Genomic DNA, 56,086 nt, shown 5'->3' with positions numbered 1-56,086 from the left:
CAGGCTCGGGGTAGAAGATCTCCGGCTCGATCACCTTGCACAGCGCGCCCCGAAGCCCGGGGTCAGGCGCCAGGTCGACTCCCAGTTCACCGTTGGGCGGCCGTCGACAGCCGTCGACCGCCTTGCGGGCTCCCGTGATCCGTCGGGACATCACGCCACCGCCTTCCGGGCCCCGCGCGACGCGGGACGAGCGGGGAGCTGACGGACGGTGAACAGCTCCGGGGTGTGCTCCTCAATCGCACGGGCCGCGACGGCGGACACGCGGTCCACCAGCTCCGGGTCATCCGCGAGTATGTCCCGTGCGGCCGCCAGGCGGGCGGTACGGTCCTCGCTGCTTTCCCCTTCCACCCCAAGCCACAGCTCGGGCGGGGTGCCAAGGGCCAGTTCCATGAACTCTTCGATACTCGCGGCCACCTGGCCGCAGACGTACGCACGCATGGGTCTCTCCCGAAGTCGAAGGGACAGGAGCGGGGCGGCCGCGGTCTTGTGGTGAGAGGCGACCGCCCCGAAAGCGAAGCTGTTCAGACGGTGGCGATGATCAGGGCAGCAACCCCGAGCCACAGGTGGTGCCAGCTCTGGTCAAGGACGTACGCGCCGGTCCCGAGATGGGCGGCCGGGGTCCCCGTGGCCGTGGCCGGCGCGGTGGGATGCGAGGGGGTTCCCAGGCTGTAGAACTCGGCCCGGCCGCAGGCCCGGGCGAGCCAGGCGAGCGTCGTGCGACGGTCGGCCCAGTAGTGAGTCCCCGCGTCCACAGCGAGCGCCAGAGCCAGCCCGAGGACGGTCACCGGCAGGCGCAGCAGCAGGACGACAGGAACGAGGACGGCGCACTTCGTCACGGTGAGCCCGAAGATGTGGCGGGCGCACGCGAGGCGCCCGGGCCAGCCCGGTAACCCCTTTTCCGCGGCCTGGCAGGAGGACTGGACCCAGTGGTCCCCAACGGAGTGCGCTACGTACAGAGCGATGAAGGCAGCAGCGAAAACGGCGGCCATGATGGCGGTACCTCTCATGACGTGACGCTCGGATACCCCGGGGCGGCCGATCAGGACCGGTGGCCTGCCGGCCGCCCTGGGGCTGGGGGGCAGATCAGCGCTCGCGACGGGCCCGCATCACGGCGTCCAAGACGTCCAGCGGGTCGCTGTAGCGGGTGTGGGTGCTGCCGTCGGCGTACGTGATGTGCTCGTTGCCGTCCTTGTCGGTGACCGTGGTGAAGGTCTGGCCATCCTGGTACGAGACGGTGGTGGTCGTGCCGTCCTCGTGATGGGTGTGCATGTGCTGGCCACCGTGGACGGTCCCGGTGCTGATGAACACGCTGTCGAAGAACTTGCCCATGTCAGTGCCTTCCGAGATGAGGTCGTCCGGACTGTCCGGCTCCCCTCAACCCCGCCCGTACGAGACGAGCGAGGCAGGCAACCGGCCGCAGCGCTCGAAGCGCCGCGAAGAGGCTGAAGTCGTGAACGCGCGGCCTTGCATCCGCGCGGCCGTCACTTACGAGGGAGACGGCTCAGAGGCCCGCACACTGTGGAGTTGTCAAGGAACGAGTGCTTCCGACGGGCGTGGTAACCCTGGGGGCTCCCGTGCACACGGGGCCCGTCGAAGCCGAGCGAGCTACCTAGGTAACTCCTCACGACGACGAAGCTACCTAGGTTGCTTGTTGGGTGTCAACCCTTCAGGGCAAGGAAGGCAAAAGACCTAGGTCAGATAGGCTCTGCACATGGACTCGAAGCCTCAGAAGCCCCCGAGCGCCAAGGACATCGCCGCCAGATTCCGGAGCAAAATCGCCGACGGTGCGTACTCCCCCGGGAGTCGACTGCCCGGCGCCAAGAACCTTGCTCAGGAGCTTGGAGTGGCCCTCATGACGGTCCAGGGCGCATACCAGCAGCTAGCAGCCGACGGCCTGGTGGAGGGTCGGCGAGGCAGCGGAACGTACGTCGTCGACCCAAAGGAGGGTCAGCCCACCGCCCAGCAGACGGCTTCGAGCCTTCGGGACCTTCAAGAGCAACTGCACCATGTCACCTCCCGACTTGCTGATCTTGCCGATCGAGTCGCGGAGCTTGAGGCGAACCGCGACTCCGAGGCGTTGCGTGGTGACAAGTAAGCCGTAGGTTCGCGAGTTACGCAGTCGACAGGGGTTAACACCCCCACCCTGTTATCTGTTAACAGCCCGCGTCTCCAGGGGCGTTGGCGGCATGATGAGAGCGCCGCATCGCTTGACGCTGGGGGCGCGATGACGAAGAACCTGCAGGCCGCACGCAAGGCTCGAAACTGGACGCAAGCACAGTTGGCAGACCAGTTGTATGCCGCGGCAGACCGACTCGGGGTGGAACTGCCTGGCCAGTCCAGCCTCAAGGCCGAGATCTCCATGTTCGAGAACGGGCGCCGCCCGCCCGGCGAGAAGTACCAGCGGCTGTTCCGCGAGGTCTACCAGGCGACGGACGCAGAGCTGGGGTTCGTTCGAGAGAGCGCAACCGTAGCTCCGCTACCGGCTGTCACGTCGCCGATGCCTACGCCTGTGGCGCTGCCGGGGAGCGTTAGCCCACCCATGGTCAGTTACCTCCAAGCGGTGTTCACTCAACATGCGCAAGCCGAACCCCTGGTCGGTCCACGGTTTCTCGTGCCGGCGGTGGAGGCTCAGTTACCCCTGATCGAGCAGATGTGCGTTGAAGCGTCCGGATCGATTCGTGACGACGTACTGCACATGGGCTCGCGGTTCTCGGAGTTCTTGGGATGGCTCTACCAGGACCTCGGCGACTCCCGAACCGCGATGCAGTGGACCAACCTGGCCATGGACTACGCCCAAGAACTCGACGACCCCGTCGTCTCCGCCTACACGCTCCAGCGCAGGAGCAACATCGCGGCCGAGGCCGGACACGCGGGACACGGAGTGGGCCTGGCCAACGCAGCCGCCCGCCGTCTCGGCAAGCTTCCTCACCGGGTCCAGGCGGTCGTCCTGCGGGCCTCGGCCAATGCCCAGTCACTACTCGGAGAGGCCGACGAGTGCGCGCGGACACTTGACCGGGCCCGGGAGGCGGCCGAGCGGGGCGTGGGCGACGACGACCGGTTCGCCATGTACTGCACACCGTCCTACGTCGAGATGGAGGCGGCCATGTGCAGTCTCCGCCTCCAGCGGCCGCAGGAAGCGATCCCCGTATTCCTGGGAAGCCTGAAGGACTGGCCGGCGGAGCAGGAGCGAGACCGCGGACTCTGTCTGGCACGACTCGCTACGGCCTACGCCTTATCGGAGGACGTGGAGAGCGCCCACGAGACCGCGCTTCAGGCCGTCGCCGTGGCTCAGGCCACGGGTTCAGCGCGGATCAAGGAGGAGCTGTTTCGGCTTCAAACACATCTTGCGCGATGGCGGAAGCTGGTGGAGATTGCGGAGTTGAACCACACGTTGGGCACTATGAGAAGTACTTGAGCCCGCAGATCGAAGGAGCCTCGTGAACCTGCTGCCGACGGCCACCACCACCGACGTCCAGGAGCAGGACCCGCGGGTGGCCGTTCTTCCCGTTGGGTCGTTCGAGCAGCATGGCGCCTACCTGCCACTGATCACGGACACCGCCATCGCCTCGATCATCGCCCGCGAGGTGGGCGCCCGATATCCCGTACTCGTCCTCCCACCGATCACGGTGTCGTGCAGCCACGAACACGGCACCTGGCCAGGCTCGGTGAGCATCAGCGCCCGGACGCTGTACGCGGTGGTGGATGACATCCGTTCCTCACTCGAACGGTCCGGGATCCAGAAACTCGTGATTATCAACGGCCATGGCGGCAACTATGTGCTCTCCAACATCGTCCAGGAGGCGAACGTCATGGAGCCACGCATGACCCTCTTCCCGCTGAGCAGCGAGTGGCGCCGGGCACGAGAGAGCGCCGGCCTGGTGTCCGATGCGCACAGCGACATGCACGCGGGGGAGATCGAGACTTCCATCCTGCTGCACGCGGAGCCGTCCCTTGTGCGACCGGGATACGAGACTGCCGACCACGACGGCGGGGAACGCCGTTTCCTTCTGACGCTGGGCATGAAGGGATACACGGAAAGCGGAGTGATCGGCTACCCGTCCCACGCGACAGCAGACAAAGGAAAAGCTGTGCTGGCAAGCCTCATAGAGGACTTCGTCGGCCATCTGCGAATCCTCGGCGAGCTATAAATCCGCGGCTGCCAGGATGGGAGGGTGAATTCATGACCAAGATGACCAGCAGTCCAGCACGAGCACGGCATGCCGGTATGACCGCCATCTCAAAAAGTGACATCCGCTACATGAAACCAAGCCAGCGGAACAAATACCGCAGCCAAGGATTCTCATGGTCAGAAATCAAGAAGATTGACCGAGCCATCGGGCGAGGTGAACACACGATCACTCTGAAATCCTCCACACGTGAGATAACTATGACTCTTCCTCCAAGGTGGGAGAAGGAGCCAGGGAGCCCAACCGCTGAGTGAGTGCGTGAGGTCTGGCGTCCATGCCCAATCACACGGTCTGTTCGGGTAAGCCGCTGATGCGTGAGGAACGTGTGGACCAGGTAAGCCGCCGCGCGAGTGCCAGCGAGATTCCCACGCCTAGCGGGTGGGCCCTGGCAGTGAGCGCAAAGAGGGGCTTGCCGACTGGACTATTGAAGTCAAGGCGACCGCCTACCGCGTACCTCTAGGCGTCTGAGCGGCCCTTCCTGCCGCGCCTTGATAGACGAACTTCGCCCCCCACATTCACCCAATTGACGCCTACCACTCGCGGCACAAGCGGCCCATCGCTATCTTCGGAATATGAATGGTCCTAATGAGGGTGCAGCAAAAAAATCTAGCGATGCTGATGCAGAAGACAGCGGTAAGCCGAAATATTCGGCCGCTTCTACCGTAGCCCTAGTCACCCTCTTGGGCCTTCTAATGTACGGGGTGGCGCGATTTGGAAATGCGGCATTCTGCGCCCGGCTAGGCATTTCGCCAGACGAAATCGGCGTAGAGCCTCACCTCCTGCTCGGTAAGGTCGCAGGAACTTTTGTCTTGTTTGTGCTGCTTATCGGTCTTACTGCCCTCGTGATTGACTGGGTATACAGAGAGGAGGGTGGATGGTGGCGAGTTTGGCTGGTAGGAATCCCGGTGGGGGCAGCTCTAGCGTTTCTATTTCTCGCCTTCTTTGTCCCAGGCTCCAACTCTTGGATTGTTGCAATTTGCCTCACTATCATCATATGCCTAATGCAATTCGGCTCGACCTTCCTTGGCCATTTTGTAAAATCCATCGAAAAATGGTCAAGCGCGGCGAGAGGAAATGTATTTAAGGTATGCGTATCGGGGGCTACTGTCATTGTGGCGCTGTTTATTCTGGCCGGAGTGTCCGGCTACCGTGCTGCGGGGTACACGAGCAGCGGTCGCGATCTGCCACATTTCGTCAGCTTCTATTTTTGGCGCGTGGATACTAAGTGGCTTACTGGGACTCCTGGATTTCTTGGGATTCACGCAAAGCGTGCAACTATATCGTGGGTTAGTTCGACCGTGTCGGAAAGGGTAGCGCAAAGGCTTCGGCGTGGCCCGGTGTTCCACTTGGGGACCTATCAAGGCGTGCACTATCTTTACTGCAGGGGAATTGAGGGGGTGATAAGATTTCCAGCATCGCTTGTAGTAATCGAAACGTGGACTTCAACATAGGTAAGACACTAAACCCTGGTAGGGGGTGACGTCGGGCTTCGGAGCAGACCCGACAGCCGTCGTCGGAAGGTGGCACTGCTGGCCACTGGAGCCTTCGGACTGGGGTGAGCGCGAGTGCTTGAGTCGGCCCTTCGCCCCCTGCGGACCCACGTTCGCTCCCAGTGCCGCCGCTCCCCCGTGTGTGCGCCTTCCCGCCCCCTCAGGAGCAGGGGAAGAGTCGCCCTTGCGTTCCATCGTGGAGCGGTGAGGGAGACCAATCAGGAGGGGATGAGAGTGGCCAAAGTCCCGCAGCGGTGTGGCTGGCGAACCAAGGCCGGCAAGCCATGCACGCTCCGGGTTTCGCCCGGGACCTCACGCTGCTGGCGGCACCAAGGGGAGTGGACCGGGCCTGGCAAGGTCCGCCGCATCGAGGAGGAGTTGAAGAAGGCCAAGCAGGAGCTGGCCAAGTCGCGACGGAAGTGAGCCCAGGCCAGCTTCAGGGAGCCAGATAGGGAGCCACGTGCCGCGACATCGCGCAGCCGTCCGTGGACAGCCACGGACGGCTGCATCGCCTTCCACCAGGGACAACGTCTCATCGCCGCTGGCGGATTGCACGCCCCCGTTACACAGCAGGCAAAGTGAGGGGCAGGCGGCGGGGGCCGTGTTTAAGCAGGTCAGGAGGGGTGGGGCGGGCTCCGTGAGGCGTCAGCAGTGGTGCAGGACCTGTTGGAGCTTTTGCTTCTCCGCTCGGGTGACGCTCAAGTCGTAGTAGTCCTTCACGCCGATCCATGCGCGGCTGTAGAGGCACTCGTGGCCCTTGGGGAGCCACTTGTCGGGGCCCTTGTCGCCCTTCTCCCGGTTGCTCCAGGTGGAGACGGCGATGAGCTGGGGCGAGCCGCTGAGGTCGTTGGCGAAGGCGCGGCGCTTGTGTTCCGGCCAGTTCCGGGCGCCGGAGCCCCAGGCGACCTTGAGCGGGACGATGTGGTCGATGTCGACGCGCAGGGGGTTGGTGACGGTCATGCCGTCGTAGGCGCTGTCCCAGCGGCCGCCGATGACCTTGCAGGAGCCGCGGAGGGTGGCCGGGATTTCGGACAGGGCCTTGAGGGCGAGCTCACGGGTGGAGCACTTGTCGGCGCCGTGCAGGACCCAGCAGTTCTTGCCGCCGAACTGCTCGCGCTGGAAACCCGTGCTGTCGAATGTACGGACGGGCAGTTCGCGGAGCATGCGCCGGGCGTCGTCGAGGTCCGGTATGTTCTTGGGCCATTTGACGGTGGGAGCGGCGGGGAGGGCGGGCGCGAGGGCTCGCCCGTGGCGGGGTGCGCCGGAGACGGTGGGGGTGCCGCCGGCCGGGGTGTGGACGCCGCCCTGGCCCGAATCGTTCGGTGGCAGCCGGTCTTCCTCGGGGCCTTCGCAGTCGAGCTCGTCGAAGTTGTGGGGCGCCCGGTGCCGGGCGTCGGCGTGCGGCTTCGGCGGTGCGGGCGAGGCGGTCGCGGCGGCGCCCGGGAGGGCGGCGGCGAGCAGTGCGGAGGCGAGGGCCAGTATTCGGTACGGGCGTGGGCTCGGGCGCATGAGGTTCCTCCTTCGAAGGCGTGGCCGTGGGCCGGAGCGGCCTTCTTCAGGAATTGACCACCGGCGACACCCGCGAACCTCTTTTCCGACAATTCGCCCGTTCGGCGTGGCGATCGCGGCTGTCCCTACCGGGCCGCAGGCGTCGCCCCGCGGGCGGGTCCCGTGCTGGCGCGGGGCGTGAGGCGGGGGAGGGCGGCGCGCAGGTCCGTGGCGGGGGCGCCGTCCAGGAGGGCCGTCAGGTGAGTCGCCGCCTGGCGGCCGAAGGCCGCGGTGTCACGAGTGAGTGCGGTGAGCGGGGGGTGGGTGGTGCGGCAGAGGACCGAGTCGTCCCAGGCGACGATCGAAAGGTCGCCGGGGACGGACACGCCTCGCTCGGCGGCGACGGCCAGGCCCGCCACCGCCATGACGTCGTTGTCGTAGACGATCGCGGTGGGCGGACGGGCGGAGGCGAGGACGCGGCGCGTGGCCTCGGCGCCCTGGGCGTCGGAGTAGTCGGTGGGGAGGGACGTGACGTCCGTCAGGTGGCGCCGCCCGGCCTCCGTGCGCAGGGAGTCGATGCGGCGACGGGTGTGGGCGAGGCCGGGCAGGCCGGCGATGTGCACCACGCGGCGGTGGCCGAGTCCGTGCAGGTGGTCGACGACGGAAGCCATGGCGCCGGCGTCGTCGGCCCAGAGGCGGGAGACGGGGGTGCCGGCGGGGACGGGGCGTGCGCCCGGAGCGCCGATGATCACGGCGGGCAGGCCGAGTTCGGCGAGGAGCGCCGGGCGGGGGTCGTCCTCGCGCGGGTCGACCACGAGGAGGCCGTCCACCCGGTGCTCGGCCCACCAGCGGCGGTGGACCGCGCACTCGGCGTCCACGTCCTCCACGACCTGGAACAGCAGCCCCAGGCGGCGGGCGGCGAGCGCCTCCTGCACCCCGGAGACGAGTTGGAGGAAGAACGACTCGACGCCGAGCGTACGGGCGGGCCGGGCCAGGACGAGGCCGACGGTGGCCGCGCCCTCGCCGGACAGGGCGCGGGCGGCCGTGCTGGGCTGCCAGCCCAGCTGGTCGGCGACGCGACGCACCCGCGCCCGGGTGGCGGCGGAGACGCCCGGCCGGTCGTTGAGGGCGAACGACACCGCGCTCTCGGAGACGCCCGCGCGGCGTGCGATGTCCTTCATCGTCGGCCTGCGGCGCACGGCTGCCTCCCACTGAAGCGCTTGAGTGCGGTCACACTAAAGCGCATTAGTGCGCGACGGAAGTCGTGAGGGACGTATTGACGCAACTCCCTTTCCGGGTGCAGGTTTTGTGCTGCCTCCTGCCGACCCGATCGAAGGAGCTCCGCCGCCATGCCCCTGTCCCGGCCCCGCAGAGCCACCGCCACCGTGCCCCTTCTCGTCGCCGCGCTGGCGCTCACCGCCTGCGGGTCGGGCGACGCGGGAAGCGGGGACGGCGGCGGATCGAGCGCCGACGGAAAACCCGAGGGCGACATCACGTTCCAGACCTGGAATCTCCGGGCCAATTTCAAGGACTACTTCGAAGGTCTCGTCAAGGACTTCGAGAAGCAGTATCCCGGCGTCAAGGTCACCTGGCGGGACCAGCCGGCCGAGCACTACGCCGACAAGCTCAGCGCCGACGCGGCCGGCGGCACCCTCCCGGACGTCGTCAACGTCTCCCCCGACCTCTCTCATCCCCTGGCCAAGGCGGGGGTGCTGATGAACCTGGACAAGGAGAAGGCCGCCGCCCGCTTCAAGGGCGACTACACGCCGGAGGCGTGGCAGGGCAACACGTTGCCGGGGCTGGGTGGTTCGTACTCGTTCCCGTGGTACCTCAACACCGGTCCCCTCTTCTACAACAAGGCCCTCTTCCGGGAGGCGGGGCTCGATCCCGAGAAGCCCCCGAAGAGCTACGACGAGCTGTTCGCGGCCGCCGACCGGATGGCGCGGCAGTCCGGCGGCCGCACCGCCACGCTCGCCGGGACCCCCGCCATCGAGGACTTCGGCCGCTACGGCGTGCGGCTGATGAACGACGACGCCACGAAATTCACCTACAACGAGCCGAAGGGCGTCGAGCTCCTCACCAAGTACAAGGAGCTCTACGACCACGGCGGCCTCGATCCGCAGGCTCTCACCAACACCCCGGAGAAATCCGGTCAGAAGTTCCTTGAACAGAAGGTCGCCATGAACCCGGGCAGTGCCCACGACCTGGACACGTTCAAGAAGAACGCCCCCACCCTCTACCGCAACCTCGGCATCACCGAGGCGCCCAACAACACGGGCAGGCCCAACATGTACGTGATGGGCCTGGCCGTGAGCCGGCAGAGCAGGCACAAGGCAGCCGCCATCGCCTTCGCCCACTTCGTCACGGACAGGAAGAACCAGGAGACCTTCGGGCACAAGGTCGCCGTCTTCCCCAGCACCAAGGGCTCCCTGGACGACCCGTACTGGACGAAGGACGACGGCACCGACGAGGGCCGGGTCCGCGTCGCGTCCGCGAAGATGCTCAAGGGAGCGGTCAACTACACGCCCGTGGTGATGAGCGAGGAGATGAAGACCGTCCTGCGCAACGAGGTGGCCAAGGCGCTGCAGGGGAAGAAGACGCCCCGGCAGGCACTCGACGACGCGGCCGCCCAGAGCGACAAGCTCCTCAGGCAGAGCTGATTCCCTCGTGCGCCGGCCCTCCGCCTCCCGCGTCCGCACCCACCACGCCGTCAGCCCCTGGCTCTTCCTGCTGCCCGGCCTCGCCGTCGTCGCCACCTTCAGCCTCTATCCGTTCCTGACGACCGTCCACAAGGCGTTCACCGACGCCCGCACCCTCACCCCCGGCACGTGGGTGGGTACGGCGAACTTCCGCGCCATGCTCGACGACGAGCAGTTCTGGACCGCCCTGCGCAACAGCGCCCTGTACGTGGCCCTGGTGGTGCCGTTCACCGTGCTGCTGCCCCTGCTGCTCGCGCTGCTGGTCCACAAGCAGCTGCCCGGCGTCGCCTTCTTCCGCTCCGCCTTCTACACCCCGGTCGTGGCGTCCGTCGTCGTGGTCGCCCTCATCTGGGGGTGGATGCTCGACGACCGGGGCCTGGTCAACGCCCTCCTGCACACCCTCGGTGCCGGACCCGTCGGCTTCCTCGGCAACGCGTGGCTGCTGTTGCTCAGCGCCATGGCGCTGACCGTGTGGAAGGGCCTCGGCTACTACATGGTCATCTACCTCGCGGCGCTCGCGAACGTCCCCCGCGAGCTGCACGAGGCGGCCGCCGTCGACGGGGCCGGAGCCCTGCGCCGCTTCGTCAGCGTCACCGTGCCCGCGGTGCGGTCCACCATGGTGCTGGTCGGTGCGCTGTCGTCCGTCGCGGCGTTCAAGGTCTTCTCCGAGGTCTACCTGCTGGCCGGCCCCACCGGAGGACCCGCGGGCCAGGACACCACCCTGGTCATGCTCGTCCAGCGCACCGGAACCGGGCTGAACGGGCGCGTGGGCTACGCCTCGGCGCTCTCCCTGGTCATCTTCGTCATCGCCCTGCTGCTGATGCTGCTCGTCCTGCGCGCCGACCGGAAGGAGGACCTGTGATGCGCCGGACGCCGGCCTGGGAGAAGACCCTGCGCTACCTGCTGATGCTGGCCGTCCTGGCCGTCACCGTCGGCCCGTTCCTGTGGCAGCTGTCCACCTCGTTCAAAGGCACCACCGAGGACATCTACACCTCGCCGCCGCGCTTCCTGCCCGAACACCCGACCCTGCACAACTACCGCGAGGTCGCCCGTATCATCCCCGTCTGGGACTACGCCCTGAACTCCCTGAAGGTCGCCGCCGCCAGCGTGGTCACCAATCTCGTCGGCGCCTCGATGGCCGGCTATGCGCTGGCCCGGCTGCGCTTCCGCGGGCGGAAGGCGGCGGGCATCGCCTTTGTGATGGCGCTGCTGGTGCCGCTGGAGTCCATTGTGATCGCACAGTTCACGATGGTCCGCGACCTGCACCTCAACAACACCCTCGTCGCCGTCGCGCTGCCCGGCGCCGTCGGGGCCCTGAACGTCCTGCTCATGCGGAACGCCTTCGCCGCCGTGCCCCGGGAGATCGAGGAGGCGGCCGTCATCGACGGGGCCACCGCATGGCAGCGGTTCCTCCGGATCGGGCTGCCCTCCGTGCGCGGCACCCTCGCCGTCGTCGCGATCTTCGCCTTCATGGGCGCCTGGGACGACTTCCTGTGGCCGCTGATCGTCCTGTCCGACTCGGACCGCTTCACGCTCACCGTCGGGCTCGACTACCTGCACGGCACGTTCACGCAGAACCCCCGGCTGGTCGCCGCCGGAACCGTCATCGCGGTCGCGCCGCTCGTCGTGATGTTCGCCTGCCTGCAGCGGTACTTCTTCCGCGGGGCCGGCGAAGGCGCCGTCAAGGGCTGACCACACCGCTTCCGCACCCGAGGAGGACCCGCCATGGCCACCGTCCCCCGCTTCGGCGTCAACTACACCCCCACCCACGGCTGGTTCCACCACTGGCTCGACTTCGACCTCGACTCCCTCCGCGCCGATCTCGACTCCATCGCCGTCCTCGGCCTGGACCACATCCGCGTCTTCCCGCTGTGGCCCCTCTTCCAGCCCAACCGCACCCTCATCCGGCCGCGCGCCGTCGAGCAGTTGCTGCTCCTGGTCGACGCGGCGGGCGAACGCGGGCTCGACGTCGGCGTCGACGGCCTCCAGGGCCATCTGTCCAGCTTCGACTTCGTCCCCTCCTGGACCACCACCTGGCACCGGCGGAACATCTTCACCGACCCCGCCGTCGTCGACGCCCAGGCCGCGTATCTGGGCGTGCTCGCCGGTGCCCTGGCCGACCGCCCGAACTTCCTCGGCATGACCGTCGGCAACGAGGTCAACCAGTTCTCCGGCCCTCCGCACCCCGATCCCGACCGGGTCGGGCCCGATGACGCCGAACGGTGGCTGCGGTGCATGCTCGGCGCCTGCGAGAAGGACGCGCCGGGTCGCCTGCACGTGCACGCGTCGTACGACGCCGCCTGGTACGACGGCACGCACCCCTTCACCCCCGCCCACTCCGCCAGGCTCGGGGCGATGACCGCCGTGCACTCGTGGGTCTTCAACGGGACCGCACAGCGCCATGGTCACGACGGCCGCCCCACCGTCCTGCACGCGGCCTACCTCGTCGAGCTGGCCAAGGCATGGGCCGAGGACCCGGCCCGCCCCGTCTGGCTGCAGGAGGTCGGCGCCCCCGCCCCGCACGTTCCGCCGCAGCATGCCGCCGCCTTCACCGAGGCGACCGTCGCGCAGGTGCTGGACTGCCCGGACGTGTGGGGCGTCACCTGGTGGTGCTCCCACGACGTCGACCGGGCGCTCGCGGACTTCCCGGAGCTGGAGTACGGGCTCGGTCTGTTCACCAACGACCGGCGGATCAAACCTGCCGGGGAGGTGATGTCACGGCTCGTACGGGAGTGGCGGGAGGAGCGCGTGCACCGGGCGCCCGCGCCACGCCGCCTCGCGCTGGTCCTGGACGCGGGCGACCCGGACGGCGCGCCCCGGCGCGCGGTGTGCGCGCCGGGCGGAGCCTTCTTCGAGGCGTGGATGGGGGTGGCCTCCGACGGGGGGCGGCCGGCGGTGGTCCTCGCCCAGCGGGCCGGGGACGCGCGGTACCTGGCCGCGAGGGGCATCACGGAGGTGGTTCACCCCTGACGTCCCCCGGCCCTTCCTCCGGCCGCCCCTCCGGACGTCCCCCAGACGTCCCTCCGGACCTTCCACCGGCCGCCACCCTGACCCCTCGGCCGTCCCCCCTGACCTTCTCCCGGCCTTTCCCGCCGTCCCCCGGTCTTTCCCCGCCGTCCCCCGGGCCGTCCCCTTTCCGCAGCCGGAGGATGCGCAGCGCCGTCACCGAAGGAGCCACCTTGGACATCTCGCGCCGTCAGGCCCTCGCGGCAGGTGCGGCCGCCGCCGTCGCCGCCGCGCCGGCGGGCCGCGCGCACGCCGCGCCGGCCGCCGGCCTCCAGCCGTACGCCTCCTACTGGTACCCCGACAGCCTCCCCACCGGTGCGCCCGGGCCCGGAATCCGCTGGCGCAGCCTCAGCACGTGGCGGCCCGAGGACGACCCCGACCTGCCCTTCAACAGAGCCACCGTTCCGCTCGCCCCGCGCTTCACTCCCCCGCCGCCCAACGGCACCGCGCGCGCCGGGCAGGCCCGCATCTGCGCCCTCGCCGCCTTCGCGACCACGTCCGGCAATCCCTCCCAGGGCTCCCCCACCGCCGACTTCTACGCGCTCACCCACTGGGCCTACCTCGACGAGCTGGTCTTCTGGGGCGGATCCGCCGGCGAGGGCCTGATCCTCGCGCCCAACGCGCCCGTCGTGGACGCCGCGCACCGCAACGGCGTGCCGGTGCTGGGCACGGTCTTCCTGCCGCCCGTCGCCTACGGCGGACAGCTGCGCTGGACCCGGGACCTGGTGCGGCGCGACGCGCGGGGCGGATTCCCCCTGGCCGAGCAGCTGGTGCGGGTGGCCCGCGCGTACGGGTTCGACGGGTGGTTCCTCAACGCCGAGACCGGCGGTGGCGACGCCCGGCTCGGGGCGGACATGCGGGACTTCGTCGCCCATCTGCGGGAGCACGGTGCCGGGCTGCGGGTGACCTGGTACGACGCGATGGCGATCTCGGGCGACGTCGCCTGGCAGAACGAGCTGAACGACCACAACGCCCCGTTCTTCCGTGCCTCCGACGGCATGTTCCTCAACTTCAACTGGAGCGGCCCGGGCCTGGCCGCCTCCGCGGAGCGTGCGCGGGCCGCGGGGCGCAGCCCGTACGAGCTGTGGGCGGGCGTCGACGTCGAGGCGCGCGGCTGGGACACCCCCGTCGACTGGGACGCGGTCGTGGCGGCCGGCCGGCCGCACGTCGTCTCGTTCGGCTTCTACCGTCCGGAGTGGACGTGGACGAGCCTGCCCGCGGCCGAGCGCGCGCCCGCCGCCTTCCACGCGCGCGACGACCGCTTCTGGTCCGGGCCGTCCCTCGACCCCGCCCGCCCCGGCGCCGGGCCGTGGCGGGCGCCCGCCGTGTCCGTCGCGGACCGTTCGACGCTCAGCTCGCTGCCCTTCGCCACGACCTTCAACACCGGTCACGGGACGGGCTGGTACGAGCGGGGCCGGCGGGCCGGTGAGGCGGCATGGAACCACCTGGGCCTGCAGGACCGGCTGCCCGGCCGCCGCTGGGTGATCCACACCCCGGGGGCCCGGCCGGCGGTGGGCTTCGACTTCGCCGACGCCTGGCACGGGGGCAGCAGCCTGCTCGTGGAGGGCGCGCTCGGCGGGCCCACGACGGTCGAGCTGTATGCGGCACGGCTGCCGTTGTCGAAGGAGACGGTGGTGGAGCTGACGCACCGCACCGACCCCGGCTCGCCGGGCGTCCGCGTCGAGCTGGCCGTCGCCCTGGAGGAGCGCCCGTACCGCTTCGTGTACCTGCCGGCGGGAGCCTTCCGGCCGGGCGGCGGCGACTGGACCACGGTCGTGCTGCGTCCCGGCGCCCTGCTGCGGGGGCGGCGCGGGCAGGCCGTCCGCGCCCTGGGCGTCCGGCTGGGCGCGGCGGACGGGGGAACGGTCCGCTGGCGGCTGGGCCGGCTCGCGGTGCGCGACGCGGTCCCGCCCGTCCCCGGCCCGCCCGGCGCCGCGTCCGTGACCGCAGCGCGGCCGCAGGCGGACGGCTCCGCCGCGCTGCGGCTGGCGTGGGGCGCCGCGGCCGGGCCCGTACGCCATTACGAGCTGCGGCAGGCGCTGCCCGGCGGGGGATTCCGCTTTCTGGGCGGCACCTGCGGGCATGCCTACTACGTCCCGGCGCTGCGCCGTGCGGGCGGCGAGGCGGCCACCCGCATCGACGTGCGTGCCGTGGACGAGCTGTACACCGCGTCGGCGCCCGCTTCCGTCACGTTCCGCTGGTAGCCCCGCCCGGGCGAGGGGATCCCTTCGAAGGAGACGCATGCACAACGACCGCACGATCACCGAAGCCCGTCTCAGGCGGGTGCTGGACGAGCGCATCCGCCCGGCCGTGTATCCCGAGTCGGTGCCCCTGGACGTCTCCGTCTGGCACGCGCCCGGCGAGCCCGTGCCCGTCGAGGAGGGCATCGCGGCCGAGGGCGCGCCCATCGCGGTGGGCGCGCAGTGGGGGCCGGCCTGGGGCACCAGCTGGTTCACCGTGTCGGGGACGGTGCCGCGGGAGTGGGCCGGGCGCACCGTCGAGGCGCTGCTGGACCTGGGCTTCGACGAGAACATGGCGGGGTTCCAGTGCGAGGGGCTGGTCTACCGCCCGGACGGCTCACCGGTGAAGGGGCTCAACCCGCGCAACCAGTGGGTGCGCATCGGCGAGAAGGTGGCGGGCGGCGAGCGGGTGCTGCTGCACGTGGAGGCCGCCTCCAACCCCGTGATCCTCGACTACCACCCCTTCCGGCCGACCGAGCTCGGTGACCGGGAGACGGCCGACGCCACCCCGCGCTACCGGCTGGTGCGCATGGACCTGGCCGTCTTCGACCGGACGGTGTGGGAGCTGGTGCAGGACCTGGAGGTGCTGGAGCAGCTGATGACCGAGCTGTCGGTGGACTCGCCGCGCCGCTGGGAGGTCCTGCGGGCCGTCGAGCGGGCGCTGGACGCCCTCGACCTGCAGGACGTGGGCGGCACGGCGGACCGGGCGCGGGGCGAGCTGACGGGCGTGCTGTCCGCACCGGCGCACGCTTCGGCGCACCGGATCAGCGCGGTGGGGCACGCCCACATCGACTCGGCGTGGCTGTGGCCGTTGCGCGAGACGGTCCGCAAGGTGGCGCGCACGACGTCGAACATGACCGCGCTGCTGGAGGACGAACCGGAGTTCGTCTACGCGATGTCACAGGCACAGCAGTTCGCGTGGATCAAGGAGCACCGGCCGGAGGTGTACGCGCGGGTGAAGAAGGCGGTCGCCGACGGGCGTTTCGTTCCGGTGGGCGGCATGTGGGTGGAGTCGGACACGAACATGCCGGGGGCGGAGGCGCTGGCGCGGCAGTTCGTGCACGGGAAGAGGTTCTTCCTGGAGGAGTTCGGGATCGAGACGGAGGAGGTGTGGCTGCCGGATTCGTTCGGCTACTCGGCGGCGCTGCCGCAGCTGGTGAGGCTGGCGGGGGCGAAGTGGTTCCTGACGCAGAAGATCTCGTGGAGCCGGACCAACAAGTTCCCGCACCACACGTTCTGGTGGGAGGGGCTGGACGGCACCCGCGTCTTCACGCACTTCCCGCCGATCGACACCTACAACGCGCAGCTGTCGGGGCAGGAGCTGGCGCACGCGGTCCGTAACTTCCAGGAGAAGGGCGGTGCCACGCGTTCGCTCGCGCCGACGGGGTGGGGCGACGGCGGCGGGGGCACGACGCGCGAGATGCTGGCGCGGGCGAAGCGGCTGGCGGACCTGGAGGGATCGGCGAGGGTCGTCTTCGAGAAGCCGTCCGCGTTCTTCGAGAAGGCGCACGCGGAGTACGCCCATGCGCCCGTGTGGGCGGGCGAGCTGTACCTGGAGCTGCACCGGGCGACGCTGACCAGCCAGGCCCGCACCAAGCAGGGCAACCGGCGGTCGGAGCACCTGTTGCGCGAGGCGGAGCTGTGGGCGGCGACGGCGGCGGTACGGGCCGGTGCCCCGTACCCGTACGAGCGGCTGGACCGGCTGTGGAAGACGGTGTTGCTGCACCAGTTCCACGACATCCTGCCGGGCACGTCGATCGCGTGGGTGCACCGGGAGGCGGCGCAGACGTACGCGGAGGTGGCCGCCGAGCTGGAGTCGGTCATCGGCGAGGCGCTGGCGGCGCTCACCGGGGCGGGCCCGGGCGGGAACGGACCGGACGGGGGCACGGTCGTCTTCAACGCGGCGCCGCACGGGCGCGGTGGCGTACCGGCGCTCGGCGCGGTGCCGGACGGGACACCGGCGGGGGCGGCCCCGCGGACGGCGGAGCGCGAGGGCGGCGGGTACGTCCTCGACAACGGACTGCTGCGGGTCGGGATCGACGGGCGCGGGCTCGTCGTGTCGGTGTACGACCACGTGAGCGGACGGGAGGCCGTCGCGCCGGGCGGTGCGGCCAACCTGCTGCAGCTCCACCAGGACTTCCCCACCATGTGGGACGCGTGGGACGTGGACCACTTCTACCGCAACACCGTCACCGACCTGACGGACGTGGAGCGGCTGGAGGCCGTGGACGGCGGGGTGGCGGTGCGGGTGGTGCGCCGCTTCGGGGCGTCGCGGGTCGAGCAGCGGATCGCGCTGCCGGCGGGCGAGCGGCGGCTGGACGTCGCGACGGAGGTGGACTGGCGCGAGACGGAGAAGTTCCTCAAGGCCGCGTTCGCGCTCGACGTGCACACCGACCGGGTGGCGGCGGAGACCCAGTTCGGTCATCTGTACCGTCCCGCCCACACCAACACCGGCTGGGACGCCGCGAAGTTCGAGGCGTGCGCGCACCGTTTCGTGCACCTGGAGGAGCCGGGGTGGGGCGTGGCGCTGGTCAACGACTCGACGTACGGCTACGACGTGACGCGGGCGGTGCGGGCGGAGGGCGGCGGGACGACCACCACCGTGCGGCTGTCCTTGCTGCGGGCCCCGCGCTTCCCCGACCCGCGCACGGACCAGGGGGTGCACCGCTTCCGGTACGCGCTGGTGCCGGGGGCATCGGTGGGGGACGCGGTGCGCGAGGGGTACCGGATCAATCTGCCGGAGCGGCGGGTGTCCGGCTCGGTTGGGGTGGAGCCGCTGGTGTCCGTCGACGACGACGCGGTCGTGGTCTCGGCGGTGAAGCTGGCGGACGACGGCAGCGGTGACGTCGTCGTCCGTCTGTACGAGTCGCGCGGTGGGCGGGCCCGTGCCCGGCTGGCCGCGGGCTTCGCCGTGGGGGCGGTGTCCGTGTGCGATCTGCTGGAGCGACCCACCGGGTCCCTGACGGCCGAGGACGGGAGCGTGGCCCTCGCCCTGCGGCCGTTCGAGATCGTCACCCTCCGGCTGACGCGCGCCTGAGGCCGGGCCCGTCCGTCACGCCACGCCCAGCGCCCCCATCAGCATCGGGAACGAGGCCACCAGCTCCCGCTCCCAGTACGGCCAGGTGTGCGTGCCTTCGTGGGCGCACACCGTGGCCGGGATGCGCAGCTCCGCGAGCCGCGCGCGCAGCTGTTCGTTCATGCCGTAGACGGTGCGCTCGACCGCTTCCGGGCCGTGCGCGGGAGGGTTGACGCAGCGGGCGGCGGAGGGCGGCGGGTCGCCCCACTTCCAGCCCGTGCCGCTCGCACTGCCGTTGCCGTAGGAGACGTAGAGAGGGGTACGGGCGAGCCTTGCGGCCTGGTGGAGGGGGCTGTTGCGCTTCCAGATGTGCTGTTGGCGCAGGTCGGTCGGGTCGGTGGTGTCGAAGGGGTAGCCGGGCTCGCCCCAGAGCCGCTTCCAGTCCGTCAGGCAGGACAGGCCCCCGGCCTTGACCGCGTCGGGACCGCTGAAGCCGCCGTCGGGGGAGGCGTAGAGCGGGTTGACGGCACCGCTGTAGGAGGCGGCGGCCCGGAACGTGCCCGGGTGGGCGGCGGTGAGCTTCAGGGCTCCCAGGCCGCCCATGGACAGCCCGGCGACCGCCCGGCTCGTGCCGGCCCGGTAGCCCTTCTCCAGCAGGGGCCCGACCTCGTCGAGCAGGTAGGTCTCCCAGGCCGGTGCGCCGCCCTTGCCGTAGTTCCACCAGTCGCTGTAGCCGCTGCAGTTGCTGGTCTCCGGCATGACGACCATGACGTCGCGGCCGGCGGTGAGCTCCTCGACGTGGGTGTTGCCGGTCCAGTCCTTGTGGTTGCCGTTGCCGCCGTGCAGCAGCCACAGCACCGGCCAGGTGCGGGGGGTGTCCTTGGACCAGTGCCTCGGCAGCAGGAGGCGCACCCATGTGACGGGGGCGCCCGTGGAGGGCGAGGAGACGGCGAGGTCGAGCATGCGCTCGCCGGCCTTGACCTCCCGTGCCACGTGGGCGGACCCGCGCGGCGGACCGGCGGTCCCCCGGGCCGCGGCCGCGCCCGCTGGCTGCACCGCGGGCAGCGACAGCAGGAGAGCGAGCACGGCCGGCAGGGCCCGTCCCGCCCTCACCGGCCCGGTCGGCGCCCGGCCCGCGCGGCGTGCCCGTCGGCAGGTCATGTGCACCATGCGACTCCCCCTCAAGGCAGTGATGCACGTCATATTAGGGTGACGGTGTGACAACGTACGTGGCACTCCTGCGCGGCATCAACGTGGGCGGCAAGAAGCGCGTCCCCATGCAGGCTCTCCGCGGCATGCTGACGGACATGGGGGGCGAAGCCGTCCGGACCCACCTCAACAGCGGCAATGCGGTGTTCACCCACCCGGAGGCGGACGAGGCGACGCTGGCCGCCACGTTGGAAGGGGCCATCGAGCGGGAGCTGGGTTTCTCCGTGACCTGCCTCGTGCGCGAAGCGGGTGAGATGCGCCGTGTCGTTGACGCCAATCCGTTCGCCGGACGGGCGGTCGATCCCTCGCGGTTCCTGGTGATCTTCCTCGCCGGTCCGGCCGACCCGGCCACCGTCGCGGACCTCGCCCCCGCGGCCTACGCGCCCGAGGAGTTCGCGCTGGGCGAGCGCGAGGTGTACCTGCACTGCGCGGAGGGCATCCGGGACTCCAAGCTGGCGAAGGTGCTGACCGAACGGCGTCTGGGCACGGCGGCCACCGCGCGCAACTGGAACACCGTCACCAAGCTGGCGGACATGGCGCACGTCTAGCCTCCGCGCCCAGCCGGACACCGGCTCCGCTTAGCATTCGAACATGAAGCTGCGTTTCCCCCGGCCGCGCGGGCGGCGGCTGCTCGCCGCCTCGGCCGCCGTCGCCGTGCTCGCCGGTGCCGGTACCTGGACCGTGGCCTCGGCCACCGGCGGCGACCCTCCCGTGCACCGCGAGGACCGCACGATGCGCATGCCCGCGGCGCCGGGCGACGCGGACACCGTCCGCATCGACACCTCGTTCTTCACCTCCGGCCGGGCGCAGGAGCGCCGGCCGGCCGTGCTGCTCGCACACGGCTTCGGGGGCAGCAAGGACGACCTGCGCGAGCAGGCCGAGGAACTCGCCCGGTCCGGCTACGCGGTGCTGACCTGGTCGGCGCGCGGCTTTGGGCGGTCCACCGGCCGCATCGGGCTCAACGACCCCGACCGCGAGGTCGCCGACGTGTCCCGGCTGATCGACTGGCTCGCCGGGCGCCCCGAGGTGCGCCTGGACGCGGCCGGGGATCCCCGGGTGGGCGTCGCGGGCGGCTCCTACGGCGGTGCGGTCGCGCTGCTGGCCGCCGGGCACGACAAGCGGGTCGACGCCATCGCCCCGCAGATCACCTACTGGAACCTCGCCGACTCGCTCTTCCCCGGCGACGTCTTCAAGAAGCTGTGGGCCGGCATCTTCTTCACCACCGGCTCCACCGCGACGGGCACCGACGGCAAGCCGGCCGCCCGCCCCGCAGCGCCCGGCCGCGACCCCGGCTCCGGCTGCGGCCGGTTCGAGCAGAGCCTGTGCGAGATGTACGAGCGCGTGGCCGTCGCCGGGAAGCCCGACCCCGGCGCGCGGGAGCTGCTGGAGCGCCGCAGCCCCTCCGCCGTCGCGGACCGCATCAAGGTCCCCACGCTCCTCGTCCAGGGGCAGAACGACTCCCTCTTCCCGCTCGACCAGTCCGACGCGGCGGCCGACGCCATCCGGCGCAACGGCGCTCCCACCGCCGTCGACTGGATCGCCGGAGGCCACGACAGCGGCACCGCGAGCGAAGAGGACCGCATCGAGCGACGCACGCGCGCGTGGTTCGACCGTTACCTCAAGGGCGACGAGCAGGCCGGCACCGGTCCCGCGTTCCGCGTCAGCCGCACCGGGGGCATCGACACCACCGACGGCCGGGCGCGGCTGCGCACCGCGACCGGCGCCCGCTACCCCGGCCTGCGCAACGAGACCCGCACCGTCGAGCTCGGCCGCGGTGCACAGTCGTTCGCCAACCCGGCCGGCGCCGCACCACCGGCGCTGTCCGCCGTGCCCGGCGTCGGCGCCGTCTCCCAGCTGTCGGGCCTCGGCCTCGGGGTGTCCCTGGACTTCCCCGGCCAGTACGCGAGCTTCGAGTCCGCCGCGCTCGCCGAGGGCGTGCACGTCACCGGCTCGCCGACCGCCCGGGTGAAGGTCGCCTCGGACTCGGGCGAGGCCGTCCTCTTCGCCAAGGTCTACGACGTGGGCCCGGGCGGGCAACAACTGCTGCCGGGGCAGCTCGTGGCCCCGGTGCGCGTCACCGACGCGAAGGCCGGCCGGACCGTCGAGGTGCGGCTGCCCGCCATCGACCACACCTTCGAGCCCGGACACCGCATGCGGCTGGTGCTCGCCGCCACCGACCTCGGCTACGCCTCCCCGGCGCAGCCCGCCACGTACACCGTGTCGCTGGCGGACAGCGGGCTGAGCGTGCCCACCGCCCCCGACGTGCGGACCGGTTCGGCCGGAATGCCGTGGTGGACGTGGGCGTTGCCGGCCGGTGCCGTGATCGTGGCGGCCGTGGTGCTGCTGACGGGGCGGCGGCGCACCGCCGTGCCCGCGCCGGACCCGGCCCTGGCCGACGTGCCGCTGCAGATCACCGGCCTGAGCAAGCGGTACGCCAAGTCCGCCGACGCCTACGCCGTGCAGGACCTGTCGTTCCGGGTCGAGCGGGGGCAGGTGCTGGGGCTGCTCGGGCCCAACGGCGCCGGCAAGACCACGACGCTGCGGATGCTCATGGGCCTCATCCGGCCGGACGCGGGCGGGATCCGCGTGTTCGGGCACGCGATCCGACCGGGCGCTCCCGTGCTGTCGCGGGTCGGGGCGTTCGTGGAGGGCGCGGGCTTCCTGCCGCACCTGTCCGGGCGGGCCAACCTGGACCTGTACTGGCGGGCCACGGGCCGCCCGGCCGCAGACGCGCACCTCGACGAGGCCCTGGAGATCGCCGGGCTGGGCTCGGCACTGGACCGGGCCGTGCGCACGTACTCCCAGGGCATGCGGCAGCGGCTGGCGATCGCGCAGGCCATGCTGGGGCTTCCGGACCTGCTGATCCTGGACGAGCCGGCCAACGGCCTCGACCCGCCGCAGATCCGGGAGATGCGCGAGGTGATGATCCGCTACGCGGCGGCGGGCCGGACCGTCATCGTCTCCAGCCACCTCCTCGCCGAGGTCGAGCAGTCCTGCACGCACCTGGTGGTGATGGACCGCGGACGGCTGGTCAGCGCCGGGCCGGTGGCGGAGATCGTGGGCTCCGGCGACGCGCTGCTGGTGGGCGTCGCCGGCGGGGTGTCGGAGGTGATGGCCGACAAGGTCGCCGCGCTGCCCGGGGTGGCCTCGGCCGTGCGCACCGACGAGGGGCTGCTGGTGCGGCTGGACGGCGCGAGCGCGCCGGAACTGCTGGTGGAACTGGTCCGGCTGGAGGTGCCGGTGGCGAGCGTGGGCCCGCACCGGCGGCTGGAGGACGCGTTCCTGACCCTGATCGGAGGCTCGGCATGAGTGCCGCCCTGGAGTCCGCACCCGGCTACCGCGCACGGCACACCCTGCCGCTCCGGGTGGAGGCGGCGCGGCAGTTGCGGCGGCGTCGCACGCTGGTGATGGGGGCGGTGCTGGCGGTGCTGCCGTTCGTGCTGATCGCGGCCTTCGCGATCGGCGGCGACCCCGAGGGACGCGACGCGCGGGTGACCCTGATGGACACCGCGACCGCCTCGGGGGTCAACTTCGCGGCCACCACGCTGTTCGTCTCGGCGGGCTTCCTGCTGGTGGTGCCGGTGGCGCTGTTCTGCGGCGACGCGGTGGCGTCGGAGGCGAGCTGGTCGTCGCTGCGCTATCTGCTGGCGGCGCCGGTGCCGCGGGCCCGGCTGCTGCTGAGCAAGCTGGTGGTGGCGCTGGGGTTCAGTGCCGCGGCCATGGTGCTGCTGCCGCTGGTGGCGCTGGTCGCGGGGACGGCGGCGTACGGGTGGGGGCCGCTGCGGATCCCCACCGGTGGGTCGCTGGACGCGGGGACGGCCGTGGGGCGGCTCGCGATCGTCGTCGCCTTCGTGTTCGTCGGCCAGCTCGTCACGGCCGCGCTGGCGTTCTGGCTGTCCACAGTGACGGACGCGCCGCTGGGCGCGGTGGGGGGCGCCATGGGGCTCACCATCGTCGGCAACGTGCTCGACGCGGTGACCGCGCTGGGCGGGTGGCGGCAGCTGCTGCCGGCGCACTGGCAGTACGCGTGGGCCGATGCGCTGCAGCCGCACCTGGAGTGGGGCGGAATGGTGAAGGGGACGGTGGTGTCGGTGTCCTACGCGGTGGTGCTGTTCGCGTGCGCGTTCCGGCACTTCCGGCGCAAGGACATCGTGTCCTGAAGCCGGCTCAGCCGGCGCCGTACACCGGTCGCGGTGCCCGGGCTCCCCGCAGCAGGCCGCGCACCGCCTCCCCCGCTTCCGCCGGGGACCAGCGGTCGGCCTTGTCGGCCGTGGGGCCCGGGTGCCAGCCCTCCATCACCGTGATGCGGCCGGCCTCCGCCGCGAAGACCTGGCCGGTGACGCCCTCGGAGGCCGCCGACGCCAGCCACACCACCAGCGGGGAGACGTTGGCCGGGGCCATGGCGTCGAAGCCGCCGTCGGCCGGCGCGGCCATGGCCTCGGCGAAGGGACCCTCGGTCATGCGGGTGCGGGCGGCGGGGGCGATGGCGTTGACCTGGACGCCGTAGCGGCCGAGTTCGGCGGCGGCCACGAGGGTGAGGGCCGCGACGCCCGCCTTGGCGGCGGCGTAGTTCGCCTGGCCGACGCTGCCCAGCAGGCCGGCGCCCGAGGTGGTGTTGACGACGCGGGCGACGGGCCTGCGGCCCGCCTTGGCCTCCGCGCGCCAGTGGGCACTGGCGTGGCGCAGCGGCAGGAAGTGACCGGCGAGGTGGACGCGGACGACCGCGTCCCAGTCGTCCGCGTCCATGGTGACGAGCATGCGGTCGCGCAGGAACCCGGCGTTGTTGACCAGGACGTCCAGGCGCCCGAAGGTGCGCAGGGCGGTGCTGACGAGGGAGGCCGCGCCGTCGGCGGTGGCGACGTCCGCGCCGTGCGCCACGGCCTCGCCGCCCCGGGCGCGGATCTCCTCGGCGACCTGCCGGGCCGGGTCCGCGCAGGCCCCTCCCCCGTCGGGCCCCACGCCCAGGTCGTTGACGACGACACGGGCTCCCTCGGCGGCCAGCGCCAGGGCGTGGGCCCGGCCCAGGCCGCGGCCGGCGCCGGTGACGACGGCCACCCGGCCGTCACAGATCGCGGTCATGTCAGCTCCTCACTGGGGCGGTGGCCGGCGTCGGCGGCGGCCAGGAAGGCAGGACGCTCACCGCCGCCATGGACGAGCAGGGCGGCGCCGGTGATGTAGGCGGCCCGGTCGGAGGCGAGGAACACGGCGGCCTCGCCGACCTCGTCGGGCTCGGCGAGCCGGCCCGCCGGCACGGTCCGGGCGACGGCCGCGACCCCGTGCTCGTCGCCGTAGTGCAGGGCGGCCGACTCGGTGCGCACCATGCCCACGACGAGGGTGTTGACGCGGACGGCCGGGGCCCATTCCACGGCCATGGTGCGGGCGAGGTGCTCCAGTCCGGCCTTGGCCGCGCCGTAGGCGGCGGTACCGGGTGAGGGGCGGGTCCCGCTGACGCTGCCGATCATCACCATGGAACCGCCGTCCGGCTGCTCGCGCATGATGCGGTGGGCGGCGAGGGAGACGGTGAGCGGCACGAGCAGGTTGAGTTCGAGTACGCGCGCGTGGCGGCTCGCCGGTGCCTCGTCCAGCGGCCGGAACGGGGTGCCGCCGGCGTTGTTGACGAGGGTGTCGATGCGCCCGTGGCATTCCACGACGCGGGCGAGGACGGCTTCGGCGGCGTGCGGGTCGCGCAGGTCGGCGGGGAGGTAGCGGGCGGACCGGCCTCCCGCAGCGACCGGCTCGCCGGGCGGCCGGCGGGCGCATACGGCCACCTCGGCCCCCGCGCGCAGGAAGGCCCGCGCGATGCCCGCCCCGACCCCGCGCGTGCCGCCGGTGACGACGACAACGCGGCCCTTTGCGCCAGGAGTTCCGCTCATGGTGTGCCTCCCGCAGCGGGCACTCCGCTGCTACCTTCGGCAGTACCTAACAAACGTTTGGTGGAAAGGTAGCCGATGGGCGTCTCCACCGCACACCCCGAACCGGGCGTCGCCGTCGTCACGGTGGACTATCCGCCCGTCAACGCGCTGCCCGTGCACGGCTGGTACGCCCTCGCGGAGGCCGTACGCGCCGTGGGCGCCGACCCCGCCGTCCGCTGCGCCGTACTCGCCGCCGCCGGGCGGGGCTTCAACGCCGGCGTCGACATCAAGGAGCTGCAGCGCACCCCCGGTCACCACGCCCTGATCGGGGCCAACCGGGGCTGCGCCGAGGCGTTCGCCGCCGTGTACGAGTGCGCGGTACCCGTCGTCGCGGCCGTGCAGGGCTTCTGCCTGGGCGGCGGCATCGGCCTCGTGGGCAACGCCGACGCCGTCGTCGCCTCCGAGGACGCCACGTTCGGCCTGCCGGAGCTGGACCGCGGGGCGCTCGGCGCCGCCACCCACCTCGCCCGGCTCGTGCCCCAGCACCTGATGCGCACCCTCTACTACACCTCCCGCACGGTCACCGCGCGCGAGCTGCACCGGCACGGCTCCGTCTGGCGCGTCGTACCGCGCCCCGAGCTGCCGGACGCCGCACTGCAGTTGGCGCGCGACATCGCCGCCAAGGACGGTGCGCTGCTGCGCATGGCCAAGGCCGCGCTCAACGGCATCGACCCCGTCGACGTGCGCCGCAGCTACCGCTTCGAGCAGGGCTTCACCTTCGAGGCGAGCCTCAGTGGGATCGCCGACCGCCACCGCGACGCGTTCGTCTCCCGGAGCACGCGAAAGGAGCGGCCGTGACGGCCGACAAGACCATGACCGCCGACGAGGCCGTGGCCCGGCTGTCGAGCGGCATGACGCTGGGCATCGGGGGGTGGGGCTCGCGCCGCAAGCCGATGGCCCTCGTGCGGGCCCTGCTCCGCTCCCCCGTCACCGACCTGACCGTCGTCTCCTTCGGCGGCCCCGACGTCGGCCTGCTGGCGGCGGCAGGGCGGATCCGCAAGCTCGTCGCGGCGTTCGCCACGCTGGACTCGATCCCGCTGGAGCCGCACTTCCGGGCGGCCCGGCAGCGCGGGGAGCTGGAGCTGACGGAGCTGGACGAGGCGATGCTGATGTGGGGGCTGACGGCCGCCGCGCACCGGCTGCCGTTCCTGCCGGTCCGGGCGGGGCTGGGCTCGGACGTCATGCGGGTCAACCCCGGCCTGCGGACGGTCACCTCACCGTACGCCGACGGGGAGGAGCTGGTCGCCGTCCCCGCACTGACCCTCGACGCGGCCCTGGTCCACCTCAACCGGGCGGACCGCAGCGGCAACGCCCAGTACCTGGGCCCGGACCCGTACTTCGACGACCTGTTCTGCGAGGCCGCGCGCGAGGCGTACGTCTCCTGCGAACGGATCGTCGAAGGCGGGGAGTTCGCGGCGGCGGGCGCTCCGCAGACGCTGCTGGTGCAGCGCCACTGCGTCGCCGGTGTCGTCGAGGCGCCGGGCGGCGCGCACTTCACCTCCTGCGTGCCGGACTACGAGCGGGACGAGGCGTTCCAGGCGGCGTACGCCAAGGCGGCCGCCGACCCGGAGGAGTGGCGCGAGTTCACCGGCCACTTCCTCTCGGGCGACGAGGCCGGCTACCGGTCGGCGGTCGCCGCGTTCGCGGAGGAGTGGGCATGAACGCCGACCGGGCCGAGATCTGCGTCGTGGCGTGCGCGGAGGCGTGGCGGGGCAGCGGGGAGGTCCTGGCGAGCCCGATGGGGGTGATCCCCACCATCGGGGCGCGGCTCGCCCGCCTCACCTTCGCGCCGGAGCTGCTGCTGACGGACGGCGAGGCGCTGCTGATGGGCGACGTCCCGGCGCTGGGGTCCGCGTCGCGCGTCACCGAGGGCTGGCTGCCCTACCGCCGGCACCTGGCCCTCGTCGCGGGCGGCAGGCGGCACGTGATGATGGGCGCGAGCCAGCTCGACCGGCACGGCAACCAGAACATCAGCTGCATCGGCGACTGGAAGCGGCCCGCACGCCAGCTGCTGGGGGTGCGCGGCGCCCCGGCGAACACCCTCAACAACCCGACCAGTTACTGGATCCCGCGCCACTCCCCCCGCGTCCTGGTCGAGCGCGTGGACATGGTCAGCGGCGTCGGCTACGACCGCGCGGCCGCGGCCGGCCCGTCGGCCACCCGCTTCCACCGCATCGTGCGCGTCGTCACCGACCTGGCCGTGCTCGACTTCGAGACCCCCGACCGCACGATGCGCGTGCGCTCCCTCCACCCCGGCGTCAGCGCCGACGAGCTGCGGGACGCCACCGGCTTCCCCCTCGACGTGCCGGACGGGGTGCCGCGCACCCGCACGCCCTCGGCCGCCGAACTGCGCCTGATCCGCGAGGTCGTCGACCCCGCGGGCCTGCGCGATCGCGAGGTGCGCAGGTGAGGACGGCGCTCACCGACCTGGTGGGGGTCCGCCACCCCGTCGTGCAGACCGGCATGGGCTGGGTCGCGGGCCCCCGTCTGGTGACCGCCACGGCTGACGCCGGGGCGCTGGGCATCCTGGGCTCGGCGACCATGACGGTGCCGCAGCTGCGCGCCGCCGTCCGGGAGGTGAAGTCCCGCACGGACCGGCCCTTCGGCGTCAACCTGCGGGCGGACGCGGGCGATGCGGCCGAGCGCGTGCGGCTGATCGCCGAGGAGGGGGTGCGGGTCGCCTCCTTCGCGCTGGCCCCCTCGCGCGACCTCGTCGCCCGGCTGAAGGACGCCGGCGTCGTCGTCATCCCGTCCGTCGGGGCCCGCCGCCACGCCGAGAAGGTCGCGGCGTGGGGCGCGGACGCGGTGCTCGTGCAGGGCGGCGAGGGCGGCGGCCACACGGGGCAGGTCGCGACGTCCGTGCTGCTGCCGCAGGTGGTCGACGCGGTGGACGTCCCGGTCGTCGCGGCGGGGGGCTTCCACGACGGCCGGGGCCTGGTGGCCGCCCTCGCCTACGGCGCGGCGGGCATCGCCATGGGCACGCGTTTCCTGCTGACGTCCGACAGCACGGTGCCGGCGGCCGTCAAGGCCGCGTACCTCGCGGCGTCCGTCCAGGACGTCACCGTCACCGACCGCGTCGACGGCCTGCCCCACCGCATGCTGCGCACGCCCTTCGTCACCGGCCTCGAACGCGCCGGGCGGGCCGGCACGTTCGTGCGGGCCCTGCGGCACGCCGCGGCGTTCCGGAAGCTGGCGGGGCTGAGCTGGTCCGGGCTGGTGCGGGACGGGCTGGCGATGCGGCGGGGACACGAGCTGGCCTGGAGCCGGCTGCTGCTGGCCGCCGGCACGCCGGTGCTGCTCCGGGCCGCCATGGTGGACGGGCGGACGGACCTGGGCGTGATGGCGGCCGGGCAGGTGGCGGGGGTCATCGAGGACCTGCCGTCGTGCGCCGAGCTGGTCGGCCGGATCATGACGGAGGCGGACCTCGTCCTGCGGCGCCTGGGCGACGACCGGGCGCCGTGAGGCGTCAGAGCCGCTCGATGATCGTGACGTTGGCCTGCCCGCCGCCTTCGCACATCACCTGCAGCCCGTAGCGGCCGCCCCTGCGCTCCAGTTCGTACAGCAGCGTGGTCATCAGCTTGGCGCCGGTGGCGCCCAGGGGGTGGCCGAGTGCGATCGCGCCGCCGTTGACGTTGACCCGCCCGGGGTCGGCCCCGGTCTCCTTCAGCCAGGCCAGGACCACCGGCGCGAACGCCTCGTTGATCTCCACCAGGTCGATGGCGTCGATCGTCAGGCCCGCGCGCCGCAGGGCGTAGGCGGTGGCGGGGATGGGCGCGGTGAGCATGAGGATGGGGTCCTCGCCGCGCACGGACAGGTGGTGGATCCGGGCGCGGGGGGCCAGGCCGTGTTCCTGCACGGCGCGTTCGCTCGCCAGGAGCAGGGCCGCCGCGCCGTCCGAGACCTGCGAGGAGAGGGCGGCCGTCAGCCGTCCGCCCGGCACGACCGCCGGGAGGGCGGCCATCCGCTCCAGGGAGGTGTCCCGGCGGGGGCCCTCGTCGGTCGTCAGGTCGCCGTAGGCGACGGTCTCGCGGGCGAAGCGGCCCTCGTCGATCGCCTGCAGCGCCCGCCGGTGCGAGCCCAGCGCGAGCTCTTCCATCCTCGCGCGCGATATCCCCCACTTCTCGGCGATCAGTTCGGCGCCGTGGAACTGGCTGACGGGCCGGTCCCCGTAGCGGGCGCGCCAGCCGCGCGAGCCGGCGAAGGGGCCCTGGGTGAGGCCCAGCGGTTCGGCGGCGCGCTGGAAGGCGTAGCCGATGGGCACCTGCGACATGCTCTGCGTGCCGCCGGCCACCACCAGGTCCTGGGTGCCGGAGAGGACGGCCTGGGCGGCGAAGTGGACGGCCTGCTGGCCGGATCCGCACTGCCGGTCGACGGTGACGCCCGGCACCTCCTCCGGCAGTCCGGCGGCCAGCCAGCTGGTGCGGGCGATGTCACCGGCCTGCGGCCCGACCGCGTCGAGGCAGCCGAGGACGACGTCGTCCACCGCGACCGGGTCGACGCCGGTCCGCCGCATCAGCTCCTTGATGACGTGCGCGCCGAGGTCGGCGGGGTGGGCGCCGGCCAGGGCGCCGCCGCGCCGGCCGACGGGGGTGCGGACCGCTTCGACGATGTATGCCTCGGCCATGGCTGCTGCTCCCCTGGGAGGTCGGTCGGGATGTCAGTCCGGCACGGCGATGCCGTCCAGGACCATGGACAGATACTGGCGGGCGATCTCCTGCGCGCCGTGCGCCCCGCCGGGCCGGTACCAGGACGCGGCGACCCACACCGTGTCGCGCAGGAAGCGGTAGGTGAGCCGGAGGTCGAGGTCGGCGCGGAAGGCACGCTCGGCGACCCCGCGCTCCAGCGTGCCCATCCACAGGGCCTCGAACTTCTCCTGGGACTCGGCGAGATAGGCGAAGCGGGGGTGGTCGGCGAGGTGCCGGGCCTCCTTCTGGTAGACGGCGACGGCGGCGCGGTGCCGGTCGATCTCCCGGAAGGACTCGCTGACGAGGGCCTCGACGGTCTCGCGCGGCCCGAGGCCGGCGGCGAGCACGGCGTCGTAGCCGGCCCACAGTTCGCCGAGGAAGGTGGAGAGGATCTCGTCCAGCATCGACTCCTTGGAGTCGAAGTGGTAGTAGAGGCTGCCGGCGAGCATGCCCGCCTCGTCGGCGATCCGGCGGACGGTGGTGGCGCTGTAGCCCTGCTCGGCGAACACCTCGGCGGCCGTCGCGAGCAGTTCGCCGCGCCGCGCGGCGGCCGGCTTCTCGGTGGTGGTCTTCTTGCTGATCGGCACGGTGTCATTCTCGTTCACGTTCGGTGCGGCTCATGGGTGCTGGCTGCTGACGGCGACGGTCTCGCCGGTCATGTACGAGGAGTAGTCGCCGGCGAGGAAGACGATGACGTTGGCGACCTCCCACGGCTCGGCGGCCCGCCCGAACGCCTCGCGGGCGGTCAGCTCGGCGAGCAGCCCGGGCGTGGTGACCCTGGCCAGGTGGGGGTGGGCGGCGAGGCTGGGCGAGACGGCGTTGACGCGGACGCCGTAGGCGGCGGCCTCCACGGCGGCGCAGCGGGTCAGGGCCATCACGCCGGCCTTGGCGGCGGCGTAGTGGGCCTGGCCGCGCTGGGCCCGCCAGCCCACGACGGAGGCGTTGTTGACGACGACTCCGCCGGTGCCGGCGGCGCGCATGCGGCGCAGGGCCGCGCGGGTGCAGCGGAAGGTGCCCGTCAGGGTGGTGTCGACGACGTCGTCCCACTGGGCGTCGGTCATGTCGGCGAGGTCGGCGGTGCCGCCGAGGCCCGCGTTGTTGACGAGGATGTCGAGCGGGCCGTGGCGGGTCTCGGCGAGGTCGAGCAGCGCGGCGACCTGCGGCTCGTCCCTGACGTCGCAGGGCGCACCGGCCACCCGCCCCTCGCCGAACTCGCGGGCCAGGGCGGCGACGGTCTCGCGGAGGCGGCGGGCGTGGGCGTCGCCGAGGACGACGCTGGCGCCTTCTTCGAGGAAGCGCCGGGCCGTTGCGCCGCCGATGCCCGTCCCGGCGGCCGCGGTGACGACGGCGCTGCGGCCGGCCAGCAGGTCGTGAGCGGGGACGTAGGGCGGGGGGCCGGGGCCCTCGACACTGCTCATGGGCCCACGCTAACCTACCAAACACTTGTTAGGGAAGGATGCCCGATGGCCCCTGACGCACCGGTCCTCTACGAGCGGCACGGCCCCCTCGCGCACGTCACCATGAACCGGCCCGAGTACCGCAACGCCCAGAATTCGGCCATGACGTACGCCCTCGACGCGGCCTTCTACCGGGCGGCGGACGACGACGGCGTCAAGGTGATCGTCCTCGCCGGGACGGGGGCGCACTTCTCCGCCGGCCACGACATCGGCACACCGCAGCGCGACGCCCATCTGCCCTTCGAGCGCCGGGCGGGCCTGTGGTGGGACCATTCGGACAAGCGGGGTGCGGAGCAGCGCTACGCACGCGAGTCGGAGGTCTACCTCGGCATGTGCCGCCGCTGGCGCGAGCTGCCCAAGCCGGTGCTGGCGAGCGTGCAGGGCGCCTGTGTGGCGGGCGGTCTGATGCTGGCCTGGGTGTGCGATCTGATCGTCGCGAGCGAGGACGCCTTCTTCGCCGACCCGGTGGTGCGGATGGGCATCCCCGGCGTCGAGTTCTTCGCCCACCCCTGGGTGATGCCGCCGCGCGTGGCCAAGGAGTTCCTCTTCACCGGCGACCGGATGAGCGCGCGGCGCGCCCATGAGGTGGGGATGGTCAGCCGGGTGGTGCCGCGCGGGGAACTGGCGGCGGCCACCCGTGAACTGGCGGAGTGCATCGCCCGCATGCCCCGCATGGGGCTCGCGCTCACCAAACGGGCCGTCAACCAGGCCGAGGACCTGCAGGGCCTGCACGCGGGGCTGGACTCGGTCTTCGGGCTGCACCACCTGGCGCACGCGCACAACGCGGAGACCACTGCCGATCCCCTCGCCGGCCTGGACGCACGAGCCATGAAGGACGCCTGATGGACCTCGATCTCACCGCCGCGGAACGGGCGTTCCGGGCGGAGGCGCGCGCCTGGCTGGCCGCGCACGTGCCGCGGGCTCCGCTCGCCTCGCTGGAGACGCGGCGGGGGTTCGCCGAGCACCGGTCCTGGGAGCGGGTCCTGTCCGAGGGCGGCTGGTCGGCCGTCTCGTGGCCGCGCCGCTTCGGGGGCCGGGACGCCTCCCTCGTGGAGTGGCTGCTCTTCGAGGAGGAGTACTACGCGGCCGGCGCCCCCGGCCGGGTCTCGCAGAACGGCATCCACCTCCTCGCCCCCACCCTCTTCGCGCACGGCACGGACGAGCAGCGCGCCCGTCTCCTGCCGCCGATGGCGAGCGGGGAGACGGTGTGGGCCCAGGCGTGGTCGGAGCCGGACTCCGGCTCCGACCTGGCCTCCCTGCGGTCCGCCGCGGTGCGCACGGAGGGCGGCTGGCTGCTCAAGGGGCACAAGACGTGGTCCTCGCGGGCCGCCTTCGCCGACCGTGCCTTCGGGCTGTTCCGCAGCCATCCGGGCGCGGACCGGCCGCACCGGGGGCTGACGTACGTCATGTTCCCGCTCGACGCGCACGGGGTGACCGTCCGGCCCATCGGCCGTCTCGACGGCAAGCCGGCGTTCGCGGAGATCTTCCTCGACGACGTGTTCGTGCCCGACGCGGACGTCATCGGCGAGCCCGGGCAGGGCTGGCGCGTGGCCATGAGCACCGCGGGCGCCGAACGGGGGCTCACCCTGCGCAGCCCCGGCCGCTTCACGGCGGCCGCCCGCCGTCTGCTGGCGCTGTGGCGCGCGGCCGGCGGCGACGACGGGGGCGGGGGCGGCGCGGGGCTCGGGGACCGGGTGGCGGATGCGGTGATCCGGGCGCGGGCCTATCAGTTGTACGGCTGCGCGCGGGCCTCGCACGACGCCGGCGGCGGGCCGCCCGGCGCCGAGGCGAGCCTGACGAAGGTCTTCTGGTCCGAGCTGGACCTCGCGTTGCACGAGACGGCGCTGGACCTGCTGGGCCCCTCCGGCGAGCCGGCGGACGGCGACTGGGCGCAGGGCTGGACGTTCGCCCTCGCCGGGCCGCTGTACGCCGGGACGAACGAGATCCAGCGCGACGTCATCGCCGAGCGGCTGCTGGGCCTGCCGAAGGGGCGCCGCGGATGAGGTTCGCACTGGACGCCGAGCAGCGGGCCTTCGCCGCCACGCTGGACCGGATGTTCTCCGCGGCCGGCACGCCGTCGGCGGTACGGGCGTGGGCCCGCGGCGAGCACGGCCCGGGGCTCGCGCTGTGGGAACGGGCCGCGCAGGCGGGCGTCTTCGCGCTGGCGGCGCCGGAGGCGTACGGCGGGCTGGGGCCGCTGCCCGTGGACGTGGCCGTCGCCTGCACCGAGTCGGGGCGTCACTGCGTGCCGGGGCCACTGGTGGAGACGGTGGCGGTGACGGCCCTGCTGGTGCGGCTCGCGGAAGCGGGTGTGGCGGCGCCCGCGCGGGAGTGGGTGCCACGGCTGTGCGCGGGCCGGGCCCGGGCGACACTGGCGGCACCGGCCGGGGGCCCGTACGCACTGGACGCCGACGTGGCGGACGCGGTCTTCGTGGTGACCGGCACCGGGGACGGGCCCGGAGCAGGAGCGGTCGCTCCGGCTGCACCCACCGCGCAGGCGAACGCACCGGCCGCACCCCGTGCAGGAGCGGTCACTCCGGCCGCACCCACCGCGGAGGCGAACGTACTGGCCGCGCCCCGTGCAGGAGCGGTCACTCCGGCCGCACCCACCGCAGGGGCGGACACCCCGGCCGCACCCTCCGCAACGGCCGGCGCCCCGGTCGTCGAGCTCCGGCTCGCTCCCGGCCACGGTCCGGTGCTTGCCTCGCTCGACCCGGCGCGGCGGCTCGCCCGGGTGCGCCCGGGCGGGGTGCTGCTCGCCGCCGGACCGGCGGTGCAGGACGCCGCGGCGTACGCCGCCGCCTGGGCGGCCTGTGCGACCGCCGCCCAGGCGCTCGGGGTGGGCGAGGCCCTCCTCGGCCGCACCATCGAGTACGCCGGGCGGCGCGAGCAGTTCGGGCGGGCGATCGGCTCGTTCCAGGCGGTCAAGCACCGGCTGGCGGACACGCTCGTCGCCCTGGAGTTCGCCCGGCCCCTGGTGCACGGCGCCGCCGTGGCGCTGGCCACGGGCGCGGGGACGGCGTCGGCCGAGGTGGCGGCGGCGAAGGTCGCCGCGTGCGAGGCCGCGGACGCGGCGGCCCGTACCGCCCTGCAGGTGCACGGGGCGATCGGCTACACCGCCGAGTACGACCTGTCGCTGTGGATCGGCAAGGCACGGGCACTGCGGTCCGCGTGGGGCAGCCCCCAGGAGTGCCGGAGGAAGGTCCTGCGCCAGGGAGAGCACATCTTTCACATATAAAACACCTGCTAATCTCCATGGATGGCGAAACCCTCCCGTCCCCTCCCCCGGCCGCTTCCCCTGCCGCTGCGCGGCCTGCTGCGCCTGGGGCCGGCCGCGCCCCACTGGCCGCGGCCCGCCTTCAGCGCGGCCGTCGCCATGGCGACGGCGGACTTCACGCTGCTCGCGCTGGGCCGCCTCGACCTGGCCCTCTACACCGCCGCCGGGGCGCTGTGCGCGCTGTACGGCCACGACCGGCCGTACGCCGTGCGCGCGCGGACCGTCGCCGCGGTGGTCCTGGGCACGGTCGCCGGGGTCGGCGTGGCGCTGGTCAGCGCCTCGCTCACGGGCTGCGCGCCGCTGCTGATCCTGCTGGCCTCGCTGGTGGCGGCGGTGCAGCGGATGTTCTGCGACGCGAGCAGGATCGGGCCGCCGGGCAACGTCGTGCTCACCTTCGTCACCTCGACGGCGTTCTTCGTGCCGCAGCGGCCGGCGGACGTTCCCGGGCATCTGGCCCTGGTCCTCGCCGCGGGGGCCCTGGCCTGGCTGGTCTGCATGGCGCCCGCACTCGTCCGCCCGCACGGACCCGCCGGCCCCCGCCGGCCCGGGCCCGGTGTCATGGCGCGGCTGCGCCCGGGCTCGCCGCTCCTGCCCGTCGGCGCCCGTGTGGCGGCCGGCGCCACGCTGGCGGGCTGGGCCGCGCTCGCGCTGGGCAGCGCCCACCCGTACTGGGCGGTCGTCACCGCCGCGGCGGTCTTCCAGGCCAACACGACGCTCTCCTGGCACCGCGCGGTCCAGCGCGTGGTCGGCAACCTCCTGGGCCTGCTGCTCTTCACCGCGCTGCTGCCTCTCACCCGGCTGGGCGCGGTGGCGCTGGTGCTCGTCGCCCTCGCGCTGCAGATCGGGGCGGAGGCGGTCATGGCGCGGAACTACTGGCTGGGGAGCGTGTGCGTGACCCCGATGGCACTGGTACTGGGCGAGTTCGGCGGGGCGCATCCGGCGGCCGGGCTCGTCGCGGACCGGTGGACCGGCACCCTCGTCGGCGTGACGGCCGGCCTGTTCGTCTGCGCACTGGTCACCAACCGGCGGGCGACGGACCGGGTGGAGGGCGCCCTCCGCCACGCCGCCGCCGCGCGCGCCGCGGCCGCGGAGCTGCTGGACGCCGCCGCGCCGGCCGGCCCCGCGGCCGGCCCGGCCCGGGACCGGCTCGCCCGTGCGCTGCTGGAGCTGCGCGAGGCCACCGACGTCGCGGCGGGCGAGTGGTGGCAGCGCCCCCTGCCCGGCGAACGGGTGGCCGCCGAGGAGCGTGCGGGGCAGCGGGTCCTGGCCGCGCTCGACGAGCGGACGGCCACGGCCCCCGCGGCGGCGGGGTGACGGAGGGGTACTCCAGTGCGCCCCGGCGCAAGCGGTCACGGCAGAATCTACGGAGAGCCCCCACCGGAGAGGACCAGAACGTGGCCGAGGACGCCGAGGACATCGTCGCGCGCGTGCTGCGCCAATGGCAGCAGGTCCACCCCGGGCTGGACACCGCGCCGATGGCCGTGATCGGCAGGCTCAACCGCTGCGCCGCCCTGCTGCAGCAGGCATCGGACGCCCCGCTGGTGCGGGAGGGGCTGTCGCGGGCGGAGTTCGACATCCTGGGCACGCTGCGGCGTACGGGCCGGGAGCTGACGCCGGGGCAGATCGCGCGCGAGACCTTCGCCTCCGGGGCGGCCGTCACCAAGCGGCTGCGGGTGCTGGAGGGGCGCGAGCTGGTGGCGCGCCGGGCCGACGACCGCGACCGGCGGGTGGCCCACCTCTCCCTCACCCCGGCCGGCGAGGAGCTCATCGACCGGCTGATCCCCCTGCAGCTCGGCTACGAGCAGGCCCTGCTGGCCGGCCTCGGCGACGACCGCCAGGCGGAGCTCGCGGACATCCTGGCCGGGCTGCTCGTCCTCCTGGAGGGACGGCTCGGCGGCCTCCAGCCCTGACCCGCGCCCCCGTCGTACGCCTGCCGGGGGCCGGGGTCAGGGGGCGGGGCTCGCCGCGGGCGGTACGACGACGGGCGCGATGTACTTGTTGTCGCAGACCTGGTCGGACAGCTTCTTGCCGCCGCCGGCGAGGGTCACCTTGACCTCCTCGGCCGGCAGGTCGCCCGGCACCCCGTTGTGCGCGGCGGTGCACACGAGCTGGCTGCGGGCGGTGGCCGTCAGACGGGTGACGTCCAGCGGCAGCTGGACGGTCACCGTGCCCTGGCCGCTGACGACCTCCACGCGCCCGCCGGACTTGGGCAGCTCGGAGTACAGGCCGCGGAACCGCTCGGCCTCGTTGGGCCCCGCCAGCAGCAGCGGGACCGCCTCCTCGGCGCTCACCTCGCCCTGGGCGGGGCGGGAGACCGGCTGCAGTCCGCCGGGGTAACCGAAGTAGAGCCGGGCCTCCTTGACCGGGGCGCCCGGCCGTTTGGCCCCCTGGGCGGGCCGGCCCACCTCGATGACCTCGGTCGGTTCGATGCCGCAGCCGGCCAGCAGGCCGGCGAGCGCCCCGGCCAGGGCCACCGCGGCCACCGTGCGTCGGGTCCTCATGCTTCGTCGCCTCCCCGGCGCAGCGGAAGGTCGACGGTGAACACCGCGCCCCCCTCGGGCCCGTTGGCGGCCCGGACGGTGCCGTCGTGCAGACGGACGTTCTCCAGCGTGATGGCGAGGCCGAGGCCGCTGCCCTCGGAGCGGACGCGGGCGACGTCGGCCTTGAAGAAGCGCTCGAAGACGTGCGGCAGCACCTCGGGGTCGATGCCCTCGCCGCGGTCGGCGATCTCGATCAGCAGGTGCTCCTCGTCCCCCGGCTGGGCGGGCGGCTCCACGCGGACGGCGACGCTCACCGGCTCGCCGCCGTGCCGCAGGGCGTTGCCGACGAGGTTGGCGACCACGACGTCGATGCGGCGCGGATCCAGCCGGGCCCGTACGTCCTCGGGCAGGTCGGCCGTCACCTTCTCCTGCCAGCCGCGCGCCTGGAGGGTCTTGCGCACGGTCTCGGCGACGTCGACCTCGTCCAGGTGCAGGGCGGCGGCGCCGGCGTCGAAGCGGGAGATCTCCATCAGGTCCTCGACCATGCGCGCCAGCTTCCCGGTCTCCTCGCTGATGAGGCGGACCGCGTAGGCGGTGTCGGGGTCGAGGGTGGCCGCGTCCTCGTCGAGGACGTCGACGACCGCGGTCATCGCGGCCAGCGGGGTGCGCAGCTCGTGCGAGACGTCGGCGGCGAAGCGCCGGGAGTTCGCCTCCATGCGGCGCAGCTCGGCGACGTTCTCCTCCAGGGCCGCCGCCATGTCGTTGAACGTGCGGGAGAGGTCGGCCAGTTCGTCGCGCCCGGTCACCTTCAGGCGGGTGTCCAGCTCGCCCTCGGTGATCTGCTGGGTGGCGCGGCGCAGCTCCCGTACGGGCCGCAGCACGCCGCGGGCGGCGATCAGGGCGGGCACCACGGCCAGCGCGATGGCCGGCAGGGCGCCGCTCTGCGCCGCCTCGACCAGGGCCTTGACGTTGGCCGCGTCCTGGCGCAGCGGCACCTGTGCGTACACCTCCAGGCCGGACATCTCCCCGCCGCCGTCCCGGTAGGCCACGGGCAGGCCGATCACGAGCCAGGGGTCGCCGTCGATGCTGACGCGCTGGAAGGCGGCGATGCCGTCCCGGACCTTCTCGCGCACGCCGGCCGGCAGGCGGGTGTCCAGGGTGCCCTTGAGGTTGTTCGGCACCATCGGCCCGTCCTTGTAGCGGGCGTGCACGGTCCAGCGCTGGGCCTGCCCGGCCCGGCCGAGGTCCTGGGTGAACTTCATCAGGTCGCTGCTGCGCGGCGGGAAGCGCAGGTCGGGGACCTGCGAGTCGACCTGCGAGCGCAGCGCGTTCACGGCCGTGTCCTGGGTGCGCTTGAGGATCGCGGTGCGCGCCTCGCGGAAGGTGAGCGCGGCCGTGGTGAGCGCGCTGAGCGCGGAGACCAGCAGGAACGCCACGACGAGCCGGGCGCGCAGGCCGCGGGCGAGGGTGCGCAGGGCCGGGCGTCGGACGGTGGGGCGGCGCAGCGCCGGTCGTTTCACGGGGGTGCCGCTCGCTCTAGAGGGGACCGAAGCGGTAGCCGAAGCCGCGCACGGTCTGGATGTACTTCGGGGAGCGGGTGGACTCCTCGACCTTGGTGCGCAGCCGCATCACGCAGGCGTCCACGAGCCGGGCGTCGCCGTGGTAGCTGTGCTCCCAGACGTGTTCGAGGAGCTGCTGCCGGCTGAAGACGCGGCCCGGGGTGGCCGACAGGTACAGCAGCAGCTTCATCTCGGAGGGGGCGAGCGCCAGGTCCTGGCCGTTCTTGGTGACGAGCAGGCCGGCGCGGTCGATGGCCAGGTCGCCGTGGACCTCGGCGGCGGCCTGCGGGAGGGCGGGGTCCGGGCCGCCGCCGTCGACGGGCGCGGCCCGGCGCAGGACGGCGCGGATGCGGGCCTCCAGGACCTCACCGCGGGCGGGCTTGACGATGTAGTCGTCGGCGCCGGCCTCCAGGCCGAGGACGACGTCGATGTCGTCGCCGCGGGCGGTGAGCATGATGATCGGGATCTGCTGGGTGGCCCGGATGCGGCGGCAGACCTCGAAGCCGCTCTTGTCGGGCAGCATCAGGTCGAGCAGGACGAGGTCGGGCCGGAAGGCTTCCAGCGCGGTCAGTCCCGCCTCACCGGTGGGGGCGGCCTCGACCTCGTGGCCGCGGCGGCGCAGGGTGAGGGTGACCCCTTCCCTGACGGCCCGGTCGTCCTCGATCAGAAGCACGCGTGACATGGGCACCAGTATCGGTCGTTCATATGCGCGAACGCGCATCGGGGCGGCCGGTGGGTGGAACTGTCACGGAGTGCTCATATTCCCCGGTCGCCGAAGGGGCCGGCCGTCTCGCCGATGTGCTGCAGCAGCAGGGCGCGGACGTCGCGGTCGAACGCCTCGTACCGGGCGCGCAGCCGCTCGCCGGGCCAGTCGGGCGGCAGCAGGGCCTCCGGCAGGACCGGGTCGGCCAGGAGGTGGCGCAGGACGGCGGCGGAGACGGTGAAGCGGTCGGCGAGGGGGCCGGGGCGGTCGGCGAGCGCCGCCTCCAGTGCGCGGGCCCGCCGGGCCCAGGCGGCCAGGTCCCACAGGCCGGCCGCGAGCACCGCCGGGTCCCCCTCCGGCGCGCCGGTGAGCAGGGTGCACTGTTCGGCCACGACCGCCGGCCGCTCCCGGCGGACGAGGTTGGCCGGGCGCAGCCAGCAGCCTTCCCGCAGCTCGGCCATCCGCAGTCCGGCCATCGCCTGGCGCAGGGCGGCCCGCTCCGGCGCGGCCCGCCGTTCGCCGGTGACGACGGCGATCTCCCAGTCCCCGTCCCACGGGCGGGTGCGCGGGGCCCGGCTGTCGTCCTGCCGGGCCTGCCGGGCCAGCAGCCGTTCGGTGAGCCGGTACGCGCCGTCGCACTGTTCCACGTCCCCGGCGGCGGCCATGCGGGTCAGCGCGGTGCGGATCGTCCCCTCGGCGGTGCCGAAGAGCTGGCCCACGCGGACGAGGGCGCGGGCGGGCAGGGCGGGCGGGTGGTGGCCGAGCAGGGTCGACAGCACGATCGAGCGCGCGGTCAGCGGCCGCAGTGAAAGCGATTCCTCCATGACCGGTCACACCCTATCCATTACAGTCCCGCATCACGCATCATAAAAGTGTAATGCCGCTGCCCCAGGAGGTCGCCGTGAGCGCCACGCACGAAGTGTTCAACCAGGCCCCGCCCCTGACCGGCTTCTCCACCGCCGACGACCCCGCCCTGCTGGAGGCCCTGCACCGCGAGGGCGGCGCCTGGGGCGAGGCGGAGGTCCGCGCGCTGGGCGCCCGGGCCGGGTCGCAGGAGGTGCAGGACTGGGCCCGGATGGCCGAGGCGGTCCCGCCCGTGCTGCGCACCCACGACCGCTACGGCCACCGCGTGGACGAGGTCGAGTTCCACCCCGCCTGGCACCGGCTCATGGCCGCCGCCGTGGAGAGCGGCCAGCACGCCGCCCCCTGGGCCGAGGCCCGCCCCGGCGCGCACCTGGTGCGGGCGGCGAAGTTCTACGTGTGGGCCCAGGCCGAGCCGGGCCACGGCTGCCCCGTCTCCATGACGTACGCGGCCGTGCCCGCGCTGCGCGCCCAGCCCGATCTCGCCGCCGTCTACGAGCCGTTGCTCGCCTCGCGGACGTACGACTACGGGCTGCGCCCGCCGCTCGGCAAGCGGGGCCTGATCGCCGGCATGTCGATGACGGAGAAGCAGGGCGGCTCGGACGTGCGGGCCAACACCACGACCGCCGTGCCGGCCGGCGACGGCTCGTACGTCATCACCGGGCACAAGTGGTTCACGTCGGCGCCGATGAGCGACGTCTTCCTCGTCCTGGCGCAGACCCGCGAGGGCCTCACGTGCTTCCTGATGCCGCGGGTGCTGCCCGACGGCACGCGCAACGCGATGCGGCTGCAGCGGCTGAAGGACAAGCTCGGCAACCGCTCCAACGCCTCGGCGGAGATCGAGTACGAGCAGGCCGTGGCCTGGCCCGTGGGCGAACCGGGGCGCGGCGTGCGCACCATCGTCGAGATGGTCAACATGACCCGGCTGGACTGCGTCGTCGGCTCCGCCGCCGGCATGCGGGCCGGGCTGCGGCAGGCCCTCCACCACGCGGCCCACCGGCGGGCGTTCGGCGCCGAGCTCGTCGACCAGCCGCTGATGCGCAACGTCCTGGCCGACCTCGCCGTCGAGTCGGAGGCCGCCACCGTCCTCGCGATGCGGCTCGCGGCGGCCCTCGACCGCTCCGAGGCCGGGGACGCCGGTGAGGCGGCGCTGCGCCGCCTGGCCCTGGCGGCCGGCAAGTACTGGGTCTGCAAGCGCGGCAGCGCCCACGCCGCCGAGGCCCTCGAATGCCTGGGCGGCAACGGCTACGTCGAGGAGTCGGGCATGCCCCGGCTCTACCGGGAGGCGCCGCTGCTGTCCATCTGGGAGGGCTCCGGCAACGTGGCCGCGCTCGACGTGCTGCGGGCCCTGGAACGCGAACCGGCCGCCCTCGACGCCTACTTCACCGAGGTCGGCCTGGCGGCCGGGGCCGACCGGCGGCTCGACGCCGCGACCGGCCGCCTGCGCGAGCTGCTGGGCACGCTCCGCGACCCCGCCCGCGCACAGCTCACCGCCCGCCGGGTCGCCGAGCAGCTCACGCTCGTCCTCCAGGGCAGCCTGCTGGTGCGGCACAGCACCCCGGCCGTCGCCGACGCGTTCTGCGCCTCCCGGCTCGGCGGGGACTGGGGCAACGCCTTCGGCACCCTGCCGCCGGGAACGGACCTCGGGCCGGTCCTCGACCGCGCGCTGCTCAAGGACGCGCGATGACGGCCGGCGGCCACGCGGCGGCCGTCCGCACCGAACGCAGCGGCCACGTCACCACGGTGATCCTCTCCCGGCCCGACGTGCGCAACGCCGTGGACGGGCCGACGGCCGCCGCCCTAGCCGACGCCTTCCGGGCGTTCGAGGCCGACAAGAGCGCGCGGGTCGCGGTGCTGTGGGGCGAGGGCGGTACGTTCTGCGCCGGCTTCGACCTCAAGGCGTTCGCCGGCGAGCACGCCAACCAGCTCGCCGACGACGGCGACGGACCCATGGGCCCCACCCGGATGCGCCTGTCCAAGCCGGTCGTCGCGGCGGTGAGCGGCTACGCGGTCGCGGGCGGCCTGGAGCTGGCGCTCTGGTGCGACCTGCGGGTGGCGGAGGAGGACGCGGTGTTCGGCGTCTTCTGCCGCCGCTGGGGGGTGCCCCTCGTCGACGGGGGAACCGTCCGGCTGCCCCGGCTGATCGGGACGAGCCGCGCCCTGGACCTGATCCTCACCGGCCGGCCGGTGCCGGCGCCGGAGGCGCACGCCATGGGGCTGGCCAACCGCCTGGTGCCGCCCGGCCGTTCGCGCGCGGCGGCCGAGGAGCTGGCGGCGGAGATCGCCCGCTTCCCGCAGTCCTGTCTGCGCGGCGACCGCGCCTCGGTGCTGGAGCAGGAGGGCCTCTCCGAGGAACGGGCGATGGCCGTCGAACTCGGCCACGGCCGGGGCTCCTTGACCGAGGCCCGCGAGGGTGCGGCCCGCTTCGCCGCGGGCGCGGGACGGCACGGGGACTTCACCCAGCTGTGAACGGCCGGCGATCCGCCCAACCCGTCCGTGGCCTCTTTTCACCCCATCGGAGGAATTAGGCCGAAGCAGGGCGCGTGGCGGGGCCCGCGCACAGCAAGATCACGGTTGTGAGTGGATGGCGCCGGGCAGGACGGGCAGGATGCGTGGCCTTCGTGGCCGTACTGGCGACGGCGGGCGCCGGGCCGGCCCCCGGTGACGAGCCCCTGGGCGGGCCGCCCGCCGCCACGCCCCGGCACACGGGGCCGCGCACCGCCCCGCCCGTCGGCCGGCCCTCGTCCGCGGCCCGGCAGAACGAGCGGGCGGCCGACCGGCCTGCGCAGGCCGGACAGCCCGCGCGTGCCCGGCAGCCCGCCGCCCGGCCGCGGTGTGCAGACGCACCCGCCGGCCGGCCCCCGCGCACGGCCTCGCAGGCCGGGCAGTCCGTTGCCCGGCCCCCGCGCACGGCCCCGCTCGCAGAGCCGGCGGCCGCGCCGCCCGTCATGTCCGCGCGGACGCACGCCGTGACCACCGACGGACCGGCCGGGGTCTTCGTGCGGACCGGGCCCGACGGCTGTCTGGTGGCCGTCGCGCACAACGGCGACGGCCTCGCCGAGGCCACCCTGTGCCCGCCTCCCCCGCCGCCGGCCCCCGCGCCACCACCGCCGGCCCCCGCGCCGCGGCAGCCGCCGCGCCCGCAGCCGGAGCCCGTGCCCGTGGCCCCCGCCCCGTCGCGCCCCGCGCCGCCCGTCCCGGTGGCCGCACTGCGGCGCGCACCCCAGCCGCCTCCCGCGCCCCTGCCGTCCCCGCCGCCGTCGCCCGCCCCGGCAGCACGGCACTCCCCCGCGTCGCACATCGCGCCCCGCGCGTACCACCAGAGCGTCGCCAGGCCGGCCCAGGCCGGTTCCTCGCTGGTCATGCTCACCCTGGTGCTCACCGCCCCGGCCGTGCTGGCCGCCGCCATGCTGCGCCCGCGCTCAGGCGGCGGGCGCAGCCGCTGACCCCGCTTCCGTCGCCCCTGGAGGTACCCCTTGTCCGAGTGGCTGGTGCTGGCCCTCGCCATGCTCGCCGCCTGCGCGGTCGTCCTGTCCATCACGGTGCTGAGGCAGCGCAGGATCAGCGATGACGACGACCCGTCCGAGACGCCCGACGTCATCGAGTACATGACGATGATGGTCGGCGTGGTGTACGCGATCGTCCTGGGCCTGGCCATCGCCGGCGTCTGGGAGGCGCGCAACGCGGCACAGGACACCGTCCGGGCGGAGGCGCAGGCCCTGCACGAGGTCACCGAGCGCGTCCAGGCGTACGCGCCGGCCGCCCGCGACCGCACCCGCGAGGACGTGAACGCCTACGTCACCCACGTGGTCAAGAAGGAATGGCCCGTCATGCTCGACCGGGGCGAGCTCACCGACAAGGGCACCCAGCTGCTGGCCAAGGTGCGCGCGGACCTCACGTCGTACGAGCCGCGCAACGACCACGAGGGCCAGTCGTACCAGCCGCTGCTGGACCAGGTCGGGGCGGCGGACGCGGCGCGCAACGCACGGGCGCAGGCCGCCGAGCCGACGATGCCGGGCGTGGTGTGGTTCGGCCTGATCGCAGGGGCGCTGGTGGCGGTCGGGCTGATCTTCACACTGCAGATCAGGCGCTCACCGCGCGAACTGATGCTGGCCGGGCTCTACAGCGCACTGATCGCCTTCCTCCTCTTCCTGATCTGGGACTTCAATTCGCCGTTCGGTCATGACGTGGCCGACGCGACGGGCATCTTCAGCGACCTGTTCGCCGTCTGAGACCCCCGGGCCGGACGGACCGCGTCCGCCGGGCCGGACGGGGCCGGCACGGCCTCCTCGCCTGGCGGGCCCGCCGTGGTCCCGCGACAATGAAGCCTCCCCCGGCGGGCCGCAGAATGACCGGTTCACGGCTCGTCCCCCCGCACGTCCGACTGCCATCCCCGTTTTGGGGGTACGGACCAACGGACGGGAGGTAGCAAGCGTGACCGACTGCTTTGCTGACAGGGAAGGCCTCACCAGGCCGGTCCGTGAATCGGAAGCCGACGCGTTCGTGCGCGGCATCTGTTTCAAGACCGGCCCGCCCCGCCTTCTCGGTGTGGAACTCGAATGGCTCGTCCATGATCTGCACGACCGGACCCGCCCCGTCGCCCCGCACCGGCTCACCGCCGCCGCGGACCGCGTGGGGGCGCTGCCGCTGCGGTCGTTGTTCACCGTGGAGCCCGGCGGCCAGCTGGAATTCAGCTCGCAGCCGGCGGAGTCGCTGACCGCCTGCGTGGAGGAGCTCACCGCCGACCTGGCCCTCGCCCGCGGAGCCCTCCGCGAGCTGGGCCTCACCCTGGCGGGCTACGGCAAGGAGCCGTGGTACGAGCCCCCTCGGGTGTGCAACAACGCCCGGTACAACGCGATGGAGGTCTACTACGACCGGATCAACGGCGCCGGGCGCAACGTCATGTGCCGCACGGCGTCCGTGCAGGTCTGCGTGGACGCGGGCTACGAGGAGCCCGGCCCGCTGGGGTACGTCCAGCGGTGGCGGCTCGCCCATCTGCTGGGGGCGGTGCTCTCGGCCTCGTTCGCCAATTCCCCCCTGCACCTGGGCGTCCCCAGCGGCTGGCGCTCCAGCCGGCAAGCCTGCTACGCGCGGATGGACCCGGGCCGCACCCTGGCCCCGGTGGGCGGGCGCGACCTGCGGGCGGCGTGGGCGGCGTACGCGCTGAACGCGAACGTGATGTTCGTCCGGTCCGACGAGGAGCCCTGGGCGGTGCAGCAGGGACTGGCCCTGCGCCAGTGGACCCGCACGGGCCTGCCCCGGCGGCCCACCGTCGACGACGTCGCCTACCACCTCACCACGTTGTTCCCGCCCATAAGGCCGCGCGGCCACCTGGAGCTGCGCATGATCGACGCGCAGTCCGGGGAGGACGGCTGGATCGTCCCGCTCGCGGTGACCGCCGCGCTGTTCGACGACCCGGCGGCGGCCGAGACCGCCTTCCGCGCGGTGAAGGCGCTGGCGGACTCGCCGAGCCGGCAGCCCCCGCCGCGCAACGCCCTGTGGCGCAGGGCGGCCCGGCACGGCCTGGCCGACCCGGAGCTGCACGCCGCCGCCGCGGCCTGCTTCGCCGCCGCCCGCGAAGCACTGCCCCGGCTCGGTGCGCAGACGAAGGTCCTCGACGCGGTGGACGAGTTCACCGCCCGCTACGTCGAGCGCGGCCGGTGCCCCGCCGACGACCTGCTCGACGAGGTGACCGGCAAGGGGGTCCGGGCATGACGGCCCCCGGGCAGGACCCCGCCGTCCTGCGCGCACGCGCCGCGAGCGCCCTGCTGGGCGCTCGCGAGCGCACGCGGCTGCTCACCGGCTGCGTGGACGAGCACGAGCTGACCGCCCAGCACTCCCCACTGATGTCGCCCCTGGTCTGGGACCTGGCGCACATCGGCAACCAGGAGGAGCTGTGGCTGCTGCGGGCGGTGGCCGGGCACACGGCGCTGCGCCCGGAGGTCGACTCCGTGTACGACGCCTTCGAGCACCCCCGTGCCGAGCGGCCCTCGCTGCCCCTGCTGGCGCCGAAGGAGGCGCACGGTTACGTCGACGAGGTGCGCGGCCGGGTGCTGGACGTGCTGGAGAGCACGCCGGTGGCGGGCGGCGGGCCCCTGGTGGAGGACAGCTTCGCCTTCGGCATGATCGCCCAGCACGAGCAGCAGCACGACGAGACCATGCTGATCACCCACCAGCTGCGCGGCGGTCCGGCGGCGCTCACCGCCCCCGAGCCGCCGCCCGCGCCGCCGGGGACGGCCCTGCTGCCGCAGGAGGTGCTGGTCGAGGGCGGCCCGTTCACCATGGGCACGTCCGCCGAGCCCTGGGCGCTGGACAACGAGCGGCCCGCCCACCCCCGCTTCGTGCCCTCGTACTTCCTCGACACGCTGCCGGTGAGCAACGGCGCGTACCTGCGGTTCATCGAGGACGGCGGTTACGCGGACCCGCGCTGGTGGCACCCGGCCGGCTGGGAGCAGGTGCGCCGCCACGGCCTGGCGGCCCCGTTGTTCTGGCGGCGCGAGGGCAGCGTCTGGGTGCGGCGCCGGTTCGGGGTCGTGGAGCCCGTGCCGGCGGACGAGCCGGTGCTGCACGTGAGCTGGTACGAGGCCGCTGCCTACGCGGCGTGGGCGGGGCGGCGCCTGCCCACCGAGGCGGAGTGGGAGAAGGCCGCCCGCCACGATCCGGTGTCCGGCCGTTCGACGCGCTACCCGTGGGGCGACGAGGACCCCACCCCCGCCCACGCCAACCTCGGCCAGCGGTACCTGCGCCCGGCGGCCGTCGGCGCCTACCCACGGGGGGCGTCGCCCCTGGGCGTGCGGCAGCTGATCGGGGACGTGTGGGAGTGGACGGCCAGCGACTTCCTGCCGTATCCGGGCTTCCGGGCCTTTCCCTACCGGGAGTATTCGGAGGTGTTCTTCGGCGACCGGTACAAGGTGCTGCGCGGCGGCTGTTTCGCCGTGGCCCCGGTGGCCTGCCGGGGGACGTTCCGCAACTGGGATCTGCCGGTCCGCCGGCAGATCTTCTCCGGTTTCCGTACGGCACGTGACGCGGAACCGGCCTGATGTGCCGCCACATCGCGGTGCTGGGGCCCGACGCCCCCCTGGGTGAGAGCCTCAGCGAGCCGCCGTACTCGCTGGTGCGCCAGTCCTGGGCCCCACGCCGCATGCGCAACGGCACGGTCAACGCGGACGGCTTCGGCGTCGGCTGGTACGCCCCCGGCGACCCGCTGCCCGCGCGCTACCGGCGGGCCGGGCCGATCTGGGGCGACGAGTCGTTCGCCGACATCGCCCGGGTCGTACGGGCCCCGGCGCTGCTGGCCGCGGTGCGGGACGCGACCTTCGCGGGCGCGGACGCCGAGGCGGCCGCCGCCCCCTTCGCCGGCGGCCCCTGGCTGTTCAGCCACAACGGGGCGCTGACCGGCTGGCCCGACTCGGCGGAGCCGCTGGTCGCGCTGCTGCCGCCGGGCGCGCTGCTGCGGCTGGCGGCGCGGTGCGACGCGGCGTTCGTCTGGGCGCTGGTCGAGCACCGTCTGCTGGGCGGCGACTCGCTGGGACGGGCGCTGGCCGACGTGGTGACGACGGTGGACCGGGCCGCGCCGGGTTCCCGGCTCAACCTGCTCCTCACCGACGGGGCGGCCGTCGCCGCGACCGCCTGGGGGGACTCGCTGTGGTACCTCACCGGCCCCGTCCCGGGCCGGACGGTGGTGGCGTCGGAGCCGTACGACGACGACCCGGGCTGGACGGAAGTCCCCGACCGCACCCTGCTCACCGCCGACCGCACCGGCGTCACCCTCTCCTCCTTGCTCCCCCACACCCCGCCCGCCTCGCATTCCCCGAGCCCTCCGCTCAAGGAGCCCGTTCTGTGAGCCCGTTCGTCCTCACCCGCACCCTCCCCCTCGATGCGACGGCCGCCGCCCTGCGGGCGGACGTGGCCGAAGGTCTGACCCGTTCCCCCAAGGAACTCCCCCCGAAGTGGTTCTACGACGCCCGCGGCAGTGAGCTGTTCGACGAGATCACGCTGCTGCCCGAGTACTACCCGACGCGCGCCGAGCGCGAGATCCTCATCGCCCGCGCCGACGACATCGCGGCGGCCACGCACGCCCGCACGCTGGTCGAGCTCGGCTCGGGCTCCTCGGACAAGACCCGCCACCTGCTCCGGGCCCTGCGGGAGCTGGAGTCCTACGTTCCGGTCGATGTGAGCGAGAGCGCGCTCTCCGGTGCCGCCGCCACGCTGCTGGCGGAGCATCCGGCGCTGACCGTGCACGCCCTCGTCGCCGACTTCCAGTACGGGCTGGCGCTGCCCGACGTCCCCGGCCCGCGCATCGTCGCCTTCCTCGGCGGCACGATCGGCAACCTGCTGCCGCCCGAACGGGCCACGTTCCTCGCCGGCCTGCGCTCCGGGCTCGCCCCGGGCGACGCGCTGCTGCTGGGCACCGACCTGGTCAAGGACGAGCACGTGCTCGTCCCGGCCTACGACGACGCGCAAGGGGTCACGGCCGCCTTCAACAAGAACGTCCTGACCGTCATCAACCGCGAGCTGGGCGGCGACTTCGACCCCGGGGACTTCGACCACGTCGCCCTCTGGGACGCCCGGCGGGAATGGATCGAGATGCGGCTGCGCGCCCGCGTCCCGGTGGTGGCGAAGATCCAGGCGCTGGACCTGGCCGTGCACTTCGAGCGGGGCGAGGACCTGCGGACCGAGGTCTCCGCGAAGTTCCGCCGGGAGGGCGTCCGCCGCGAGCTCGCGGCGGCCGGGCTGGACCTCACCCACTGGTGGACCGACACCGGGGGCCGCTTCGCCCTGTCCCTGTCGGTGCCGGCCCCGAAGGCCCCGTAGCGGACGGACGCGCCTCCACCCGATGGCCCACCCGCTTCGCGCGTTCGCGGCGGCTGGGGCACGGTGGGGCCATGGCCAACCACACGTACCGGGTGACCGAGATCGTCGGCTCCTCGCAGGACAGCGTGGACGCGGCGATCCGCAACGGGATCAGCCGCGCCGCGCAGACCCTCCGGGAGCTGGACTGGTTCGAGGTGACCCAGATCCGCGGGCACCTCGAAGACGGTGCGATCGCCCATTACCAGGTCGGGCTCAAGGTGGGCTTCCGGCTGGAGGACACCTGAGGGCGTCGCCCGCCCGGGGCGTCAGCCGCGCGGGGCGACCGCCGACAGCACCTGCGGCAGCGGGTACCAGTCGGCCGTGACGAAGCTCGCGTGGGCCCGGGCCAGGAGCGAGAGGCGTTCGCGGGCCTGGGTCTCCGTGGGGCGGGTGATGTCGATGGCCGGCGGCACCTTGTGGGCGTCCGTCATCACGAGCAGGTAGTGGCGGCTGTCGTACCAGGCGGTGTCGATGCCGCCCCGGGTGTACGCGGTGGCGTCGCCGTCGAAGACGACGAACCACGGGCGGATCGTGGTGTCGGCGTAGCGGGTGCGCGGGTCGCCCGCCGTCGCGCCGTGGACGGCGGGGAAGGCGCCGGCCCGGGCCAGGCGGCCGGAGGCGGCAAGGTCGCGCAGGTGGGTGGCGTACTCCCGGTCGGTCCAGAGCCTGTCGGCGGGGTTGCCCTCCTCGACCGTGCCGGGGATGAGCTCGACGATGAACTTGCCCGCCAGCGCCGAGCGGCCGGGCCAGCCGTCCGCCCGTACGGCCTCGTCCAGGGTGGCGTGCGAGCCCATCAGGTCGGCGGGGCGGTAGAGGGCGTCGCCGAGGGTGGCGGTGAGCAGGTCGTCGAGCGCGGCGGGGCCGCGGCCGCTGTTGGCGTTGAAGCCGTCCTTCATCTCGACCTTGAGCAGGACCGGGCGGTGGCCGGGGTGGGCGTCGTGCCAGGCGCGGATGTCGGCGAGGCAGCCGGAGAGCGGCTGGTTGCGGGACTTGGTGCGCAGCTCGGCCGGTGACGCAGCGCCCTCGCAGTTGTTGTCGTTGCGCACCGGGTTGGCGTGGGAGACGCGGAAGGCCCGGCCGCCGAAGCCGTTGGACCACACGTCGAGTTCCAGCAGGCCGGCGCCGGAGTCCAGGGCGTCGGCGAAGTAGGGGTACTTGGCCTGTTCGTAGGCGTTGTGCACCCCTACCGCCGTCGTCGTGCCGTACGAGGCGGCGCCGGGCGCCGCCGCTCCGGCCGGCGCCGCCGGTACGGCCAGTGCGGCCGCCGCTGCGGCCGCGGTCACTGCGGTACGTATGGCCGTGCGCATGGCCCCCACCACTCTCATTCCGTGCGCCGTCGTCACCGTCCTGGTCAGGGACGGGCGATATGAACGAGGAGCAGGGTACGTGAGTTGACACAGTGGCAGGGAGCCAGGGGGTCAGCCGGCCGCGTAGACGTCCTCGACGTAGCGGCCCGCGTCGGTCAGTCCGCGCAGCCAGGCGTCGGCGGCCCGGGCGTCGGCGCCCGTCCGGCGGGCGTACAGGTCGCGCAGGGCGGCCCGTACGCCCGGGGCCATGCGAGCGCCGTCGCCGCAGACGTACACCCGGGCCCCGGACTCCAGCAGGGACCAGATCTCGTCGCCCTCGGCGGCCAGCCGGTGCTGGACGAACGGGCCGCCGCCGGCCTCGGGGCGGGCGCTGAAGGCGGGGCGCAGGCTGACGGCGCCCGCGTCCTGGGCGGCCCGCAGTTCGCCGGCGTGCAGGAAGTCGGCGTCGGGGTCGTCGCAGCCGAAGTAGAGCAGGGCGGGGGCCACCGGGGTGCCGGCGGCGGCGAGGGCGACGCGGTCGGCGACGGCGCCCCGGAAGGGGGCGAGCCCGGTGCCGGCGGCGATCATCACGACAGGGGTGCGGTCGTGGCCGGTGATGCGGAACGCCTCGCGGCACGGCTGGACGCGGGCCAGGACGGTGTCGCCGGGGCGGAGTCCGGCGAGGTGTCCGGAGCCGGTGCCCCGGAAGTCGCCCCGGCCGGAGCGTGCGGGCGCCTCCAGCAGGGAGACCATCAGGTCGGCGTGCCGGGGATCGCGGGCCGGGGAGGAGGAGATGGAGTAGTGCCGCGGCCGCATCGGGGGCAGCAGCTCCGGCAGGGCGGCCGCGCCGAGGGCGCCGCGCAGCGCCGGGTGGTCCTCGATCAGGTCCAGGAGGGTGCGCGGGTCGTCGGGGCGTACGGCCCGCAGGGCGACCTGCTCGGGCGGGCAGGGGTTGCGGTCGGCGAGGGCGGCCAGCTGCCGCGGGGTGGGGCGCTGCTGCAGTTCCAGGTGGTGGGAGAGGAGTTCACCGGCGGTCAGGGGCCGGTCGACGGGGAGGCTGTCGCGGCCGGGGCGGCGCGGGTGGACGGCCAGGACCGTGGCGGGGTCGACGCCGAAGAGGTCGGCGGCCCGGGCGACGAGGCGGGGGTCGTTGGCGGGCAGGACGGTGAGGTGGTCGGCGGTGCGGTAGGTGACGCCGTCGGGGAGGGCCAGGCGCAGGAACTGCTTGGTGCGCGGGTGGCCGGGCGCGGTGAGTGCGCGGGAGTCGGTGACGGTCATCGGCTGCATGGCGTGGCGGGCGGCCAGCGCCGCGAGGGGGCCGCCGGTCACTTCGGTGACGGTGTACGCGGGGCCCTCGTCCGGCGCTGCGGGGGCGCCGGCGCTCGCCGGGTCGCCGTAGCGCTCCAGCAGCGTCCGCATGAGGGCGCGGGTGAACTCCTCCACGGTGCCGTTCAGGTCGCCGGACGCGTCGGCCGCGGCGCGGGGCAGCAGGCGGCTGCCGCCGAGGGCTGCGAGGCGTTCGTCGAGGAGGGTGGGGACGCGCTGGTAGGTGGCGGCCCAGTTGCGGTCGCCGACGCCGAGGACGGCGTAGGGCACCGCGTCGGCCGCTCCCGGCGCGGCCTCGTGTTCGGCCCACTGCGTGAAGCGGGCGGCGTCGTCGGTGGGGCGGCCGTTGTAGGAGGCGGCGACGATCACCACGGGCGTCTCGCGCGGCAGGGCGCCGGTGTGGTCGTCCAGCGCGGCGACGGCGGTGTCGAAGCCGAGCCGGGCGGCGTCGTCGGCGAGGGTGCGGGCCAGCTCGCGGCAGGTGCCGTAGGCCGAGCCGTGGAGGACCAGCAGTCCGGTGCCCTGCCGGGCGCGCGTGGGCCGGGCGGGGTCGTCGCCGGCCGCCGGCCGTACGGGCGCGGCCGCGCCGCCGGGCAGGGCACCGCGCCGTGCGGTGCGGTCGGCGGAGGTGCGGCGCGCGAGGGTGAGCGTGAAGCCGTCGGGCTTGAGGGTGAGGGTCTCCTTGATGCGCAGCCGGTAGTCGGCGTGGTCGATGAGCCGGTAGCGGTGGACCAGCAGGCCCAGCAGCATGGTGGCCTCGTGCAGGGCGAACTGCCGGCCGATGCAGGCGCGTTCTCCGGTGCCGAACGGCTTGTAGGCGTGCGGCGAGCGTGCCGCCTCGGCCTCGGGCGCGAAGCGCGTGGGGTCGAAGAGTTCGGGGTTGTCGCCCCAGGCCGGGTCGCGGTGCAGCATCGGGGTGAGGATGGTGACGCCCTCGCCGGCCCGCAGCCGGTAGCGGCCGCCGAGGAGGGTGTCCTCGCGGGGCTCGCGGGTGAAGGCCGCCGCCGTGGGCCACAGCCGCAGCGCCTCGTTGAGCACCTGGCGGATCCAGCGCAGCCGGCCGATGTCCTCGAAGGTGGGCTCGGGGTCGGGGTCGTCGCCCCACAGCTCGTCGGTCTCGCGCTGGGCCAGGCGCAGCGCGACGGGGTCCTTGAGCAGGTGGTGGAGGGCGAAGGACAGGGCGCCGGAGGTGGTCTCGTGGCCGGCGATGAGGAAGGTGATGACCTGGTTGCGGATGTTGGCCGGGTCGAGGGTGGTGCCGTCGGCGGGGTGGGGGGCGCCGAGCATGAGGCCGAGGAGGTCGTCGGTGCGGGTGTCGCCGGAGGCGGTGCGGGCGCTGATGACGTCGTCGACGACGGTGGCGAGGAAGGCGGCGTCGGCGCGGAACGCCTCGTCCTCGGCGGTGTGGTCGCCGTCGGGGTCCCGGCCGAGCTTGTTCATGCTCCAGTCCAGGCAGCGCACCATGGCGCCGACGAAGGGGTGCGGTTCGTCGCCGCGCGCGAAGGAACCGAAGTCGTAGCCGAAGCCGGCGAGTCCGATGGTGTCCAGGGTCATGCGCGTCATGTCCTCGGGGACGTCGACGGGTGTGCCGGAGGCGAGGCGGGCGTCCCAGGCGTCGGTGAGGCGGCGGGCGACGGTGAGCATGGCGGGGTGGTAGGCGCGCATCGAGCCGAGGGCGAAGGCGGGCATCAGGACGTCGTGCGCCTTGGCCCAGTTGGGCTCGTGGTTGTAGGCGGTGAAGAGGCCGTCGGCGGTGAACTCGCGGACGTTCTCCAGGGCCGGGCCGACGTGCTTGGTGAAGCGTTCCTCGTCGGCGAGCTCGGTGACCAGGTCCAGGGAGGTGACGAAGAGCCGGTCGGTGCCGTGCAGACGGCGCCGGAAGACGGGTCCGTGCCGGCGGGCCAGGCGCATGGCCTGCTGGAGGGGGGTGCTGGTCGCCCCGACGGCGGAGATGTCGACGAGCGGGACGGCGGTGGTGGGGGCCTCGGTGGCGTGGGTCATGTCTTCAGCGTGGCCGCCCCGGTCCGGGCCGCCGGGCGCGGCAACTGCATGATTGTGCAGTGGTCCGCGGCGCGTCGCTCTTGCGCGCGGGCGCGGACGGGTCCGAACGGGGGGTGCACGGCGGTGGGCAGCGAGGAGTACGTCGCGTGGCGCAATCACTTCATCGCCCTGCTGGACCGGCTGCCGATACCGATCGCCATCTGCCAGGCGAACGGCGAGGTGGCCGTGGTCAATCCGGCGATGGCCGCCGAGTGGGGCCTGGCCCCGGGGCAGGTGCGCGGCCGCAATCTGCTGGACCTGTTCCGGCCGCTGGCCGCCGCGCAGATCGAGCGGCTGACCGAGGCGCTGCGGCTGGGGCACCGTTCGCGCTACACGATCGACGTCCGCTGGGCGGCGGGCGAGGCGTCCGGCCGCGAGGGCGAGCTGCTGGTGGACACGGTCGGTGAACCGACGCGGACGTATCCGATGCTGCTGGCGGTGCTGCGGGTGCGCGAGCGGGCCGAGGAGACGCCTGCGGTCGAGGTCGGCGAGGTGGAGGGGCGGATCCTCGCGCTGGCGGCGTCCGGGGCCACGACGACGGCCATCGGCAAGGCGGTCGGGCTGACGGTGGACGGCGTCAACTACCACCTGAGCCGGCTGTCCCGGCGGTGGCGGGTGTCGAACCGTACGGCGCTGGTGGCGAAGGCGTACGTGCTCGGGGTGCTGGAGCCGGGGCGGTGGCCGCCCGTGCCGGCCGGTCAGCGGGCGCGGGGCGGGTGACGCAGCACGCAGTCGCCGCAGGTGCCGCCGCCGGGCACGCGGTAGTACAGGCAGCAGGTGCGGCGCGCGAAGGACGGGCCGCCGGGCGTGCGGTGCAGCGTGCCGGTGCCGCGCAGCAGCGGCTCCTCGAACAGGGCGCGGACGAGGGCCAGGGCGCGGCCGGCGTCCTGCGGCCGCTGCTGGTGCCGGCACCAGGTGTGCAGGACGCGCAGGGAGCCGGCGAGGGCCGAGCCGGCGTTGCCCCACAGCAGTTGCCCGGAGACCGGGGTCAGGGTGCGGGTGGCGTGGTGCAGGGGGACGAGCAGGCCGTGCAGGACGCCGGCGGCGAGCTGCGCCGCCTGCGCCGCCGGGTCCGTGGCCGGCGGCAGCGCGGTGGGGGCGGTCAGCAGGAGGTCGTCGGGGGCGGTGCGGTCCGGGTGCCAGCGCAGGTTCCCGGCGGCGAGGTCGGGGACCTGCCCGTTCAGCACGGCCGAACCGAGCGCGACGGACCACAGCCGCCCGGCGATGCCCTGGAAGGCGATGGACGCGGCCACCCGCCGGTCCGTCGTCCCCAGCCGGCCGGTGACGGTCTCCACGCGCAGCCGCAGGGCCTCGTCGCCGAGCGGCAGGTAGCCGCCGCCTTCGCCCTCGGGGGCGTCGCCGGTGCGCAGGGCGAAGAAGGGCCCCACGTCGGCGAGTTCGGTGAGGCGCATGGGACGGCCCGTTCCTCCGGTCGTGCGGTTGTCGTAGGCGCTGCGGTCCGTCGGCCGGACGCTCCAGTATGCCTGGTCGTCGCCGGTGAACCCGGCTGTGCGGGGGACGGGGAAGGCGCCGAAGGGAGGAATGCCGAGGCGTCTCAGCAGAATTCGGCGAGCAGGACGTTGCCCGCCGCCGCGGTGTCGGCGAGCCAGTCGCCGTTGAAGTGGACGACCAGCCGGTGCCGGCCGTCGCGGGTCGCGTAGGCGATGCTCTGCGTGCCGTAGAAGAGGCCGTCGTGGCCCCACACCTCGGCCCCGCACGGGAGCCGGTAGCGGAACAGGCCGAGTCCGGCAGCGCTGTCGGGGTCGTCGCCCTGGGGGACGGTGGTCGTCATCTCCCTCATCTGGGCCGGCGGGAGCAGCCCACCGCCGAGCAGCACGGCGAGGAAGCGGTCGAGGTCGGCGGTGGTGGAGATCATGTCGCCGACGGCCCAGAGCAGGGAGGGGTTGAACTCGGTGACGTCGTGCGTCGTTCCGGGGTCGTCGTGGAAGCGGGTGTACTCCCGCCCGCTGGGCCGGGGGATCCTCCGGTCGGTGCCGGGCAGGGTGGTGGAGTGCAGGCCGAGGGGCTCGGTGATCCGGCGCCTGAGCTCGGTGCCGTAGGGGCGGCCGGTCGTCCGCTCGACGATCAGGGCGGCGAGGGTGTACTCGGTGTTGGAGTAGTCATAGCCGGTGCCCGGCGGGAAGTTGGGCGCGTGGGTCATGGCGAGCGCCACGAGCTCGGCGGGGGTCCACGTGTCGTCGCGGTGGGCGAGGAACGCCTTGCCGTACACCTTCGCGCGGAGGGTGGGGTCGTCGAGGTAGTTGAAGATGCCGCTCGTGTGGTCCAGGAGCTGGCGGATGGTGATCTTCCGG

The 56,086-nt window shown here is 73.5% G+C and carries 52 protein-coding genes (2 of these 52 running past the window's edge); 32 read left to right on the top strand and 20 right to left on the bottom strand.

The window, feature by feature from the left end:
- The 4 genes from IE182_RS00895 to IE182_RS00880 all read right to left on the bottom strand — a co-directional run.
- Positions 1 to 151 carry the 5' end (the start) of a WhiB family transcriptional regulator gene (locus IE182_RS00895; RefSeq protein ID WP_190107631.1) on the bottom strand. 329 nt of this gene lie to the left of the window's left edge, so the window shows 151 of its 480 coding nt (coding positions 1-151); its start codon is at positions 149 to 151; its stop codon lies off the left edge, out of view.
- The gene (locus IE182_RS00890) at positions 151 to 438 is read right to left on the bottom strand and encodes a hypothetical protein (RefSeq protein ID WP_190107630.1); all 288 of its coding nucleotides are present in this window, start codon (positions 436 to 438) and stop codon (positions 151 to 153) included. The genes IE182_RS00895 and IE182_RS00890 overlap by 1 nt, the downstream gene beginning before the upstream one ends.
- Positions 439 to 521: 83 nt before the next feature.
- The gene (locus IE182_RS00885; protein WP_229844488.1) at positions 522 to 1,007 is read right to left on the bottom strand and encodes a transcriptional regulator; all 486 of its coding nucleotides are present in this window, start codon (positions 1,005 to 1,007) and stop codon (positions 522 to 524) included.
- Between the two features lie 76 nt (positions 1,008 to 1,083).
- Entirely contained in the window at positions 1,084 to 1,329 is a 246-nt protein-coding gene (locus tag IE182_RS00880) for a hypothetical protein (RefSeq protein ID WP_190107629.1), read from the bottom strand.
- 382 nt (positions 1,330 to 1,711) lie between these two features.
- Between IE182_RS00880 and IE182_RS00875 the strand changes: the two genes are divergently transcribed.
- The 4 genes from IE182_RS00875 to IE182_RS00860 all read left to right on the top strand — a co-directional run bounded on the left by IE182_RS00875 (position 1,712) and on the right by IE182_RS00860 (position 5,638).
- Positions 1,712 to 2,095, top strand: a complete 384-nt coding sequence (locus IE182_RS00875; RefSeq protein ID WP_190107628.1) for a GntR family transcriptional regulator — start codon at positions 1,712 to 1,714, stop codon at positions 2,093 to 2,095.
- Between the two features lie 129 nt (positions 2,096 to 2,224).
- Entirely contained in the window at positions 2,225 to 3,415 is a 1,191-nt protein-coding gene (locus IE182_RS00870; RefSeq protein WP_190107627.1) for a helix-turn-helix domain-containing protein, read from the top strand.
- Positions 3,416 to 3,437: 22 nt separating this feature from the next.
- Entirely contained in the window at positions 3,438 to 4,148 is a 711-nt protein-coding gene (locus tag IE182_RS00865; RefSeq protein WP_190107626.1) for a creatininase family protein, read from the top strand.
- Positions 4,149 to 4,759: 611 nt separating this feature from the next.
- The gene (locus tag IE182_RS00860) at positions 4,760 to 5,638 is read left to right on the top strand and encodes a hypothetical protein (protein ID WP_190107625.1); all 879 of its coding nucleotides are present in this window, start codon (positions 4,760 to 4,762) and stop codon (positions 5,636 to 5,638) included.
- A 684-nt stretch (positions 5,639 to 6,322) separates the two neighbouring features.
- Here the strand turns inward: IE182_RS00860 and IE182_RS31715 are convergent.
- Together IE182_RS31715 and IE182_RS00850 are read right to left on the bottom strand one after the other, a co-directional pair.
- Entirely contained in the window at positions 6,323 to 7,186 is an 864-nt protein-coding gene (locus IE182_RS31715) for an HNH endonuclease family protein (protein WP_229844487.1), read from the bottom strand.
- A gap of 125 nt (positions 7,187 to 7,311) precedes the next feature.
- The gene (locus IE182_RS00850) at positions 7,312 to 8,346 is read right to left on the bottom strand and encodes a LacI family DNA-binding transcriptional regulator (RefSeq protein WP_190107931.1); all 1,035 of its coding nucleotides are present in this window, start codon (positions 8,344 to 8,346) and stop codon (positions 7,312 to 7,314) included.
- Positions 8,347 to 8,514: 168 nt separating this feature from the next.
- Here IE182_RS00850 and IE182_RS00845 point away from each other — a divergent pair, with 168 nt between their 5' ends.
- The 6 genes from IE182_RS00845 to IE182_RS00820 all read left to right on the top strand — a co-directional run bounded on the left by IE182_RS00845 (position 8,515) and on the right by IE182_RS00820 (position 18,147).
- Positions 8,515 to 9,825, top strand: a complete 1,311-nt coding sequence (locus tag IE182_RS00845) for an ABC transporter substrate-binding protein (RefSeq protein ID WP_190107624.1) — start codon at positions 8,515 to 8,517, stop codon at positions 9,823 to 9,825.
- Between the two features lie 7 nt (positions 9,826 to 9,832).
- Entirely contained in the window at positions 9,833 to 10,726 is an 894-nt protein-coding gene (locus tag IE182_RS00840) for a carbohydrate ABC transporter permease (RefSeq protein ID WP_190107623.1), read from the top strand.
- Complete coding sequence (locus tag IE182_RS00835) at positions 10,726 to 11,556, top strand: carbohydrate ABC transporter permease (RefSeq protein WP_190107622.1); 831 nt, start codon at positions 10,726 to 10,728, stop codon at positions 11,554 to 11,556. Before IE182_RS00840 ends, IE182_RS00835 begins: the two co-directional genes overlap by 1 nt.
- A 33-nt stretch (positions 11,557 to 11,589) precedes the next feature.
- A complete protein-coding gene (locus IE182_RS00830; RefSeq protein WP_190107621.1) occupies positions 11,590 to 12,834 on the top strand; it encodes a glycoside hydrolase 5 family protein in 1,245 nt (414 codons plus the stop codon).
- 179 nt (positions 12,835 to 13,013) lie between these two features.
- A complete protein-coding gene (locus tag IE182_RS00825) occupies positions 13,014 to 15,074 on the top strand; it encodes an endo-beta-N-acetylglucosaminidase (RefSeq protein WP_190107620.1) in 2,061 nt (686 codons plus the stop codon).
- Positions 15,075 to 15,111: 37 nt separating this feature from the next.
- Positions 15,112 to 18,147 carry an alpha-mannosidase gene (locus tag IE182_RS00820; protein WP_190107619.1) on the top strand — a complete coding sequence of 1,012 codons (3,036 nt, stop codon included), beginning with the start codon at positions 15,112 to 15,114 and terminating at the stop codon, positions 18,145 to 18,147.
- Between the two features lie 15 nt (positions 18,148 to 18,162).
- Here the strand turns inward: IE182_RS00820 and IE182_RS00815 are convergent, their stop codons facing one another.
- Positions 18,163 to 19,296, bottom strand: a complete 1,134-nt coding sequence (locus IE182_RS00815; RefSeq protein WP_190107618.1) for an alpha/beta hydrolase — start codon at positions 19,294 to 19,296, stop codon at positions 18,163 to 18,165.
- A gap of 47 nt (positions 19,297 to 19,343) precedes the next feature.
- On the opposite strand from IE182_RS00815, the gene IE182_RS00810 reads away from it, so the two are divergent.
- The 3 genes from IE182_RS00810 to IE182_RS00800 are packed head-to-tail and all read left to right on the top strand — an operon-like array spanning position 19,344 to position 23,495.
- Positions 19,344 to 19,883 carry a DUF1697 domain-containing protein gene (locus IE182_RS00810; RefSeq protein WP_190107617.1) on the top strand — a complete coding sequence of 180 codons (540 nt, stop codon included), beginning with the start codon at positions 19,344 to 19,346 and terminating at the stop codon, positions 19,881 to 19,883.
- A 43-nt stretch (positions 19,884 to 19,926) separates the two neighbouring features.
- Positions 19,927 to 22,644: an alpha/beta fold hydrolase gene (locus tag IE182_RS00805; RefSeq protein WP_190107616.1), complete on the top strand. Its 2,718-nt coding sequence runs from the start codon at positions 19,927 to 19,929 to the stop codon at positions 22,642 to 22,644.
- The gene (locus IE182_RS00800; protein WP_190107615.1) at positions 22,641 to 23,495 is read left to right on the top strand and encodes an ABC transporter permease; all 855 of its coding nucleotides are present in this window, start codon (positions 22,641 to 22,643) and stop codon (positions 23,493 to 23,495) included. Before IE182_RS00805 ends, IE182_RS00800 begins: the two co-directional genes overlap by 4 nt.
- A 7-nt stretch (positions 23,496 to 23,502) precedes the next feature.
- On the opposite strand, the gene IE182_RS00795 is transcribed toward IE182_RS00800, so the two are convergent.
- Entirely contained in the window at positions 23,503 to 24,414 is a 912-nt protein-coding gene (locus tag IE182_RS00795) for an SDR family oxidoreductase (protein ID WP_190107614.1), read from the bottom strand.
- Positions 24,411 to 25,208 carry an SDR family oxidoreductase gene (locus tag IE182_RS00790; protein ID WP_190107613.1) on the bottom strand — a complete coding sequence of 266 codons (798 nt, stop codon included), beginning with the start codon at positions 25,206 to 25,208 and terminating at the stop codon, positions 24,411 to 24,413. Before IE182_RS00790 ends, IE182_RS00795 begins: the two co-directional genes overlap by 4 nt.
- Before the next feature lie 75 nt (positions 25,209 to 25,283).
- Between IE182_RS00790 and IE182_RS00785 the strand changes: the two genes are divergently transcribed.
- The 4 genes from IE182_RS00785 to IE182_RS00770 are packed head-to-tail and all read left to right on the top strand — an operon-like array spanning position 25,284 to position 28,709.
- Positions 25,284 to 26,045 carry an enoyl-CoA hydratase family protein gene (locus IE182_RS00785; protein ID WP_190107612.1) on the top strand — a complete coding sequence of 254 codons (762 nt, stop codon included), beginning with the start codon at positions 25,284 to 25,286 and terminating at the stop codon, positions 26,043 to 26,045.
- A 14-nt stretch (positions 26,046 to 26,059) separates the two neighbouring features.
- Positions 26,060 to 26,908, top strand: a complete 849-nt coding sequence (locus IE182_RS00780; RefSeq protein WP_190107930.1) for a CoA transferase subunit A — start codon at positions 26,060 to 26,062, stop codon at positions 26,906 to 26,908.
- Positions 26,905 to 27,657, top strand: a complete 753-nt coding sequence (locus IE182_RS00775) for a CoA-transferase subunit beta (protein WP_190107611.1) — start codon at positions 26,905 to 26,907, stop codon at positions 27,655 to 27,657. Before IE182_RS00780 ends, IE182_RS00775 begins: the two co-directional genes overlap by 4 nt.
- On the top strand, positions 27,654 to 28,709 hold the full coding sequence (locus IE182_RS00770; protein WP_190107610.1) for an NAD(P)H-dependent flavin oxidoreductase: 1,056 nt from the start codon (positions 27,654 to 27,656) through the stop codon (positions 28,707 to 28,709). Before IE182_RS00775 ends, IE182_RS00770 begins: the two co-directional genes overlap by 4 nt.
- Before the next feature lie 4 nt (positions 28,710 to 28,713).
- Here the strand turns inward: IE182_RS00770 and IE182_RS00765 are convergent, their stop codons facing one another.
- From IE182_RS00765 to IE182_RS00755, 3 genes are read right to left on the bottom strand one after another with little or no spacing between them, the layout of a single operon-like run.
- On the bottom strand, positions 28,714 to 29,871 hold the full coding sequence (locus tag IE182_RS00765) for an acetyl-CoA C-acetyltransferase (RefSeq protein WP_190107609.1): 1,158 nt from the start codon (positions 29,869 to 29,871) through the stop codon (positions 28,714 to 28,716).
- 33 nt (positions 29,872 to 29,904) lie between these two features.
- The gene (locus IE182_RS00760) at positions 29,905 to 30,519 is read right to left on the bottom strand and encodes a TetR/AcrR family transcriptional regulator (protein ID WP_190107929.1); all 615 of its coding nucleotides are present in this window, start codon (positions 30,517 to 30,519) and stop codon (positions 29,905 to 29,907) included.
- 30 nt (positions 30,520 to 30,549) lie between these two features.
- A complete protein-coding gene (locus tag IE182_RS00755) occupies positions 30,550 to 31,350 on the bottom strand; it encodes an SDR family oxidoreductase (protein WP_190107608.1) in 801 nt (266 codons plus the stop codon).
- Between the two features lie 45 nt (positions 31,351 to 31,395).
- Here IE182_RS00755 and IE182_RS00750 point away from each other — a divergent pair, with 45 nt between their 5' ends.
- From IE182_RS00750 to IE182_RS00730, 5 genes are all read left to right on the top strand, one after another.
- Positions 31,396 to 32,232, top strand: coding sequence for an enoyl-CoA hydratase (locus tag IE182_RS00750; protein WP_190107607.1), 837 nt, complete (start codon positions 31,396 to 31,398; stop codon positions 32,230 to 32,232).
- A complete protein-coding gene (locus IE182_RS00745) occupies positions 32,232 to 33,392 on the top strand; it encodes an acyl-CoA dehydrogenase family protein (protein ID WP_190107606.1) in 1,161 nt (386 codons plus the stop codon). Before IE182_RS00750 ends, IE182_RS00745 begins: the two co-directional genes overlap by 1 nt.
- Complete coding sequence (locus IE182_RS00740; protein WP_190107605.1) at positions 33,389 to 34,627, top strand: acyl-CoA dehydrogenase family protein; 1,239 nt, start codon at positions 33,389 to 33,391, stop codon at positions 34,625 to 34,627. The genes IE182_RS00745 and IE182_RS00740 overlap by 4 nt, the downstream gene beginning before the upstream one ends.
- A 21-nt stretch (positions 34,628 to 34,648) precedes the next feature.
- Entirely contained in the window at positions 34,649 to 35,980 is a 1,332-nt protein-coding gene (locus IE182_RS00735; protein WP_190107604.1) for an FUSC family protein, read from the top strand.
- 80 nt (positions 35,981 to 36,060) lie between these two features.
- On the top strand, positions 36,061 to 36,576 hold the full coding sequence (locus IE182_RS00730; protein WP_229844485.1) for a MarR family winged helix-turn-helix transcriptional regulator: 516 nt from the start codon (positions 36,061 to 36,063) through the stop codon (positions 36,574 to 36,576).
- A 36-nt stretch (positions 36,577 to 36,612) separates the two neighbouring features.
- On the opposite strand, the gene IE182_RS00725 is transcribed toward IE182_RS00730, so the two are convergent.
- The 4 genes from IE182_RS00725 to IE182_RS00710 form a co-directional block, all read right to left on the bottom strand.
- The gene (locus IE182_RS00725) at positions 36,613 to 37,167 is read right to left on the bottom strand and encodes a hypothetical protein (RefSeq protein ID WP_190107603.1); all 555 of its coding nucleotides are present in this window, start codon (positions 37,165 to 37,167) and stop codon (positions 36,613 to 36,615) included.
- Positions 37,164 to 38,666 carry an ATP-binding protein gene (locus IE182_RS00720; RefSeq protein ID WP_190107602.1) on the bottom strand — a complete coding sequence of 501 codons (1,503 nt, stop codon included), beginning with the start codon at positions 38,664 to 38,666 and terminating at the stop codon, positions 37,164 to 37,166. Before IE182_RS00720 ends, IE182_RS00725 begins: the two co-directional genes overlap by 4 nt.
- A 16-nt stretch (positions 38,667 to 38,682) precedes the next feature.
- Entirely contained in the window at positions 38,683 to 39,387 is a 705-nt protein-coding gene (locus IE182_RS00715) for a response regulator (RefSeq protein ID WP_190107601.1), read from the bottom strand.
- A gap of 74 nt (positions 39,388 to 39,461) precedes the next feature.
- On the bottom strand, positions 39,462 to 40,232 hold the full coding sequence (locus tag IE182_RS00710; RefSeq protein WP_190107600.1) for a PaaX family transcriptional regulator C-terminal domain-containing protein: 771 nt from the start codon (positions 40,230 to 40,232) through the stop codon (positions 39,462 to 39,464).
- Positions 40,233 to 40,309: 77 nt separating this feature from the next.
- Between IE182_RS00710 and IE182_RS00705 the strand changes: the two genes are divergently transcribed.
- The 9 genes from IE182_RS00705 (at position 40,310) to IE182_RS00665 (ending at position 49,367) form a co-directional block, all read left to right on the top strand.
- Complete coding sequence (locus IE182_RS00705) at positions 40,310 to 41,956, top strand: isovaleryl-CoA dehydrogenase (protein ID WP_190107599.1); 1,647 nt, start codon at positions 40,310 to 40,312, stop codon at positions 41,954 to 41,956.
- Complete coding sequence (locus IE182_RS00700) at positions 41,953 to 42,738, top strand: crotonase/enoyl-CoA hydratase family protein (protein WP_190107598.1); 786 nt, start codon at positions 41,953 to 41,955, stop codon at positions 42,736 to 42,738. Before IE182_RS00705 ends, IE182_RS00700 begins: the two co-directional genes overlap by 4 nt.
- A 152-nt stretch (positions 42,739 to 42,890) precedes the next feature.
- The gene (locus IE182_RS00695) at positions 42,891 to 43,715 is read left to right on the top strand and encodes a hypothetical protein (protein WP_190107597.1); all 825 of its coding nucleotides are present in this window, start codon (positions 42,891 to 42,893) and stop codon (positions 43,713 to 43,715) included.
- A 30-nt stretch (positions 43,716 to 43,745) separates the two neighbouring features.
- Positions 43,746 to 44,501, top strand: a complete 756-nt coding sequence (locus IE182_RS00690) for a bestrophin-like domain (RefSeq protein WP_190107596.1) — start codon at positions 43,746 to 43,748, stop codon at positions 44,499 to 44,501.
- A gap of 202 nt (positions 44,502 to 44,703) precedes the next feature.
- Positions 44,704 to 45,984 carry an ergothioneine biosynthesis glutamate--cysteine ligase EgtA gene (gene egtA, locus IE182_RS00685; RefSeq protein WP_229844484.1) on the top strand — a complete coding sequence of 427 codons (1,281 nt, stop codon included), beginning with the start codon at positions 44,704 to 44,706 and terminating at the stop codon, positions 45,982 to 45,984.
- On the top strand, positions 45,981 to 47,309 hold the full coding sequence (gene egtB / locus IE182_RS00680; RefSeq protein ID WP_190107594.1) for an ergothioneine biosynthesis protein EgtB: 1,329 nt from the start codon (positions 45,981 to 45,983) through the stop codon (positions 47,307 to 47,309). The genes egtA and egtB overlap by 4 nt, the downstream gene beginning before the upstream one ends.
- A complete protein-coding gene (gene egtC, locus IE182_RS00675; protein WP_190107593.1) occupies positions 47,309 to 48,112 on the top strand; it encodes an ergothioneine biosynthesis protein EgtC in 804 nt (267 codons plus the stop codon). Before egtB ends, egtC begins: the two co-directional genes overlap by 1 nt.
- Entirely contained in the window at positions 48,109 to 49,083 is a 975-nt protein-coding gene (gene egtD, locus IE182_RS00670; protein WP_190107592.1) for an L-histidine N(alpha)-methyltransferase, read from the top strand. The genes egtC and egtD overlap by 4 nt, the downstream gene beginning before the upstream one ends.
- Before the next feature lie 71 nt (positions 49,084 to 49,154).
- Positions 49,155 to 49,367, top strand: coding sequence for a dodecin (locus IE182_RS00665; RefSeq protein ID WP_190107591.1), 213 nt, complete (start codon positions 49,155 to 49,157; stop codon positions 49,365 to 49,367).
- A 21-nt stretch (positions 49,368 to 49,388) separates the two neighbouring features.
- Here the strand turns inward: IE182_RS00665 and IE182_RS00660 are convergent, their stop codons facing one another.
- Entirely contained in the window at positions 49,389 to 50,429 is a 1,041-nt protein-coding gene (locus tag IE182_RS00660) for a phosphatidylinositol-specific phospholipase C domain-containing protein (RefSeq protein WP_190107590.1), read from the bottom strand.
- A 111-nt stretch (positions 50,430 to 50,540) separates the two neighbouring features.
- Complete coding sequence (locus IE182_RS00655; RefSeq protein ID WP_190107589.1) at positions 50,541 to 53,735, bottom strand: bifunctional cytochrome P450/NADPH--P450 reductase; 3,195 nt, start codon at positions 53,733 to 53,735, stop codon at positions 50,541 to 50,543.
- Positions 53,736 to 53,858: 123 nt separating this feature from the next.
- Between IE182_RS00655 and IE182_RS00650 the strand changes: the two genes are divergently transcribed.
- Positions 53,859 to 54,494, top strand: a complete 636-nt coding sequence (locus IE182_RS00650; RefSeq protein ID WP_190107588.1) for a PAS domain-containing protein — start codon at positions 53,859 to 53,861, stop codon at positions 54,492 to 54,494.
- On the opposite strand, the gene IE182_RS00645 is transcribed toward IE182_RS00650, so the two are convergent.
- Positions 54,473 to 55,186, bottom strand: coding sequence for a (2Fe-2S)-binding protein (locus tag IE182_RS00645; RefSeq protein ID WP_190107587.1), 714 nt, complete (start codon positions 55,184 to 55,186; stop codon positions 54,473 to 54,475). The genes IE182_RS00650 and IE182_RS00645 overlap by 22 nt on opposite strands.
- Positions 55,187 to 55,329: 143 nt before the next feature.
- Positions 55,330 to 56,086, bottom strand: partial view of a serine hydrolase domain-containing protein gene (locus tag IE182_RS00640; RefSeq protein WP_190107586.1) — the 3' portion only. 425 nt of this gene lie beyond the right edge of the window; only the last 757 of its 1,182 coding nucleotides appear in the window; its start codon lies off the right edge, out of view; the stop codon is at positions 55,330 to 55,332.

Source organism: Streptomyces cinnamoneus (assembly GCF_014650495.1).
GTDB lineage: Bacteria > Actinomycetota > Actinomycetes > Streptomycetales > Streptomycetaceae > Streptomyces > Streptomyces cinnamoneus.
This window is presented reverse-complemented; position numbering and strand designations above follow the sequence as displayed.

Coding starts and splice junctions, on each gene's coding strand:
- IE182_RS00830 (WP_190107621.1), top strand. CDS start 11,590: ATGGCCACCGTCCCCCGCTTCGGCGTCAACTACACCCCCACCCACGGC.
- IE182_RS00890 (WP_190107630.1), bottom strand. CDS start 438: ATGCGTGCGTACGTCTGCGGCCAGGTGGCCGCGAGTATCGAAGAGTTC.
- IE182_RS00870 (WP_190107627.1), top strand. CDS start 2,225: ATGACGAAGAACCTGCAGGCCGCACGCAAGGCTCGAAACTGGACGCAA.
- IE182_RS00715 (WP_190107601.1), bottom strand. CDS start 39,387: ATGTCACGCGTGCTTCTGATCGAGGACGACCGGGCCGTCAGGGAAGGG.
- IE182_RS00765 (WP_190107609.1), bottom strand. CDS start 29,871: ATGGCCGAGGCATACATCGTCGAAGCGGTCCGCACCCCCGTCGGCCGG.
- IE182_RS00740 (WP_190107605.1), top strand. CDS start 33,389: ATGAGGTTCGCACTGGACGCCGAGCAGCGGGCCTTCGCCGCCACGCTG.
- IE182_RS00775 (WP_190107611.1), top strand. CDS start 26,905: ATGAACGCCGACCGGGCCGAGATCTGCGTCGTGGCGTGCGCGGAGGCG.
- IE182_RS00795 (WP_190107614.1), bottom strand. CDS start 24,414: ATGACCGCGATCTGTGACGGCCGGGTGGCCGTCGTCACCGGCGCCGGC.
- egtC (WP_190107593.1), top strand. CDS start 47,309: ATGTGCCGCCACATCGCGGTGCTGGGGCCCGACGCCCCCCTGGGTGAG.
- IE182_RS00820 (WP_190107619.1), top strand. CDS start 15,112: ATGCACAACGACCGCACGATCACCGAAGCCCGTCTCAGGCGGGTGCTG.
- IE182_RS00825 (WP_190107620.1), top strand. CDS start 13,014: ATGCGCAGCGCCGTCACCGAAGGAGCCACCTTGGACATCTCGCGCCGT.
- IE182_RS00835 (WP_190107622.1), top strand. CDS start 10,726: ATGCGCCGGACGCCGGCCTGGGAGAAGACCCTGCGCTACCTGCTGATG.
- IE182_RS00755 (WP_190107608.1), bottom strand. CDS start 31,350: ATGAGCAGTGTCGAGGGCCCCGGCCCCCCGCCCTACGTCCCCGCTCAC.
- IE182_RS00655 (WP_190107589.1), bottom strand. CDS start 53,735: ATGACCCACGCCACCGAGGCCCCCACCACCGCCGTCCCGCTCGTCGAC.
- IE182_RS00735 (WP_190107604.1), top strand. CDS start 34,649: ATGGCGAAACCCTCCCGTCCCCTCCCCCGGCCGCTTCCCCTGCCGCTG.
- IE182_RS00800 (WP_190107615.1), top strand. CDS start 22,641: ATGAGTGCCGCCCTGGAGTCCGCACCCGGCTACCGCGCACGGCACACC.
- IE182_RS00745 (WP_190107606.1), top strand. CDS start 32,232: ATGGACCTCGATCTCACCGCCGCGGAACGGGCGTTCCGGGCGGAGGCG.
- IE182_RS00885 (WP_229844488.1), bottom strand. CDS start 1,007: ATGAGAGGTACCGCCATCATGGCCGCCGTTTTCGCTGCTGCCTTCATC.
- IE182_RS00780 (WP_190107930.1), top strand. CDS start 26,060: ATGACCGCCGACGAGGCCGTGGCCCGGCTGTCGAGCGGCATGACGCTG.
- IE182_RS00790 (WP_190107613.1), bottom strand. CDS start 25,208: ATGAGCGGAACTCCTGGCGCAAAGGGCCGCGTTGTCGTCGTCACCGGC.
- IE182_RS00815 (WP_190107618.1), bottom strand. CDS start 19,296: ATGGTGCACATGACCTGCCGACGGGCACGCCGCGCGGGCCGGGCGCCG.
- IE182_RS00880 (WP_190107629.1), bottom strand. CDS start 1,329: ATGGGCAAGTTCTTCGACAGCGTGTTCATCAGCACCGGGACCGTCCAC.
- IE182_RS31715 (WP_229844487.1), bottom strand. CDS start 7,186: ATGCGCCCGAGCCCACGCCCGTACCGAATACTGGCCCTCGCCTCCGCA.
- IE182_RS00710 (WP_190107600.1), bottom strand. CDS start 40,232: ATGGAGGAATCGCTTTCACTGCGGCCGCTGACCGCGCGCTCGATCGTG.
- IE182_RS00785 (WP_190107612.1), top strand. CDS start 25,284: ATGGGCGTCTCCACCGCACACCCCGAACCGGGCGTCGCCGTCGTCACG.
- IE182_RS00845 (WP_190107624.1), top strand. CDS start 8,515: ATGCCCCTGTCCCGGCCCCGCAGAGCCACCGCCACCGTGCCCCTTCTC.
- IE182_RS00860 (WP_190107625.1), top strand. CDS start 4,760: ATGAATGGTCCTAATGAGGGTGCAGCAAAAAAATCTAGCGATGCTGAT.
- IE182_RS00660 (WP_190107590.1), bottom strand. CDS start 50,429: ATGCGCACGGCCATACGTACCGCAGTGACCGCGGCCGCAGCGGCGGCC.
- egtB (WP_190107594.1), top strand. CDS start 45,981: ATGACGGCCCCCGGGCAGGACCCCGCCGTCCTGCGCGCACGCGCCGCG.
- IE182_RS00665 (WP_190107591.1), top strand. CDS start 49,155: ATGGCCAACCACACGTACCGGGTGACCGAGATCGTCGGCTCCTCGCAG.
- IE182_RS00850 (WP_190107931.1), bottom strand. CDS start 8,346: ATGAAGGACATCGCACGCCGCGCGGGCGTCTCCGAGAGCGCGGTGTCG.
- IE182_RS00875 (WP_190107628.1), top strand. CDS start 1,712: ATGGACTCGAAGCCTCAGAAGCCCCCGAGCGCCAAGGACATCGCCGCC.
- IE182_RS00750 (WP_190107607.1), top strand. CDS start 31,396: ATGGCCCCTGACGCACCGGTCCTCTACGAGCGGCACGGCCCCCTCGCG.
- IE182_RS00805 (WP_190107616.1), top strand. CDS start 19,927: ATGAAGCTGCGTTTCCCCCGGCCGCGCGGGCGGCGGCTGCTCGCCGCC.
- IE182_RS00725 (WP_190107603.1), bottom strand. CDS start 37,167: ATGAGGACCCGACGCACGGTGGCCGCGGTGGCCCTGGCCGGGGCGCTC.
- IE182_RS00700 (WP_190107598.1), top strand. CDS start 41,953: ATGACGGCCGGCGGCCACGCGGCGGCCGTCCGCACCGAACGCAGCGGC.
- IE182_RS00645 (WP_190107587.1), bottom strand. CDS start 55,186: ATGCGCCTCACCGAACTCGCCGACGTGGGGCCCTTCTTCGCCCTGCGC.